Raw genomic sequence first — 49,343 nt, 5'->3', positions numbered from 1 at the left:
TAGCTGACCTCTTTGCGGCCCAGCGCAAGCGCGAAATAAGTGTTAACAGGCCCTAGTTGGTCAGTTTGTAAACCACCGGCACATTCCACGCCTGCGTCACCGGCTTGCCATTAACCTTGCCGGGGTTGAAACGCCACTTCATCACAGTGCGCTTGGCATCTTCATCCAGCCGGGCAAAGCCGCTGCTCTTGGCCACTTCGGTCGATACCGGCCTGCCTTCTTCGTTGATAACCACGCGAATGGTTACCGTGCCCTCCTCACCCAGCGTACGCGACTGCGCCGGATAGCTGCGCGGCATCGACAGGTAGTTGGCCTGAACACTGGGCTGGCTCGGCGGCTCGGCGGCCGCTGCCGGCTCGGCCTGCTTGGCAGGGGCAGCAGGCGCTTCGCGCGCTTCCTTGACCTCTTGCACCGGCTTGGCGGTTTCAGGCGCCACTACCGGGGCGGTTTCGCTCTTGGGCAGGTCCGGCGCCGGCTTGAGCGGCTTGCTCACCGGTTGCTGCACGACCGGCTGCGGCTTGGGTTGCGCTTTCTGCGGCTGCGGCTTGAGAGGCTGCGGTGCCGGCTGGGGCTGGCTTTCCGGCTTGGATACCAGTGTCGGCAGCTCGATGACGGTCAGCGCAGGCGGCTCAACCACCGGAGCCGTAGCCTCGCGTGCGCTCACGATGGCGTAAAGCACGGCCACGTGTGCGGCAAGCACCAGCAATACGGCGGAATAGCGGATGGGGCGTAGGGGAGAATGCGGCATTGCCGGTGCGATAGCGGTCATGCCGCGATTTTAATAATAAAGATTCTCATTTACAAGTCGGTATTCGCTCATGCGGCCTGTCCGGTTGGCACCAAAGGCAACGTCAACGTGATCACCAGCCCTCCTTCGGGACGATTGGCTGCAGCAATGGTGCCGCCGTGTGCCTGCACCGCCCGCTGGGCAATCGCCAGCCCGAGGCCGTAGCCGCTGCTCTGCTCGCCGACACGGATAAAGGGCTCGAAAATGCGTTGCAGCTGCTCTTCCGGCACCCCCGGCCCCTGGTCCATCACCTCGATCACGCAATGCGCTGCATCAGGTTGCCGTACCGCAACACTGACCAACTGGCCGCCTTGCGAATAGCGCACTGCATTGCGCACGATATTCTCCAGCGCCCGGTGCAGCAATTCAGCGCGGCCATGCACCACCACGCCCTCTTCCGGCGTGGCATCACGCAACAGACCGATGCGCACTTCCGATGCGGCTGCTTCAAAAGTCGCATCAGCGACCACTTCTTCGGCCAGTTCGATGGGGTCGAAGTAATCGTCCCATTCCTGCTGGGCACCGGCCTCCAGTCGCGACAAGGTAAGCAATTCACCCACCATGGTATCCAGCCGGTGCACCTCGCGCTCGATGCGCTCCAGCGTCGGGGCGATTTTCTCGGGTTGCTGGCGCGCCAGACCCACGGCCACCTGCAGGCGGGCCAGGGGCGAGCGCAGCTCGTGCGATACATCATGCAGCAGCTGTTTTTGCGATGCCACCAGCTGCGCCAGCCGGCCGGTCATGATGTCGAAATCGCGGCCCAGATCGGCGATCTCGTCACGCCGGCTGCCGATGCGTGGGCCGACGCGCACGCTCAGGTCGCCTTCGGATACGCGATCGAATGCCTGCTTGAGCACGCGGATGGGCCGGGTCAGATACCAGGCCAGCACGGCACTGAAGGCCAGGCTGCCGACACCGAACCACAGCAGCATGAAGCCCGGCACACCACGCGGCGGCGGCGGGCCGCGATGCGGCATATTGTCGGCCAGCACGAAGAACAGCACTTCACCCTGCGGGGTATCGACGCTGATCACGCTCTGGTTATCGACCAGACCATCGCGCAGCACGCGGCGCGCTTCGGCCAGTGCTGGTGGCGGCACGGGCCGGTCAAACAGGTCGCGGTCGTGTGCATCCACCACCAGCAGGCGATCACGCGCAAAACGTGGCCAGCCATCGAACAGCGCTTGCAGCGCGGGCGGGCCGCCGTGGCGCAACGACGCTGCTGCGGCCGTGGTCATCATGGCCACCCGGCCCCCCAGCGCCACCTCACTGCTGGCACGCAGGCGCGACTCGTTGTAGTGATTGGCCACGGCATTGACCGTCAGTGTGACCACGATCAGCGTCAGCCAGAAGCCGAACAGGATTTTCCAGAACAAACGGCCCATCAGTCGTTCGCCAAGCGGTAGCCGACACCACGCACGGTCTGGATGGGCGAGCGCCCGTCCGGATAGTTACCCAGCTTCTGGCGCAGATTGCTCATGTGCACGTCCACGCTGCGGTCATAACGGGTATGCGGGCGGCCCAGGCCACGCTCGCACAGCTCGTTCTTGGTCAGCACGCGCCCGCCGGCGGACACGAGGATTTCCAGCAACTGGAACTCGGAATTGGTCAGCTCCAGCGGCACCCCGTTCCACTCCGCGCGGCGGTATTCGGGAAACAACGACAGCGGCCCGGCATGCTGCGGCGTGTGGCTGTCACTGCCCTGCGTGCGGCGCAGGATGGCGCGCAAGCGGGCCACCAGCTCGCGTGGCATACAGGGTTTGGGAATATAGTCGTCGGCCCCCAGCTCCAGCCCGACGATACGATCAATACCATCGCCCTTGGCGGTAAGCATGATGACCGGCACCTGCGATTGCGCGCGGATCTGCCGCAACGCATCGATACCGCCCAGGCGCGGCATCATCACGTCCAGCACCACGGCGGCATAGCTGCCGGTCAGCGCGGCGTGCACGCCGGCTTCGCCATCGAACACCGCATCGGCGTCGAATCCTTCAGTGGCCAGATACTCGGCCTGCATGGTGCACAGGTCGGCGTCGTCATCCACCAGCAATACCCGCATATTGGCCATTGCATTTACTCCTTTCATGGCTAGATGATCGAACAAGCGCGCGCGCGCGCCAAGCCGTGCTGATGGCCTTTTCAAAACAATTACACTGCCCTAACCCGCATTTACATTGCGCCGGCGCACACTGGCCTCCATCGCAACAATGCTTGCGCCAACAAGGAGCCCAGCTCATGAATACCCTGCACCGCTTTGGTCTTGCCGCCCTGTCCGCCGCCCTGCTGGGTGGTGCTGCCTACAGCCTTGCCGCCAGCGACAACGCCCCGCCACCGCGTGGCCCCGGCTTTGAGCACAGCGCACACGGCCCGATGCTGCCGCTGCGTGAACTGAACCTGACCGATGCGCAAAAGCAGCAACTGGAACAATTCCGCGAAGCGCAAAAACCAGGCATGGAAGCCGCCCGCAAGGCGCTGCACGACGCGCACGATGCACTGCGCACCTTTACCGACTCCGGCAACACCGACCAAACCAAGCTACGCGCGCTGGCTGATGCCGAAGGCAAGGCCGTGGCCGACATGGCGGTGCTGCACGCCGGCTTCAAGCAAAAGCTGCTGTCGGTACTCACACCCGATCAACAGCAGAAGCTGCAGCAACTAGCCGCCGAACACAAGGAACACGGCCCGCGCGGTCACTTCCGCCACGGCAAGGATGCCTCGGCTCCGGCCAGCAAGTAATCAGGCTAGCCCCGAAAAAACGCCGCAATGCGGCGTTTTTTCATGCCAGCAGCAACACCACCATGGCCAATGCCGCCGGTAGCGCCTGCACGAACAGGATCTTGCGCCCCACCGTTGCCGCGCCATACACCCCGGCCACGATCACGCAACCCAGAAAAAACAGCGTGACCGGCTGGCCGCCCTGCACCAGCCCCCACAGCAACCCGGCCGCCAGAAAGCCGTTATACAAGCCCTGATTCGCCGCCAGCACCTTGCTGGCCTCGGCAAACTCTGGCGTGAGCTTGAACACCTTGCGGCCCAGCGGTTTGGTCCACAGAAACATTTCCAGCACCAGAAAATAGAAGTGCAGCAACGCCACCAGGGCGGTCAAGACAACGGCCAGCAAATGCATCAAGGCGCTCCGGAAAATGGAAAAGTGCGTGCGCCCTCTTCGGGCCCACCTGCACTTTGCACCATGCCACGGCAAAACGCCTATGCAGCGCAGACCCGATCTGCCAGAAAACCACGGTTCCACAAAAGCCAAACTGTGCCACGAACGAGCGCCAGCGAGGCTCCCTCGCGGCGGCGAGGGCGGGGGGCGTGGAATAAAACAGGAGAGCACCGCTGTTTCATCCTCCACAAATGGTCAGAACCCGGCTCTGCCGGGTTCTTGATGCCGGTTACCCACCAGCAAACAGAGTAAGTAAAAAGCGGTGCTCAACAGTCACCGATACGCTTGGCCGTACCCTTGCTGTTGCGCGTTTCACCATCGCGGGTGCGGCTTTGCTCGAAGGTGTAGCTGCCGCGCTTGGCGTCGAACCTGTACACCGCATGGCTGCTGGACGGCTCGGGCGCGCTGCACTTGAGATCAATGGTCAGCGTGGTCTTGTTGCTGACCGTGTACTTGGGCGCATCGCACTTGGGTTGTTCCTCATCGTCTCGGCGGCGCTGCATGCCCTGCCCCCAGTGGCTGAGGCTTTCGGCATTCAGGCATTGCGTACGTGTCATCGTGCCGGCCTTGGCATCGAAGGTCATCTTGCCGCCGGGGCCGCCACGGTCGCCACCGCCCTCGGCTGCACGCTGCTGCATGCGCGCCAGCTGATCCGGCGGCAGCTGGGTAACGATCTGCCACTGCCCGGCAGCAGGCAGCAGCGGCGGTTGCGCCGGTGCGGCGGGCGCCGCCCAGACCGGAACAGTGGCAACACAGGCCAGCAAAGCAATCAAACGCATGAATAGCTCCATTTGCAGATATTGAGAACGGGAATGCAAAAACCGGGCCCACAGGCCCGGTTTTGGTTTACTGATAGCGCAATGCCTCGATCGGATCGAGCCGCGCCGCCTTCCATGCCGGATAGAAGCCAAAGAACAGGCCGATGGCCGCCGACACCGCGAATGCCAGGATGATGGACTGTGTGGTGACCTGCACGGCAGTCTGCCAGATGGCTTGCACGGCAAACGCGCCGCCTGCGCCCATGGCCACGCCGATCAGGCCGCCCGTCAGCGACAGCATCAGCGCCTCCATCAGGAACTGCGCCATCACGTCCTTCTGCCGCGCGCCGATGGCCATGCGGATGCCGATTTCGCGCGTGCGCTCGGTCACGCTCACCAGCATGATGTTCATGATGCCGATCCCACCCACCAGCAGGCTGACCGAGGCAATCGCCCCCAGCAGCAGCGACATGGTCTTGGCGGTTTCCGCCGCCGAGTTGGCCACAGCGGTCAGGTTGTTGACGAAGAAATCGTCGTCCTGGCCATTGGTCAGCCGGTGCCGCTCGCGCAGCAAGTCCTTCATGCCGGATTCCACCGAGTTCATGGCCGCGTCCGATTCGGCCTGCACCATGATCATGCGCACCGCATTGCGGAAGCGCGAACCGGTAAGGTTGCGCATGGCCGTGGTCAGCGGCACGATCACCGTGTCATCCTGATCGCGCCCGTCCAGGCTCTGGCCCTTGGGGGCCAGCACGCCTACCACGGTGAACGGTGCATTCTTGATGCGTAGCGTCTGCCCCACCGGGCTGCTGTCACCGAACAGGTTTTGCGCAGTGGTCTTGCCCAGGATGGCCACGCGGCGTGCGGCTTGCACATCCCCGTCGTCAAAGCTGGAGCCATCGGCAATCTTCCAGTCGCGCGCGGTCATGTAATCGGGTGTGGTGCCGAACACCTGGGTATTCCAGTTATTCGACTCGAACACCAGCTGGTAGTTGCCGATCACCACCGGCGCGCCGGCGGTCACGCCCGGCAACTCGCGGATGGCATACGCATCATCGCTGGTCAGCGTGGTGGCGTTACCGCCCCCGGTACGCACGCCACCGGCCTGCTGCGAGCCGGCCAGCACCACGAACAAATGACTGCCCATGGCTTCGATCTGCTTTTTCACTGCCGCGCTGGCACCTTGGCCCACAGCCAGCATCAGCACCACCGCGCCTACGCCTATCATCATGCCCAGCATGGTGAGGAAGGCGCGCAGCCGGTTGGCGCCGATGGCGTGCCAAGCCTCGCCCAGCATGGGAACGATCATGCGCTGGTTCATGCCCGCACCTCCTGCGCCGATTTGCCCTGCCAGCGACGGTTTTCCACCGCGCTGTCCTGCACCAGCAAACCATCGTGAAAACGCACCAGCCGGCGTGCGTACTGCGCGATATCCGGTTCGTGCGTCACCAGCACGATGCTGATGCCCTCGTCGTTGAGCGCGCAGAACAGGTCCATCACCTCGTCGCTGGTCTTGCTGTCGAGGTTGCCGGTCGGTTCGTCGGCCAGGATCAGCCGTGGCTCGTTCACCAGCGCGCGGGCAATCGCCACGCGCTGTTGCTGGCCACCGGAAATCTGGTTGGGGCGCGACTGCGCATACTTGCCCAACCCCACCTTGGCCAGCATCTCACGGGCACGCTCGCGCCGCGTGGCGCGATCCACGCCGGCATACACCAGCGGCAGCGCCACATTGTCTTCCAGCGTGGCCCGCTGCAGCAGGTTGAAGCCCTGGAACACGAAACCGATCACGCGGTTGCGGAAACCGGCCAGTGCATCATTGTCCAGCGCCTCCACATCCTGCCCGGCCAGCGCATAGCGACCGGTGGTCAGATGATCAAGGCAGCCGAGAATGTTCATGAATGTCGATTTGCCTGAGCCGGATGGCCCCATCACGGCGGCAAACTCGCCCTCGTGCAGCGCAAAGTCGATGCCGTGCAGCACCGGCACCGGGCCGGCCTGCGTCTGGTAGGTCTTGGTCAGCGCGCTGACCTCGATCACCGGCTTGCGCGTGGCCGTTGCCGGCCCCTGCGCCTGTGTAGCGAACGACATCAGAATCTCCGCGGCATCTGACCCGGGCCGCCCTGCCCCTGCTGGCGATTGCCGCCAGTGGCCGGCTGCGCACCGTCAGGCTGCGTTTCACCGATCACCAGCATCTGACCTTCCTTCACCGGCAGTTCGGTTTCATCCCGGCCCGGCAGGATTTCGGTGAACTTGCCGTCGGTAATGCCCAGGCGTACCGAAATGGCCTTGAGCTGGCCATCGGCCTGCAGCACGTACACAGTGCCACGCTGGCGGCCGCCCATGCGCATGCCGCCACCGCCGTTGCCAAAACCACGGCTTTGCGGTGCCGATGCGTTGGCTGCGCCGGAGGCATCTGCCGCGCCCGATGCATTGCGCGGGCGGCTGGCTTCATCACCGCGACGTTGCCATGCGGCAGCGCCGCTGGCATCCCGGCCGCCCTTGCCACTCTTCTCTGCCGCCACGCCCGGCGGGCGATAGCGCAGCGCTGCGTTGGGCACCATGATGGCGTTGTCGCGGCGGCCGATTTCCACATCCACATAGGCCGTCATGCCCGGCAGCAGGCGCTGGCGCGGGTTATCCACGTCGATCACCACGTCATACGTCACCACGTTGGAGTTGGTGGTCGGGTTCAGCCGCACCTGGTTGACCTTGCCAGGCAAGGTCATGTCGGGGAAGGCATCGACGCGGAAGGTGGTTGGCAGCTCCGGCTTGATGCGGGCCAGATCGGCCTCGGCAAAATTGGCGTGGATCTGCATCTTGGACAAATCCTGTGCGATTTTCAGCAAGGTCGGCGTCTGGTAGCTGGCAGCCACGGTCTGGCCAAGGTCCACCTGCTTGTCGATAACGATGCCCGATACCGGCGAGCGGATGATGGCATTGTTCATGTTCACCGTATCGCGCTCGACCTGTGCCTCACCCTGCACCACGGCTGCCTTGGCAGCAGCCAGGTCAGATTCGGCCGAATCCAGCTCCTGCTTCGATACATAGTTCTGCGTAAACAGGGTGCGCATGCGCTCGGCCTGCGCGGTAGTGTACTTGAGCTTGGCGCGCGAGCTGGTCAGCGTGGCCTGGCTCTGGCGCAGGCTGGCCTTGAGCTGATCGGTATCCAGCTCCAGCAGGATCTGCCCTTCGGTCACCTTGTCGTTGAAATCGACATTGAGCTTGCGCACGGTGCCCGATACCTGGGTACCTACGGAGACGACCAGCACCGGGTTGAGTGTGCCGGTGGCGCTGACGGTCTGCACCAGTTCACCCTTGCTCACGGCCTGGGTGCGGTATTTGGCCACCGGGTCGGCCTTGGGCCAGAAGTACCAGCCAGCGCCCCCGCCGACGATCAGCAGGCCGGCAAGGCCCAGCAGGATTTTTTTTGACGTTTTCATTCTCGTATCTCGCGTATCGATGCTGAGTATTACCGGGCAGCGGGCGGCGCCCACTGCGACAACTGGTTGGGCAGCGGCCCGCCCAGCGCCCAGGCGAGCGAGGCGCGCGCGGCATACCAGTCATAGCGGGCAGCAACCTGCTGTTGTTCAGCGCTGGCCAGCGTGTTCTGGGCAGACAGCACATCGAGCAAGGTGTCGAGGCCGGCCTTGTAGCGGGTGAGCGCGGCGTCATAGGCCTTGGCGGCGTTTTCCTGCACCACCTTGGCTGCAGCCAGCGTATCGAGCGCCGAACGCAGGCTGTAAAACGCCTGCCAAGCGTCGTTTTCCGCACCTTGGCGTGCGGACTCGAGCTGGGCCGCGCTGGCATCGCGCTGCGCTTCGGCCTGCACGGTGCGCGCCTTGGTGGCGCCGCTCAGATCAAACGGAATGCTGAGCGACAAGCCGATGGTGCCGCTGCTGCGCGCATCGCTGTCGGGCCAGCTGCGGTTCACGCCCAGCCCGGCCGACAGACTGAGCTTGGGCCTGGTGGCCAGTTGCGCACTCTTCAGGCTGGCATCGGCGGCAGCCAGGTTCGCCAGTGCGCTGCGTACTTCAGGGCGCTCGCGCACGGCGGCATCGAGCAATTTGTCGAGCTGCGATTCGGCCAGCGGCAAATCGGGCAGACTGGTCGGCATGTCGGCAAGCACTGGCAACTGCATGGGCGAAATGCCCATGGCTTTGGCCAGCGCCCCCTTGCTGTTGGCCAGATCGTTCTGCGCCTTGGTGCGGTTGAGCGTGGCCTGCGCCAGGGTGGCCTTGGCCTGCAGCACATCCAGCGGTGTGGCCGTGCCGACCGCTGCGCGCTTGTTGGCCGCATCCAGGCTGGCCTTGGCGGCCTCTTCGGCGGCCTTGTAGGCATCAATCTGCTTGCCGGCCTTGCCGACATTGAAATAGGCCCGCACGGTGTCTATCCATACCGAGGCCAGGGTGTCATCCACACCGGCGCGGCTGGCGTCGAGCAAGGCACGTGCTTGTGCCAGCTGCGCGTCGCGCTGACCGAAGTCGAACAGCAGATAGGACAGGTTGAGATTGGCACCAGCCGAGGTGCTGCCGCTACCGTCGTCACTCTGGCTGCGGCTGAGCGAGGCACTGGCCGACAGATCGGGGGAATAGGCAGCCTGCGCGATATCGACACCCGCCTGCTGCGCGCGCAATTGCGCCCAGGCAGAACGGGTTTGCGGCTGGTGACACAGCGCATAGTCCAGCGAGGTGGCCAGCGACATCGGCGCGGCCGGGGCGACATCGCCGCATGGCGTACCGGCGGCAAAGACCGGCACGGCAAGCAGCGCCAGACTGGCAATCAGGGGTTTGAAGGCGTACATAAGTGATTTCGCAGTGGGTTTCTGCCCCGGTGGCGGCATGGCCAGCCCTTCCGGGGCGCAATACCAGTATGCCGGGGCGGTATGTAAATCAGGGTTATCGCAATGTAATCGTTTCGTAAATGCCGGGTTTTCAACACCCGCCCGGGGTGAACGGTTGACGCCAGCGGTTCAGTACACGTCACGCCGGTAGCGGCCCTGCTCGATCAACGCATCCAGCGCGGACTCGCCCAGCACTTCATGCAGCACGCCATGCACTGCTGGCGCCATGCCGGCCGCGCTGCCGCACACATAGATGGCCGCGCCACGCTCAAGCCAGCCAAGCAGGTCTTGTGCCGCCGCGCGCAGGGCATCCTGCACGTACCGCCCCGGTTCATCGCGCGAGAATGCGCAATCCAGCCGCAGCATGCCTTGCTGTTGCCATTGCCGCAGCTGGGCAGCGTGGTAGAAATCATGTGCGATCTGGCGCTCGCCAAACAGTAGCCAGTTGTCCCCCTGCCCGGCTTGCACCCGCAACTTGAGGTGGGCCAGCAAACCCGCCAGACCGGTGCCGTTGCCAATCAGGATCAGCGGCGCATGCAACGGTGGTGGATGAAAACCGCGATTCTCGCGGATGCGCACTGCGACCTCTCCCCCCAGCTGCGCATGCCGGGTCAGCCAGCCCGAACCCAGGCCCAGTCGGCCATCGGGGTACTGCATCTGGCGCACCAGCAAGTGCAGTTGCCCTTCTTCGGGCAATGAGGCAATCGAGTATTCGCGGTGGGGTATGGCCGGCAGTGCCGCCAGCAGCGCATCGGCCGGCTGCAGCAACAATGCCGCGCACTCCGCCTTGCCATGCGGTAGCAGGCGGTCGGCCAATGCAACGCTCAGCAATCTGCCGTCGGCCAGCTGTTCGTCGGCTGGACGGCCTTGCGCCAGCATCCACGCCTGTACTGCCTCATCGGCATTGCGGGCGCCGACTTCGGCAATATCGCCCGGCTGCCAGCGCACGTGCTGGTCTGGCGATGTCAGGCCCAGCAAATAGGCAGGGCCACCCTGGCTGCCGGGATTGAGCAAGGTGCGCTCACTCAACGTCCAGCACTGGTAATCAGGCTCGGTCCAGTCGGCCATTTCAGTGGCACCGGCCAGCACGCCCAGCTGGTGCTGCCAGTGGCGCAAGGCACCGGCATCACCGTTGTCCACCTCGATCAGGTCGAACAACGCCTGCGCACCCGCATGGCGCAGCCAGCCATCCAGCGTGTGGCCAAAGGCGCAGAACTGCGTGTAGCTGCTGTCTCCCAGTGCCAGCACGCCGTAGCGCACGGCCGGCAAGGCAGCCGACGCCCCCAGATGCTGGCGCACAAAGCTTGCGGCCGCATCTGGCGCATCGCCTTCGCCGGTGGTGCTGACAATGAACAGCGCCTGCCGGTATTGCGCCAACAGCGTCGGGCTGAGTTGATCAAAGCTGCACTGCGCCACCCGCATGCCGGCCTGCATCAACGATTGCGCGGTTTGCGCAGCCAGCTGGCTGGCGTAGCCGGTCTGGCTGGCATGGGCCAGCAGCAGGTCGGCCCCGTCGGCCGGCAGGGCCGATGGCACGGCGGTACGGCGATGCCGCCACCAGACCGTGCTGCACAGCAAGGCATAAGCCAGCACCACGGCACCCGCAGCCCCTTGGTGCAGCAAGGCAGCCGGATTGGCCGCCAGTGCAGGCGTCATGCAGGCGGCGATCAACGCGCCGGTCAACAAAGCAAAACGATTCATTCCAGCCAGCTTTCCAGCGTCGGGGTCAGGTGTTGGGTATAGCCAGCGGCATTGCGGGTAATGAACAGTGCGGCCAGGCCCTGCGCCGCCGCCAGTTGCATACCTGCCTCGGTGCCCAGCACGGTCAGCGCCGTCGCCCAGGCATCGGCCAGCATGCAATCGGCGTGCAGCACGGTGACTGATGCCGGTGCATCCAGCACCGGTTCGCCGCTGCGCGGGTCCAGCGTGTGTGCGTAATGGCGGCCGGCATGCTCGAAACTGCGGCGATAATCGCCCGACGTCGCCACCGCCACACCGTGCAGCGCAACGACATACTGCGCCAGCGTAGCGCCCGGCGGTTGCTCCAGCGCCACCCACCACGGTTGCACATCGGGCTTCATGCCATGGCCGACCAACTCGCCGCCCACTTCGACCAAGTGGTGGATCAAGCCGTTGGCGTGCAGCCACGCTGCAACGCGATCGGCACCATAGCCCTTGGCAATGCCGGAAAAATCCAGATACAGCCCGCCGGGCTGTTGCACGCGGCGGGCAGGCGCGTCGACCGTGAGGCGCTGCCAGCCGCAACGCGCACGCGCGGCGTCCAACTCGGCTGCTGTCGGCAGCGTGCCGCGCGCGCCCTCTGGGCCAAAGCCCCACAGATTGACCAGAGGGCCAACCGTAGGGTCGAAGGCACCCGCGCTGGCCTCGGCCACCGTCAGCGCACCTTGCAGCACGGTAAAACACGGTGCAGGCAACACGTGCCAACTGCCGGCCTGAGCCGCGTTGAAACGGCTGAGGTCGGAATCGGCACGCCACGTGCTCATTTGCGCCACAACCAGATCCAGCTCGGCCTCGACGCCGGCGCGCACCGCATCCAGCGGCAAGTCGGCCGGGCCGACCAGCTTGACCGACCAGCTGGTGCCCATGGTCTGGCCCGCCAGTGCATGGATGGTGCCGGTGGGCCGGCGCGGCGAGAGCGCTGCCAGCGCGGGCGGGATCAGGACATGACGCATGGGCTTACTGCGGCAGCACTTCCAGCGTGGCGGTGTAGGAGAGATTGCGCTCCTTGGCTGCCTTCACTGTCACCTTGTTGTCTTTCAGCTCGGCGCCCAGCCAGTACATGCCGGCCTGCGCCCACTTCACGGTGATCTTGCCGTCCTTGCCCGTGGTGAGCTTTTGCTCGTCCAGCTGGTTGCGGTAACGGGTCTGGCCACGGATCAGCTCGATCTCGACACCCTCGGCCGGCTTGCCGTCAACCAGGAACTGGAAGGTGGCGTTCTCGCCCTCGACCAGATCATTCGGGTGCGTTACCGGCACCAGCTCCAGCCCCTTGCCGCTCGGCTTGAGTGCGGACGGTGCACCAACGGTGACAAAGGTTTCCAGACGGCTGGCCGATTCGCTCACTTGCAAGTCGGCAGCGTCAGCCGGCACTTCCTTGGCGAATGCTTCTGCGGTGCCCATCCAGCGCTTGGGCTGGCCGTCCACCTTCCAGTTGGCGCGCACGCCGCTGCGCAGCACTTCCATGCGATAAGTGCCCTTCTGCTCCAGCTTCACGTCGAAGGTGGAGCGCAGCTCGCCCTTGGTCAGATTGGCCGGCTGCACCTTGCTGCCATCCGGCGCCACGATGGCCAGTTGGTCGATCGGCATGGCGCGGTGATCGGCGATGAAGGGCTTGGTCGAGGCACCGGCATCAACGGTGACGAACTGTGGCGAGGCCAGCACGGTGCTGGACGGCAACAGCCACGGGCTGTGGGCGTGAGCGGCCTGGGTGGCGGCAAGCAGGACGGCGGCAAGCAGGGTCAGCGTACGGGTCATGATGGTTTCCTTGGCCGTGGATCAGGGTTTGAGTTCGACGCTGACGGTGCCCAGCTCATGCTGGCCCTGCGCCTTGGCGGTATCGGCTTTCTTGGGCGGCCAGCTGAACGGCACGCGCACCACTTCACGGCCACCACCTTCGCGGGCGGCTTCAACAGCTACCGCGTACTCGCCAGCCGGCAGCTTGGCCAGCTTGTCGCCGATACTGAGTGCATGCTCGCCCACCGGGCGGGTAGCGCCGGAGACGCCATCCAGCGGCACTTGCAGATCACGGCCGCCCTTGCGCCACCACTGGCGCAAATCCTGCAGCCACTTGGTGCCCGGCTCGGCGCCCTTCTTGTTCACGTCGTACCACAGCGCCAGATTGGTGGCGATGCTCTGGTCGGCGCGCTCGATCCACGCCGCCACATACGGGCGGTGGTATTCGGCCACGGTCAGGCGCGGGATCTCCAGCTTCACGTTCATGTCCGCCGCAATGGCGTGACCGCCGAAAGCAGTCCCAATCAGGCCCGGCAACAGGGCGATCGACTTGCGCATGCAATACCTCAATCAATGAATGAACAGGATGGCCAGCAGCAGGGGCAAAACGAGGCCCAGCCCCACCAGCGGCCATGTTGCGGGGCGGTTGCCTGCATGCAGGTGCAGCAGGAACAGCCCGGTGATACAGAAAACCAGCGCGGTGACCGCAAACAGATCGATGAACCAGCTCCACGCCTTACCGGTGTGGCGGCCCTTGTGCAGGTCATTGAAATACGACACCCAGCCTCGATCGGTCAGCTCGTAGTTGATTTCGCCGCTGGCGCGATCGACCGTCAGCCATGCATCGCCGCCGGCTCGCGGCAGCGATACATAGACCTCGTCGGCAGACCATTCACCATTCGCGCCGGCCACCTCGACCGCCATGCCCTCAGCCAGCCAGCCGGCAATCGGTGACGGCAATCCGCCCTTGTCACCTTGTGGCGCGCTCTTGAGTAGCGGCAGCAAGGCCGGCGGCAACTGACCGCGCTGCTTGTGCACGCTGGGCTTGGCTTCGATATGGCTGGCGTTGTTCAGGGTCAGGCCCGTGGCCGCAAACAGCAGCATGCCCACCAGGCAAAACGCCGAGCTGATCCAGTGCCAGCGGTGCAGATGTTTGAGCCAGAACCCCCGGCGCGCTTGATCGGACGACTTGTGCATATTGTTTGGCAGACAGCCGCCGCACCTTACTGCGGAGCGGGCTCCGCGAGCAAAAGCAGCGATACTTATAAATGAGAATTAGACTCATTTTCTCACAAACCTGATCAAGCGCAAGCCCCGGAATGCGCGCAAACCCTTGGCAACGCTGATCATTGGGCCTGCAGCGTGGTTTTTTACACTCCCTTAACAGAGCAAGGCTGCAACAATAATGATAATAATTCTTGTTTATATCCTTACTAATGCCTAGAATGCCGTCCCTGCAGCAGTCGAATCGAAAATTAATCGTCAGGAATGCGTGAGCGCAGGTTTGCAAACAGGCCATGCACGCATCAATAGCGAACGATTCGTATTACACAACCTAGAACTCTCGCAGCCAGACCCAGCAACACCGCGAGCCAGCCGTATCGGGCAAGCCAGCAACGTGCGCTTTCCGCAGCAGGCGGAAGAAAGGCCGAGAACTATGCACTTCGTGGAGCAAGCCAGATGGCGCTGATTAAAAGCCGTAAACACCAAGACCTGCCGCAACTGAAGCACTCGGTTGTCGCACTCGCACTGGCCCTGCCGGCCACCGCCGCGCTGGCGGCAGACCCGGCCCCGGCCGAACCTACCCTGCCAGCCGTGCAGATCACCGATACCGCGCCAGCCCCCTACACCCCGAACAAGGTGCAGTCGCCCAAGTACACCGAGCCGCTGCGCGACACGCCCAAGACCGTCACCGTGCTGTCCAAGGAACTGATCGAAGACCAGAACCTGCTGTCGCTGCGCGATATTCTCAGCACCGTGCCGGGCATCACCTTCGGCGCCGGTGAAGGCGGCAGCGGTTATGGCGACAGCATCAACATCCGTGGCTTTGCGGCCAGCAACGACATCACCATCGACGGCATGCGTGACAGCGCGCAGTACAGCCGCACCGACCCGTTCAACCTCGAACAGATCGAGGTCACCAAGGGCTCCAGCTCGGCGGTCAACGGTGCCGGCTCGGTCGGTGGCAACATCAATCTGGTCAGCAAGGCACCCAGGCTGGAAAACAGCAACACCATCAGCACCGGTATCGGCAGCGATGGTTATTACCGCGCCACTGCCGACGTCAACCGCGTGATCGGCGAAACCAGCGCGCTGCGCCTGAACATCATGGGCCACCAGAACGACGTGCCGGGCCGCGACGTGGAAAACAACAAGCGCTGGGGCTTTGCGCCATCTGTCGCGTTTGGCCTGGGTACCGATACCCGCTACACGCTGAGCTACTTCCACCAGAGCGACGACAACATTCCGCAGTTCGGCCAGCCCTTCCGTGGCAACCAGGTGGTGCCCGGCACCAGCCGCAGCCAGTACTACGGCTTTGCCAATGTCGATACGCAGGAAAGCACCACCGACGTGCTGACCAGCCTGTTCGAGCATGATTTTGGCGACAAGGTGAAGCTGCGCAACCAGACCCGCGTGAGCAAAACCTCGCAGTTCACCATTACCGACGGCCCGGAAGGCCGCATCTGCTACGCCGTGGGCCGGGCGCCGCTGGGCACCACCATCAGCGCCACCAACGCTGCGTGCAGCGCAGCCGAAGTCAGCAAATACAAGCCGTCGTTCACCCCGACCGGTGGCTCGCGCGGCAACGTGCGTGACACGGTCAACAAGTTGCTGGCCAACCAGACCGACGTGACCTGGAACTTCAACACCGGCTCGCTGGCCCATACGCTGGTGACCGGCGTGGCACTGACGCACGAAGGCTACACCGTGGACAGCAGCCAGGAATTTGCCAACGCCAACGGCACCAATTACACGATTCCGACCACCGACCTGTACAACCCGAACACCAACTACACCGGCCCGCGCTTCCGCCGTCTGAACAGCCGCGTGGATTCGACCGTCGACAACATGGCCGTGTACGCCTTCGACACCGTCAAGTTCAACGACCACTGGTCGGTGAACGGCGGCCTGCGCTGGGAATACAACGACACCGAGTCAACCACCTACAACGTCGGCGCGGCCACAGCCGGCGCCAACGCGGGCAAGATCCTGGGTGCCTATACACCGGCCAAGAAAACCGACCGCATGCTGTCCTACCAGGGCGGCGTGGTGTACAAGCCGGTCGAGGAAGGCAGCATCTATGTGTCGTACTCCAACTCCAAGACCCCGTCCAAGGCGACCGTCAACGGCACTTGCACCTCGGTAGGCAGCAGCACGACCACCACCGGCTTCACGTGCTCGGTCGATCCGGAAACCGCCGTCACCTATGAAATCGGCACCAAGTGGGATGTGCTGGAAAGCAAGAAGCTGTCGGTGAATGCCGCACTGTTCCGCACCGACCGCACCAACTACAAGGTGGCATCGAACGATCCGTCGATTCCGGATCAGCAACTCGATGGCCAGAGCCGCGTACAGGGTATCGAGCTGGGCGTATCCGGCCTGATCACCAAGAACTGGTCTGTCTTTGCCAATTACTCGTACATGAAGAGCGAAGTACTGCAAAGCGTGAGCAACGCCGCCAAGGCAGGCGGTGACCCGCTGGCTGGCGACCCGCTGACCAACGTGCCGGAACACGCGTTCAGCCTGTGGACCACCTATGACCTGCCGCAAGGCGTGCAACTGGGTTATGGCGCCACCTACCAGGGCAGCGTGTACCTGAACCAGCACTCGGCCACCTACAAGACCGGTCCGCTGGACAAGCTGCCGAGCTACTGGGTACACCGCGCTACGGCGTCGTACAAGGTGAACCGCAACCTGAACCTGCGTCTGACCGTGAACAACCTGTTCGACAAGCTGTACTACACCCGTCCGCGCGGCTCCGGCTGGGCGACCCCGGGCGATGCACGCAACTACGTGCTGGATGCAACCTACAGCTTCTAAGCGTACGCAGCCTGAACATGCCCCTCCCCACCGGGAGGGGCATTTCCATTTACCCGGCCGGGCACCGGCCTAAAGCCCTATCCTGCAATAAGCCGCCCGACCGTACCGCCCAGGAAATCCGCCATGATGCTGCATATCCCCAACGTTCTGACCCGCGAACAAGTAGCAGAATTCCGCCGCGTGCTGGATGCAGCCGACTGGGTCAACGGCAAGGTCACCGCCGGCCACCAATCGGCACACGTCAAGAAAAACCAGCAATTGCCCGATGGCTCGCCACTGGCGCTGGAGCTGGGCGGCCGCATCGAAGCCGCGCTCGCGCGTGACGCGCTGTTCATTTCGGCGGCACTGCCGCAAAAGCTGATCCCGCCGCTGTTCAACCGTTATGAAGAGGGCGAGCGCTTCGGCAACCATGTGGACAACGCCATCCGCGAAAGCCGCGGCAACCGCGACCGCGTGCGCACTGATCTGTCGTGCACACTGTTCCTGTCCGACCCGGACGAATACGATGGTGGCGAGCTGGTGGTGGAAGACCTGTATGGTGCGCACGAGGTCAAGCTGCCGGCCGGCGACATGATCCTCTATCCGTCCAGCAGCCTGCACCGCGTCGAGACCATCACGCGCGGCGCCCGCGTGGCCTCGTTCTTCTGGGTGCAGAGCATGGTCCGCAACGACTGGCAGCGCACCATGCTGTTCAACCTGGATACCACCATCCAGAAGCTGCGCATCAAGCAGGGCGCGGGTGGCGACAGCGATGAAGTGATCGCACTCACCAGCCACTATCACAACCTGCTGCGCATGTGGGCCGAGCTATAGCCACCAGTTCTGCTGGCCAGACTCACCAGCCCAGTGGCTTGTGCTGGCCGCATTCCACCTGCTTTGGCGTCGCTGCGCCGACGCGGGATAGCCCGCATTGCGGGGCCATGACAGCCATGATTAGCTTGAGCACCCATCCTATCCGCTCCGCTCATGTTTGCGATCTACCTCAAGGGCATGGCCCTCACCGCCAGCCTGATCATGGCCATCGGCGCACAGAATGCCTTTGTGCTGCGTCAGGGCATCACCCGCCGCCATATCTTCCTGACCGCCCTCACCTGTTCGCTGTGCGATCTGCTGCTGATGAGTGCCGGCGTGGCCGGCATGGGCAGCCTGCTGGCAGCCGCGCCGGGGCTGCAACGCTGGATGGCGCTGGCCGGCGCGCTGTTCGTGCTGTGGTATGGCGCCATGGCACTCAGGAAAGCGCTGCACCCTGGCACACTGGCACCTGAAGCCACCCAGGGCATCGCCAACCCCAAGGCTGTGGTGCTGGCGGCACTGGGCTTCTCCTTGCTCAACCCGCATGCGCTGCTCGACACCATCGTGCTGGTCGGCAGCGTGGGTGCACAGCAACCGGCAGCAGAACGCCCGTTGTTCCTCGCCGGCGCGGTGAGTTTTTCCTTCATCTGGTTTTTCTCGCTGGCGCTGGGTGCCAGCAAGCTCACGCCACTGTTCAAGAACCCGACCGCGTGGCGGATACTCGATGTACTGATCGCCGCCATGATGTTCACCATTGCCTGGGGCCTGTTCCGGCTGGTTTAGCGCACGGATGCCGTGCAGGCGCACCTGACGGTTGAATCCCTTATTGGCGCGCCTGGCGCTTGCAGCCTAGGATGAACGCATTATTCAAGCCGCGCCGGTGCACCGGCAGCGGCATTCATTGATGCCTGAGGGGGAAAACCGGATGAATATCGGCCAGAAGCTGGGTGTATTGATTGCAGTTGCCATTGCGGCGCTGCTGGCGGTGGGGGCCACGGCCATCATCAAGTTCAGCCAGACAGCCAGCAATGTCGATTTCATGTCCAGCGTGGCCATCGAAGGGCTGGTGCAGGTCAACCAGATCAACAATGCCTACAAGGTCGAGCAGATCATCACCAACCAGTACGTGAACGAGCAAAACCCGCTCAACCGCGACAAACTGGCCGCCTTCATCGACGCCCAGCATGCCGTGCTCAACAAGAGCATGACCGGCTACGAAGCCAGCATCGCCGAAGACGTTGACCGCAAGAATTTCAACGAATTCAAGACCCACATCACCGAATTCAGCCAGATTTACGAGCAGTTGCGCAAAGCCGCCAAGGATGGCGATCTTGCCACGGCGCAAACACTGATGACCGGCAAGGGGCGCGATGCCGCCATCGCTGCCGAGGCTGCACTGCAAAAACTGACCGTCTACAACATCGACGGTGCGCACACCAAGGTCAAGGAAGTCGAGGAAGGCCAGAGCAGCGCACGTCTGCAGCTGATCGGTGTGGTTGTCGTCGCCCTGCTGGCGCTGCTGGCCTTCGGTATCACGTTATACCGTTCGATCACCGGCCCGCTGCATGACATGCAGCAGATCGTCAGCCAGATCGAAGCCAGCCTTGATTTCACCCAGCGCGTGCCGGTGCGCAACCAGGACGAGATCGGCAAAACCGTGCAGGCCTTCAACCGCCTGATCGAGCGCACCCAGCACAGCCTGCGCGAAATCTCGCAGCGCATCGGCAACGTCAACCAGGCCGCCAACGAAATGAGCCGTTCGGCCACCGAGATGTCGGCCAATGCCGGCAAGACCAGCGAGGCATCCAGCAGCATGGCGGCCACGGTGGAAGAAGTCACCGTCAGCATCACCCACATCGCCGACCGCAGCACCGAGGCCGACGAACTGGCGCGCAGCTCGGGCCAGCAGGCAAAAACCGGCGCCAGCGTGATCGACGCCACCGTGGCGCGCATCGACGGCATTGCCAGCACGGTGCGCGATGCGTCCGAACAGATCGGCGTGCTGCGCGAACAAAGCGCAAACATCAGCGCGGTGGTCAACACCATCAAGGAAATTGCCGACCAGACCAATCTGCTGGCGCTCAATGCCGCCATCGAGGCGGCACGGGCCGGCGAACTGGGCCGCGGCTTTGCCGTGGTGGCCGACGAAGTGCGCAAACTGGCCGAGCGCACCACGCATTCCACGCAGGAAATCGCCACTACCATCGTCAGCATCCAGGATAGCGCCGGCCGCGCCGTGGGCAGCATGGAACAAGTGGTGCAGCAGGTGGGCCAGGGCGTCGAGCAGGCCCGCGCCGCCGGCGAGGCCATTGCCACCATACGCAGCGGCTCGATCGAGGTAGTCGAGCGCGTCGGTGACATCAGCAACGCCATCCGGGAACAAAGCACCGCCAGCACCAGCATTGCCCATCTGGTCGAGCGCATTGCACAAATGAGCGAGGAAAGCAGTGCCGCCGCGCAACGCACTGCCGGCGCAGCAGGCAATCTGGATCAACTGGCTGGCGAAATGCAGCGCGAAGTGGCGCGTTATCGGCTGTAGGCCGCTTGATGCCCGGGCGGTAATGAACCCATCGCCAGTTCTATCATTACAAGAAAGATATAAAGCGGAATTTTGTAATCTGATAGCACAGCCCTTGCTTTCGCTTGGGACTGTCTCTGCCATGAAATACCTGCCGTTTGCCTGCTGCCTGATCCTTGCCGCCTGCACCACGGTGCCGCCGCAGACACCGATCCAGAGCAAAGCCTTGCTGGAGCAGCAGTTGGCAACGATTGCCCCCAGCGTGCCGGGCAGGCCGGCGACTTTCCTGCTGGTGGTGGCCGGTTACGATCAGCCGGTACCATTCAGCAGCGAAATGCGGCTGGCCGCGCACCAGCTTGGCATTGCTTTCGACGCCAACCGGCGCACGGTATTGCTGAGCAACGCGCGCAACGACAGCACCACGCTGCCGCAAGCCATGCCCGACGTGCTGGACGACGCCATCAAGGGCCTGGCCGGCAAGATGAACCTGCAGGAAGACACGCTGGCGATCTACATGGTGTCGCATGGCCGCTATGACGGCGCCTTCGTCCTGAACCGCCAGGGCAGCCCGATGAGCACCATCTCGCCTGCCTGGCTGCGCGCCACGCTGAATCAGGCCGAGATCAAATGGCGCGTGGTGTTTGCGTCTGCGTGCTTCGCTGGCGTGTTCGACAAGGCATTGGCCGATGACGACACCATGGTGATGACCGCTGCGGATGCCTTGCACCCCTCGTTCGGCTGCAGCAACGATAACCAGTACACCTACTTCGGCAGGGCATTGCTGGACAAGCGCGACTTCGCCCACCCGGATTGGGCTGCCATCTACGCCGATACGGCCGAGTAGATCAAGGTATTGGAGACCCGTGGGGGCTACGAGCACTCCAACCCGCAGTTTTCCGTGGGCAAGCTGCTGGCGGCACATCTGCAGGCCACCGCCAGCCAGACCACTGCAGCGGGCCAATAAGCGCGGCTACCAAAACCCTGCTGGCCGCATTACGCTCACTGACCGTACGGCCGGGTCCTGTCTGCGCTTCGTTGCCTTGTCAGCAGTGCTTCACCGGGTTTTGTCAGCGGCTCCAAGCGGCGCCGGGCCGCTGCGTTACGGATATTTTCTCCGCCGTGCCCGTTTTTCAGGCATCTCGGGAAAAGGCTGACCAAACAAGGGTCTGCAGCACTTGTCCACAACTTGCCGACACCGCGTTCCCCAGCGATTGGGGAGAAGCTAGGGCCTGTTAACACTTATTTCGCGCTTGCGCTGGGCTGCAAAAAGGTCAGATACAAGGCACGCAACGCAGGCAATAACCGGTTATTGCCAAGGCGCGTAACGCCGTAGATGGCCTTTTTGCGGCCCAGCCCTGCGGGTTTGGGGTATTTCGGGCGGTTCGCTGCGTTGCAAACCGCTTGCGGTACCCGTACCGCGGCGCGTTCTGCGCCTTGCGCTCCATCCCGAACTACCCCGAACGCAAGCGTGAAATAAGTGTTAACAGGCCCTAGAACAACACCAGCTCGCCCGGCCGGGCTAGTGTTGCCGTCCACACTTGCATGTCCTGCCAGGCTTGCGCAAAGCTGCTGGCATTCGGCTCGCCCCGCAGCACGGCGCTGGCAAAAGCGCGCAGCTCGGCGGTGTAGCCAAAGTCGCCACTTACCGCCTGCACGTGGCGCATGCCATCCGGGCCGATCAGGGTGACCGTGCGCCCGTCGAACTCGGCGCTGCCATGCTCGGCCAGCAGCAACAGCTTGAAACCCTCGCGACCGATGGCCGAGAAGTAAAGATTCAGCGTACCGTGCGCGCCGGATGCGGTGGAAAACTGCAGGCTACCGCCATCAAACGCGCCCAGATGCGTGCTGGTACGGCTGGTCAGCAGCCGCGCACTGCTGATGCGGCCCAGCAGCAATTCGACCGCAGCCGCGTAATGCACGCCGACGTCGAGCAACAGGCCGCCAGGGAAGTCCGCATCGGTGCGCCAGCCGCTGGCCAGGTAGCGATTGTCGCTGCGCATTTCATTGGTGGCGGTCCAGTGCAGTGCATAGGGCTGGCCGGCTACGCCGCTCGCCAACCAGTCGCGGATCTGCAGCAAGGCCGCGCTGTAGCGCAGGTTCTCGGCCACCATGCTGACTTGCGCCGGGTAATCGGCCGCCAGTGCAAGCAGCCTGCCCGCATCTTCCGGCGTGGCAGCCAGCGGTTTTTCCACCAGCACATGCTTGCCGGCCGCCAGCACGGCACGGCAGGCTGTCAGGTTCTGCGTGGCCGGTAGCGCGATCAGCACCGCATCGAGGCCGGGGTGCGCCAGAAAGGCATCCCAGTCGTCGTAACAGGCTATCTGCCCCGCGCGCTCGCCCGCCAGCCGGGCAAAGTCTTCCGCCTTGGCCAAGGTGCGGTTGCACAGCGCCACCAGCTCGACTTCCCCCTGCAATGCCGCCAACGCGGGCCAGTGCAGCTCGCGCGCGGCCACGCCCGTGCCCATCAAGCCCAGCCGCAACACCTTGTTTGCGTCAACCATGCACGTTCATCCCCGCCCTGCCCAAAAACTGACCATGCCAGCCCGACACCTGCCGGTTCAGCCACTTAGCCCACTTATCCACAACTTGCCACCAGCCCCCTCCCCAAGCTGTGGGGAAAAGGCGGCGGCGCAATCATGCCTGCGTCATTCAATATGGCCGGACTTGCAGCACCTTGCGCGGCATTGTCGAGCCCTCGCCTGCATACTGCCATGCCCGCCTCCGGGCTGGCAGATACAGATGTGCCACGTACCATGCGTGCCGACAGGTACAATTGCGCTATGCTTGCTGCCCCTTATGCCCAACTCACCCCGGATTGCATCATGGATGCGGTCGATGCCACTGGTCACCGTTGCGATGGCCGCCTGCTGGCGCTGAACAGTTTCGAGAACCGTGTCTATCAGGTCGGCCAGGAAGACGGCCCGGCGTTGATTGCCAAGTTCTATCGCCCCGCGCGCTGGAGCGATGCGGCCATTCTGGAAGAACACGCCTTTACCCACGCGCTGGCCGCAGCCGAGATCCCCGCCGTGCCGCCGCTGGTCATCGGCGGGCAGACGCTGTTCAGCCACGATGGCTATCGCTTTGCGCTGTTCGAGCGCCGCGGCGGCCGCGCGCCCGAGCTGGACGACCCGGCTGTGCTGGAGTGGATAGGCCGCTTCATCGGCCGCATCCACGCCGTGGGTGCCGCGCAGCCCTTTGCGCACCGGCTCACGCTGGATATCGCCACCTGGGGCGAGGCACCGCGTGATTTCGTGCTGGCCGGCAACTTTGTGCCGCCGGAACTACTGGCCCCCTACACGGTGGCGGTCAATCGTGCGCTGGATGCAGTACGCGCAGCCTTCGAGCGAGCTGGCGACGTGCGTGCGCTGCGCCTGCATGGCGACTGCCACCCTGGCAATATCATGTGGACCGATGCCGGCCCGCATTTCGTCGACCTGGACGACTGCTGCAACGGCCCGGCCATCCAGGACTTGTGGATGCTGCTGGGTGGCGATCGCGACGAGATGCGCGGCAAACTACTGGATGTGCTGGCCGGCTACGAGGACTTCATGCCCTTCGACGTGCGCGAGCTGCACCTGATCGAACCACTGCGCACCTTGCGGCTGATTCACTACAGCGCCTGGCTGGCACGTCGCTGGGATGACCCGGCCTTCCCTGCCGCATTCCCGTGGTTCGGCACGCATGCCTATTGGCAGGAGCAGATCACCACCCTGCACGACCAGTGCGAGCGCATGGCCGGGCCCACGCTGTGGCAAGGCAACGCCTGAGCGCTGCCGCCGGGGCGGGGCAGGTGCAAAATGCGGGCCATCCAGCTATAAAACCGCTATTGCAAGCATACCGATCATCATCGATGGCACACCCATGCGGGGATTGAAGCGCTTTGTGGCAGGGTGGCTGGGGCTGCTGTGCCTGTGCACCATGGCACATGCCGACGCCCCGCTGCGGGTGGGCTTTGGCAGCAACAAGCCACCCTACGTATTTGAAGCCGAACGGGCCGGGCTGGATGTGGACCTTGTCGTGGCTGCCGCGCGCCGTGCCGGCTACGAGGTGCGGCCGTATTTCGCCCCCTTCGAGCGCCTGCGCGTGATGTTTGCCGCAGGCCAGCTCGATGCGGTGGCCACTACCAACCCGCAATCGGGCGAGCGCGGTTTTTACTCCGAGACCTATATCCTGTACCACAACGCGGCAGTTGCGCTGGCCTCGCATCATTACGTACTGAAAACGCCGGCCGATCTGGCAGAGCACAGTGTCAGCGCCTTCCAGCGTGCACGCGCCTTGCTGGGCGAGGAGTTTGCCAGCATGGCTGCACGCAACCCGCGCTACCGCGAAGAACCTCAGCAGGTGGTGCGCAACCTCTTGCTGCTGTCGGGCCGCGTGGAGGTCGTGGTGGGTGACCGGCGCATCATCAACTACTTCATGCGTGATGTGCCGCGGCAGGTTGATGTCACACAGCCACTAACGTGGTACGAGCTGTTCCCGCCCACGCCCTATCAGGTGGTGTTCGCGCAAACGGCGCAGCGTGACCGCTTCAATGCGGGCCTGGCCGCGCTCCGCCAGAGTGGTGAATATGCGCAGATCGAGCAGCGTTACAGCAGCTATTGAGCGGCAGCAGCGTCCAGCCATTGCCACACCGGCACCACGCCATCCTGCGCCTGCCATTGTGCCGCCACACCGATGCCCGGCACCGCAGCCAGCTCACCATTGAGATAAAGCAATGGCAGCGCGGCACGCTGCCACGGTGGAATACCGTATTCCTGGAACAGCAGCTTGAGCGGGCGGCTGGGGCCGTCAGGGTGCAAGCGCAGCGGCACATTGCCCGGCCTGGGCCGCAATTCCAGCGTGCCGGCAAGCAGCGCAGCCGGATTCAGCCCGCCCGCTTGCGGTAGCCATGCCAGCGCGCCTTGCCAGCCCGGGATCGGTCCACTGGTGTCGGTAGTGATGGTCGTGATCGGCCCGGGCAGCAATTGCGCGGGCGTCACGTACAGCCGCTGCTGGAAGCGACGCACTGCGCGCTCGCGCCAGACCAAGGCGGGCTGACCGTCTTGCGGTGCATCGAGCTGGCCCAGCCATTCGTCGAATGCACGGGCATCGACCACCACGCCATGCTGCTTGAGCCAACCACGCAGTGCATGGCGGCGGCGCAGTGGCGTCAGCGCAGCTGCAGCGGCCAGATCAAAGGCGCCATCAACCACGCAGCACGCCAGATCGTCGGCAGACAGTTCGGCCAGCAGCGCCTGTGCTTCGGCCATATGGTCGGCCACCCGCACCAGTGCTGTCTCGACGGCGGGAAAGGTGTCGGCCAGCAGCGGCAACGCGCGCTGGCGCAGGAAATTGCGTCGATAACGCGTATCAGCGTTGCTTTCGTCCTCGACCCATGGCAAGCCGTGCTGCACGGCATAGTCATGCAGCGCAGCGCGCGGGAAGGCCAGCAAGGGGCGCAGCAGTTGCAGATCGGCGCGCAGAGCGCGCTGCACCGGCACGCCGGCCAGCCCGGCAATGCCACTGCCGCGCAACACGTTGAACAGCACGGTTTCGGCCTGATCGCCACGATGGTGCGCCAGCAGCAGCACATCGGCCTCCAGCGCCTCGAACACCGCGTAGCGCGCCGCGCGCGCCGCTGCCTCCACGCCCTGCCCGGTCGCATCGACATGCACGCGCGCCACCGTCAGCGGCACGCCCAGCGCGGCGGTGTAGTCGCTGCAGGCCGCCGCCCAGGCATCGGCATTGGATGACAGCCCGTGGTGCACGTGCACGGCGGACAGCGTATCGCCACGCACACGGCAGACCTGTGCTGCCAGATGCAGCAGCACGGTCGAATCCAGCCCGCCCGAATAGCCGACACACACGCGCAGCGGGCGCCCACAAGCAAAACGGCCGAGGCTAGCCTCGACCGTTTGCAGCAAATCAGGGGTATGCACGGCAGCCGCGATCAGTGGACTGCCACTTCCTTGAACTTGCCGTAGGCCATCAGGCGCTCGAAGCGTTCTTCCAGCAACTGATCGACCGATTTTTCCTGCAAGCCCTTGAGGGCGTCGGAAATCGCCTTCTTCAGCGCGGTCATCATCTGTGCATGGTTGCGATGGGCGCCGCCCACCGGCTCGCTCACCACCTTGTCGATCAGGCCCAGCGTTTTGAGGCGGCTGGCCGTAATGCCCATGGCTTCGGCCGCTTCGGACGCCTTGTCGGCCGTTTTCCACAGGATGGACGCGCAACCTTCGGGCGAAATCACCGAATAGGTGGAGTACTGCAGCATCTGCACGATGTCGCCCACGGCAATCGCCAGCGCACCGCCCGAGCCACCCTCGCCGATCACCGTGGTGATGATGGGCACGCGCAGCTTGGCCATTTCAAACAGGTTGCGGCCGATGGCCTCGGACTGGCCGCGCTCCTCTGCGCCAATGCCGGGATAAGCACCGGGGGTGTCGACGAAAGTGAGCACCGGCAGGTTGAACTTCTCGGCCAGCTTCATCAGGCGCAGCGCCTTGCGATAGCCCTCAGGGCGCGGCATGCCGAAATTGCGGAAAATCTTTTCCTTGGTGTCCCGGCCCTTCTGATGGCCGATCACCATTACCGAGTGACCATTGAAACGGGCCATGCCGCCCACGATGGCCGCATCGTCGGCATAGCTGCGATCACCGTGCAGCTCTTCGAAATCGGTGCACAGCGCGTTGACGTAATCCAGGGTGTACGGGCGTTGCGGGTGGCGGGCCACTTGCGAGATCTGCGCGGCGGAGAGCTTGGCGTAGATCGTTTTGGTCAGCTCCTGACTCTTTTTTTCCAGGTGACCGATTTCGACCGAAATATCGACTGCCGAGTCGTCCTGCACAAAACGCAGTTCTTCGATCTTGTTTTCCAGTTCGGCGATGGGCTGCTCGAAATCAAGGAAGGTGGTTTTCATCGGGCTTTACCTCTTGGGCGCCGTGCCTGCGCGGCAGTCAAGCCAGCGCACGCACGATGCGAAATCTCGGGCTGCGCCGGCCTAGGCGGGCGCGCGGAATCGCGCAATCATACAGCAAGCCCGCTAGCGACCAAAGACACCCTTACAAGCGATCGTTTGAACTTGCCGCGCAACCCCTGGCCCAGCCGCTTCAGGCCGGGTTGTTACGGAACACGATATCCGCGTGCAGGCCGATTTTCTGCAGGCCGCGCCGCGATGTGGCATTGATGATGATGGGCGACATGGTGTTGGCCGAAATCCCCTTGGAATTATCCGGCTGTTTGGCCAGGGTCAGCAGCAGCACGGTTTCGTGGCCGGCCTCCAGCTGCAGCAAGGCGGTTTCTTCATCACTCAGCTCGATCTGGTAATTGACACCCAGGAGATCGGCCTGCACCACGCTGATGGCAACTTCCGCATCGTCCAGCGACTGCAGCCACAGCACGGTGGGGTTGGGCTTTTCTTCGTGCAGCAGCTTGTAGCGCGTATACGATTCAAAGCCCGGCAGGCCGCGCGGGAAAGTCAGGATCGTCGCCGGGTCGACTTCAACGTCGCCAAAACGGGTGTGGGCGATTTGCATGCTCATGGGTCTCCGAGGTTTACCTGCCCGCCATACGGGCTAGACTGCAGCATAGCCGAGTCTGTGCGCCTTCCCAATCGGCATGGCCGAACAGACCAACGGCATTTATCATAAAGCGCTGATTCGCTAAAGTTTTCACGGCCCGTGTCGATAATGGGCATAATACGAGAAAGTAAGCGGTCTGCATCCATGATGCCGGCCGCATGGCGACAGGACAAACATCATGAAAATCGATCAAGCGGGTAAAACAATCTCCCAGCCGCTGGGTCGCAGCGGGGAGCGCACCGTCGTTGGCAAGCGCAGCGAAGCCAGCAGCAGCGACGACAGCGTGACCATCAACCCGGCAGCGGCACAACTTGCCGGCGCCGAGGGCGGCAGCGGGCAGGTATTCGACAGCGAGCGCGTACAATCGCTGCGCCAGGCGATTGCCGATGGCCGCTTTACCGTGCGCACTGATGTGATTGCCGATCGCCTGATCGATAGCGTGAAGGAATTCCTGGGCAAGTAAGCTGTGAGCGTCACCATCGGTTCTACCCCTTCCTCGCCGTGGCTGTTGCTGGTTACCACCACCTGCAACGCACTGGATCAATTGCTGCAGATCCTGCTGCACGAACAAAACCTGCTTACCCACAATCAGATCGACCAGCTGGCCGGCGTCAGCCTGCGCAAACAGCAGGCTGCCAACGAGGCCGAGGCAGCAGGCGAACAGCTGCAACTCGCCTTGCAGCACGCCGGTGTCACACCGGGCACCGATGTCACCGTGTGGTTTGAACAGCACGCGCCGGAAGCGCTGGAAACCTGGCAATTGCTGCGTGAAACCGCCCGCCAAGCCGAGCTGTACAACCGCAGCAACGGCCTGCTGATCGAAACCCGCCGCCAGTTGCTGGACCAGTTTGTCAGCCAGCTGGCGAGCGCACGTGGTGATGCGCTGTCCTATTCGGCCAAGGGCCGCCTGACCGCAGGTGGCAGCGGCAGCCTGAGCCGCGACAAGATTTAACCCCCACTGAAAGCAACGGCCAGCACCAGGGCACTTGCTTGCCGTGGCGCTGGCTGTGTTTGCTGCATGCGGTTCATTCAGCTACGCCTGCGCGAGCTGCACGGTGCAATCAATCCGCAGCAAACAGCGTTGCACCGCCCTGATAGCGGCTGGCGAAATAAGCCAGCCCCATCGACTCCACCTTGACCTTGCCCTTGCTGGATGGCGCATGGATGAACTTGCCATCACCCAGATAGATGCCCACGTGCGAATACGGCTTGCCGCTGGTGTTGAAGAACACCAGATCACCGGCCTGCAGGCTGGCTCTATCTCCCAGCGGGCGGGCCAGCCGGGCAATTTCGGCCGCGTTGTGCGGCAGCTCGACATCCAGCGCGTTCTTGTACACAAAACGCACCAGCCCGCTGCAATCCAGGCCGGCCTCAGGGTTGCCACCGCCAAACTGGTAGCCCACGTCCAGCAGGCCCAGCGCATACAGCACCACCTCTTGCCTGTCCCGGCTGTCCACCTGCAGCTTGCCCACGCTGTTGCGTGTGCCGGTGCCGGGTGTCGTCGGCTTCGCCGGCGGCGTGCCACAGCCGGCCAGCCAGACCGTGAGCAGCAAGGCCAGCAGGCAGCGCCAGTCAGGCAAGGGGATAGCGCGCATCAGTGCTCCCGTCGGCGGGTATTGAATTCGTCCAGCAAGTTCTGCTCACGCTTGAGCTCCTTGAGTTCTTCCGCAGTGAGGTGGCGATGCTCCAGTGCCTCGAACGCCTTGACCTTCTTTTCGCACTCGAACCAGACCTGCTTGAGCCGCTGGTATTCCGCCTGCAGGCGCACCACCTCACGCCCCTGCGCATCTGCTGCCTGATCGAGCTTGGCCAGAAAGAGCTGAAAGTCACGCCATTGCAATATGGTCATGCCGCCCTGCCCGCCCTGCGTCAGGCGGTTGCGATACTCCTGGCGATAGGCATTGACCTGCTCCAGCTTGCCCTGTGCCACCTGCCAGGCGGCCTGCGCACCTTGCATGCCCCGTGCAGCATCCTCGCGGGCTTCGCGCGCCAGATCAAGCAGAAAGGCAAATCGGAATGCAGCCACACCAGTCCCCGGCGTTCATCAGCCAAACAGGCTGGCGAGTTTCATTCTAGCGCCGTCGTACGACTCGCGTTCATGGATGCCCTGTTGCAGAAAGGCTTCCAGCGCTGGAAAGCGCCGGATGGCATCATCCAGCACCGGGTCCGAGCCCGGCACATAGGCACCGACGTTGATCAGGTCACGGCTGCGCTGGTAGCGTGACCACAGGTATTTGAAGCGGCGCGTGATGTCGTACTCGTCCTGACTGATGATGTCGTGCATCACGCGCGAGATCGATGCCTCGATGTCGATGGCCGGATAATGGCCGGTTTCGGCCAGCTGGCGCGACAGCACGAAGTGGCCGTCCAGAATGGCCCGCGCATTGTCGGCAATCGGGTCTTGCTGGTCGTCACCTTCGGACAGCACGGTATAGAAGGCAGTGATCGAACCACCACCCTCGCGGCCGTTGCCGGCGCGCTCCACCAGCTGCGGCAAGCGTGCGAATACCGACGGCGGATACCCCTTGGTGGCCGGCGGCTCGCCCACCGCCAGCGCAATCTCGCGCTGCGCCATCGCATAGCGGGTGAGCGAATCCATGATCAGCAGTACGTTATTGCCCTGGTTGCGGAAATACTCCGCCACGCTGGTGGCATAGGCCGCGCCATACAGGCGCAGCAACGGCGAGGTATCGGCTGGCGCCGCCACCACGACCGAGCGCGCCAGTCCCTCGGCGCCGAGGATGTTCTCGATGAAGTCCTTCACTTCGCGGCCACGCTCGCCAATCAGGCCCACCACCACCACATCGGCGGTGGTATAGCGCGCCATCATGCCCAGCAGCACCGACTTGCCGACGCCAGAGCCGGCAAACAGGCCCAGCCGCTGCCCACGTCCGACGGTGAGCATGGCGTTGATGGCACGCACGCCCACGTCCATCACGTCGCGCACCGGTTCGCGGTCCATCGGGTTGAAGGGGCGCGCGAACAGCGGCATATAACCTTCGTTATCGACCTTGCCCTTGCCATCCAGTGGCCGGCCCAGGCCATCGAGAATGCGGCCGAGCAGCCCCCAGCCCACCGGCACCTGGCGGCCATGGTCTTCCAACCGGCGCTGTTGTGTGCGTGACTTGCCGTATTCGGGTACCCAGGCGGCTACATCCTCGTGCGGGATCACGGCGGCGCCGGGTTCGACGCCATAGACTTCGGTAATCGGCATCAGGAACAGCTTTTCTTCCTGGAAGCCAACCACGACGGCCTCGACCGGGTGACCACCGGCGGTCATCACCTCGCATGAGGCACCCACCGGCAGCTTCAGCCCCACCGCCTCCAGCACCATGCCGGAAACACGGGTGAGGCGGCCACGCGGCAACCACGGGCGCACGTGCTGGACCGCCTCGGCCGCATCGGCCAGATACTGGCGGGTGCGGGCGAGCAGTTCACTCATCTTCGTCGGCCAGCAGTGACGGGGGTTCGGGCAGTGGCTCGTTCAGCACTGCAGCGGCCGCCGACCGGGCCGGCGCGGGCTGCACGGGCGGTGGCGCATCGGCAACTGGCGCAGCCCATTCCAGATCGGCACGCCGTTCACGCCCCAACGCGCGCAACTGGGTGGCCCAGCGCGCGGCAAGCGACAGATCGAGCTGCGATGTTGGCGTTTCGATGCGGCAGCCGCCTTGCTCCAGCATCGGGTCGGGCAGCAGGCGCCACACGTCGCTGGTCAACTCGGCAGCCAGCAGACTGTCCAGTGCGGCCAGATCATCCGGATGCAGGTAGAGGCGCGACGGCGCACGCGCCATCGGCAGGCTGGCCACGGCGTCGCGTATCAGCGGCAGCAGGCCGTGGCGGTCGGCCTCGACCTTGCTGCGCGTCATCTGCCGCGCCAGCACGATGGCCAGATCGAGCACGGCATCGGCCATGGTCATTTCATGTTCGGCACTGAGCGCGCCGAGGCTTTGCAGCAGTCCCTGCAGGGTCTGCAACTCTGCCTCGGCCATCAGGCGGCCGGATTCCAGCCCCGCTTCGAAGCCTTCGGCATGCGCTTGCTGGCGTATGGCTTCCAGCTCTTCGGCCGTGGGCAGCGGCACGGCATCGGCCGGGATTTCCTCGGCCTCGTGCATCACTTCGGGTAGTGGTTCCGGCTCGGGCAAGTATTCGACCGGCTCGGGCAGAGGAGCGACCTCGACGACCTCTTCGACCGGTTCGGGCGCGGGCTGGCGGCGGCGCTGCGCATGCTCGTCGTGGATGTTGCCGAGCTCCCATCGCTCCCACGCGGATGATTCTTCACGCGGAATGACGCGCTGATTAGACCCTGACACGCTGCGTTACCCCGATTATTCGACCAGACCTTCGTCGCCCTTGCCGCCAAGCACGATCTGACCCTCGTCGGCCAGGCGGCGCACGATCTTGAGGATTTCCTTCTGCTCGGATTCGACTTCGGACAATTTGACCGGACCTTTGGCTTCGAGGTCGTCGCGCAGCATTTCGGCCGCGCGTTGCGACATGTTCTTGAAAATCTTGTCGCGCAGCGCCTGGCTGGTGCCCTTGAGCGCCACCACCAGCGAATCGGACTGGATTTCGCGCAACAGCAGCTGAATGCCACGGTCGTCGATGTCCAGCACGTTGTCGAAGGTGAACATCTTGTCCTGGATTTTCTGCGCCAGCTCGGGGTCGTATTCGCGCACATTGGCCACTGCCGATGCCTCGACCACCCCGCCCATGAAGTTGAGGATGTCGGCTGCCATCTGCACGCCCCCCATGGCACTCTTCTTGACCCGGTCCGAACCCGACAGCAGCTGCGTCAGTACGTCGTTCAGCTCCTTCAGTGCAGCCGGCTGCACGCCCTCCAGCGTGGCAATGCGCAGCAGCACGTCGTTGCGCAGGCGTTCGACGAAATGGCTGAGAATTTCGGACGACTGGTCCGGCTCCAGGTGCACCAGAATGGTGGCAATGATCTGCGGGTGCTCGTTGCGGATCAGCTCGGCTACGGCGGCCGAGTCCATCCACTTGAGCGATTCGATCCCGTTGTTGTCGTTGCCCTGCAGGATGCGGTCGAGCAGGTTGGCGGCCTTGTCGCTACCCAGCGCCTTGGTCAGCACCGAGCGGATGTATTCGTCGGCAGCACCCAGGTTGGCACGGTTCTGCGTGGCAGACAGGAAGTCGCCCAGCACGCCGTCCACTTCCTCGCGCTTGACGTTGTTCATGCTGGCCATTTCAAAGCCCAGCTTCTGCACTTCCTTGGGGCCAAGGTACTTGAATACTTCGACCGCGGCATCTTCGCCCAGGGTCATCAGCAGGATGGCGGCCTTGCGCACGCCCTCTTCATTCATTGCGGCTGCCATGATGCTACCTCCGCGTGGGATCAGGCCACTTTGTTCGGGTTGTCGGTCGCCTCGCCGGCGCTCATCCATTCACGCATGATGGTGGCAACCATGCGCGGATCGTTCTTGGCCATTTCCTTGGCCTGCTGCAGCAGATCGGCAAAGGCCGAGGCACGTGCAGCGTCACTTTCTTCCTGCGCAGCCTTGAGTGCGGAAGCCACCGAACCTTCTTCATCCTCGTGCTGGGCGCTCTCGCCCAGATCGAGTTCAAGCAGTTTGGGTTCTTCGCGCGCCTTGGACAGATCGCGCATCAGCGGGCGCACCACGAAGAACAGCAGGTAGATCACGGCCAGTGCAATCAGGGCGATCTTGGCCAGGTCTGCCCAGTTACCCTGCACATAGGCCAGCGCGCGGTCCTGCAGCGGTTTTTCTTCCAGCGGCGTCTGGTCGGCAAAGGCAGCATTCACCACATTGACCGAGTCACCCCTATCCTTGTTGTAGCCAATGGCTTCGCGCACCAGATTGTTGATCTGGGTCATTTCTGCCGGACTGAACGGCACGTAGGTGGACTTGCCATCCTTATCCTTGCCCGGTTTGAAGTTGAGCACCACCGCAGCCGACAAACGCTTGACGTTGCCGATCGGTTGCTTGACGTGCTGTATGGTTTTGTCGACCTCGAAATTGGTGGTGGCTTCCTTGCGGCTGTTGAAGCTGCCGGTGGCCGCAGTGGCCGACGCACCCGATGCCGTCGGCGCGGTGATCGGCGCCGTGGCTGCGCCCGGTGGCTGGTTGGAGAGCGCCCCCGGCACGCCGCCGGCGCTTTCTTCCTTGCTGCCCCCATCCTGCTGCAGCGTTTGCTGGCTGCGGATGGCCGACTGGTTGGGCGGGCTGTTGGGCTTGAAGGTTTCGCTGGTCTGCTCGACCTCGGCAAAGTCCACCTGAGCCGTCACTTCGGCACGGACGTTTTCCTTGCCGACGATGGGGGTAAGGATGGCTTCGATGCGGTCGTTGAAGTTCTTTTCCATCTGCTGCACATACAGCATCTGGCGCGGATCGAGATCGGCACGGGCGCCGTCCAGCCCCGGCATCTTGGACAACAGGTTGCCGTCCTGGTCGACCACGGTGACGTTCTTGACCGGCAAGTCGGGAATGCTGCTGGAAACCAGATGGATGATGCCGGCGACCTGCCCGCTGTCGAGCACGCGACCGGAGAACAGGGTCAGCATGACCGATGCCGTGGGCTTTTGCTGATCGCGCAGGAAGACCGTCTGCTTGGGCATGGCCAGATGCACGCGCGCCTTCTCCACCGACGAAACGGTTTCGATCGAGCGGGCCAGCTCGCCCTCAATGGCACGCTGGTAGTTCACCTGCTCGGCAAACTGGGATACACCGAATTTCTGATTGTCCAGCAGCTCGAAACCGACATTGCCGGCGCGCGGCAAACCCTGTGCAGCCAGCTTGAGGCGGACGTCGTAAATCTTGTCTGCCGGGACAGAGATGGTGCCGCCACCTTCCAGCTTGTATGGCACGTTCATCTGCTGCAGCGACTGCACGATGGCGCCGCCGTCTTTGTCCGGGATATTGGTATACAGGATGCGGTAGGTGGGCTGGCGCGAAAACAGCGCAGCACCAACGATGGCCGCAACAAGGACGGCCAGACCGATCATGATGGCAAGCTTGCGGCCACCGGAGAGCGCATCGAAGCGCTGGCGAATGCCGCCGGCTCCCCGAGCTGTCACCAAGTTGCTGTCAGCCGCTACGCCCGCCTCTGCCATAAATTAATTAGAAATGTGGGGAAATGAATAAGCAGGACTATACCTGCATATTCATCACTTCCTGATATGCGCTCACAAGCTTGTTGCGAACCTGCACCATGGTTTGGAAGGAAAGACTGGCTTTTTGCAGCGAGACCATCACGTCCTGCAGATCGGCCTCGGGCGCGCCGGCATTGAATGCCTGCTGCTTGGCCTGCGCGTCCTGCTGCATCTGGTTGACCTGATCGATCGAGGTCTTGAGCATGCTGGCGAAGTCCTGGCCTTGCGCGTCGCTTGCCGGCTGCGCGGCAGCAGTCTGCCCCGCCGCCAGTGCGGACATGGACTGCAATTCGCCAAGAAGGGAGTCAATGCCTTGAACGCTCATTGATCGTGTCTATCCGTAATTACCGAAATTGTAGGTGGGCTGTCCGCACTAGACAAGCAATAGTTGCGCCAGCTTCATCACCAGCCGCGCATCAGGCTGGCAATTCACCATCTTCTTCACGGTATTGCTGCAATTTGTAGCGCAGCGTGCGCTCGCTCATGTTCAGCCGCTCTGCCGCCAGCTTGCGCACGCCCCCCACAGCTTTCAACGTATCCAGAATATGCTTTTTTTCCAGCAATTTGATATCGGTAACTTCCTCAGGTGCCGACGCGGCGACGAGCGGTGCCAATGCGGCCATGGCCGGCGCGGCAGCTTTTGCCGGTGCCGGCGGCAAGTACAGGTGCTCGCTGCCGATCACATCGCCGGGCGCCAGGATCAGCGCACGCTGCACCAGATTGTCCAGTTCGCGGATATTGCCCTCCCACGCGTGCGCCAGCAGCGCATCGGCCGCGGTGGGCGCAAAGGCCGGTGCGCGGCGTTTTTGCTGCGCAGCGTGGCGGGCCAGCATCGCACGCGCCAGCGGCAGGATGTCGTCCGGGCGTTCGCGCAAGGCAGGCAGGTGCAAGGGGAATACGTTGAGGCGGTAATACAGGTCTTCGCGGAAACGCCCGGCAGCCACTTCGGCCGCCACATCACGGTTAGAGGTGGCCAGCACCCGCAGATCGACCGTGATGGTACGGGTGGCGCCCACACGTTCCACCTCGCGCTCCTGCAATACGCGCAGCAGCTTGGCTTGCAGGCCCAACGGCATTTCAGTCACTTCGTCCAGCAACAAGGTACCGCCGTGCGCCTGCTCGAACTTGCCGATGTGCTGGCCGGCCGCACCGGTGAACGCACCCTTTTCATGGCCGAACAGGGTTGATTCAAGCAGTTGCTCGGGAATGGCCGCACAGTTGATGGCCACAAAGGGCTTGGCAGCACGCGGGCTGTTGCGGTGCAGAAAGCGCGCCAACACCTCCTTGCCGGTGCCGGATTCGCCGGTAATCAGCACCGAGGCATCCGACATGGCCACGCGTCGCGCCATGTCCAGCAGGCCGCGCATGCCGGGGTCTTCGGCAATTACCTGTTCGTCATCGGTGCCGGGCAACAGGTATTTGGCGACCTCCTGCAACAGCCTGTCCGGCTCGAACGGCTTGGGCAGATAGTGGCAGGCACCGGCGTGCAGCGCTGCAACGGCTTTCTCGACCACGCCATAGGCCGTCATCAGGATGACCGGTAGCCACGGTTGCGTGCTCTTGATTTCGCGCAGCAACGTTTCGCCATCCATGGGCTGCATCTGCACGTCCGACAGCACCAGGCCGACACGCTGGCCGCCTTCCAGCAGCAGCAGTGCGCTCTCGCCATCCACGGCGGTCAGCGTGCTGTGGCCGCCCAGTTCCAGCGTATCCACGATGGCTTCACGCAGTGCGTCGTCGTCTTCGACAACCAGTATTGGCAGGGTCAATGTAGCTTCCTCACTTCAAATTCTTGGCTCAGGGTGCGGCAGCGCCGCCACGTGCCGCGCGTGCCAGCATACGCGGCGCAATCTCCTGCAGCGCACACACTTCGTTCACCCCCCCCATGGCAATGGCTTCGCGCGGCATGCCGAATACCACGCAGGTGGCTTCATCCTGGGCAAAATTGTACGCGCCTGCGTTGCGCATTTCGCGCATGCCCTGTGCACCGTCACGCCCCATGCCCGTCAGGATGATGCCGATGGCATTGGCGCCGGCCACATTGGCCGCAGAGCGGAACAATACATCCACCGCAGGGCGATGCCGGTTGACCGCCGGCGCTTGCGACAGTTCGCAGCCATAGCGGCCGCCATGCATTGACAACAGCAGGTGGGAGTGCCCCGGTGCGATGTAGACATGCCCGGGAAGCAGCAGATCACCCTGCTCGGCCTCTTTCACCGTTACCTGGCACTGATGATCCAGCCGCTCGGCAAACGCCTTGGTGAAGGTTGGCGGCATGTGCTGCGTCACCAGCACGGGCGGGGCATTGGCGGGCAACGCCAACAACAGCACCTTGAGGGCCTCGGTGCCGCCGGTGGAGGCACCGATCAGCACCACCGGGCTGGTACGCGCGTGCGGGGCAAGACGCAGCGGCAACACCGCATCGGCAGAATGATTGGGGAGCAGCTCCAGTGCCATGCTTATTCCGCCCTGCCGCGCCAATGCAAGGGGCGGATCAACACGAGCCGGCCCGATGCTGCACACAGGTTGCACGGCACAGCGCGGACAACGGCCTGCAAGCCCTGCTGTTGATCAGTGGCTGGCATCCGGGGCATGTGGCAGGTAATACGCGACAACTTCATTGCCACTACCCTGGTAGTACAGCGCCATGCACAGCGCGCGCACCAGGGCAATGCCACGCCCGCAAGGGCCGTTGACTTCGGCAGCCGGCCGCGTCAATTGCGACTTCCAGTCAAAACCGCTGCCGCTGTCCTTGAGCCGGATCCGCAACAAGTTCTGCCCCTGAACGGTGACACCGGCCAGATCGATCTCGATACGGCCCTGCTGCAAGCCGGCCAGGGTTTGCGCCCGCAATTGCAGGTAACGCCCCATGCCGTCTTCCTCATGCTTGATGGATGACGGCACACCCAGCACACCATGATCAAGCGCGTTGACGAACAGCTCGGTCAGGATCAGGAACACGTCCGACTGACTCTGCTTGAGCGCACCGATCTCGTTCACGAATGTCATCAGGAACGGTACGGTATTGATGGTTTTCAGCTCATCCGCACCCAGCACCAGGCTGTAGCGCCAGTTGCATTCGTGCAACTCGCTGTGTGCCAGCAACTCCGACAAGGCCAGGCCTTGCGGGTGGATGTGCTCGGCGATGGCACCGACACCGTTGCCAAACCGCGCCAGCACCATGGAAATATCGTCGTGATGCGGGCCACCCTGCAGGTGCTCGGCGAGATCAGACTGGAAGTGCGTCAGCCGCTCGTCCGGTGCCACCTTGGCCAGCTCGGCCAGCAGCCGCTCTTGCCCGTAGGCCTGGCCGGCGGGGTTGCGCGCCTCGGTCAGACCGTCGGAAAACGCCACCAGCATGCCGGGCGACTGGAAATAGTAACGCTCGGTCATCACCTCGATGGCCGGGGTGGGCACGATGCCCAGCGGCAGGTGGGCCGACTTCCACATCTTGCGCACCACGCCCTGATCGTCGAGCACATGTATGGTCGGCATGCCACCGTTCCACACCTCGATGCAACCGGCTGCTTCGTCGATAGAAATCAGCGATACCGCCACGAAACGCCCTACCGGCAGCACCTGGCGCACCTTGTCGTTCATTTCGATCAGGATGTCGGAAATGGCATAACCCTTTTCGGTCATGCTGTAGAAGGGCTGGGTGAGCGGCAGCACGTTGAGCGCCGCAGTCAGGCCATGGCCGATGCCGTCAGCCAGCATCACATGCAGCGTCTGCCCTGGCGTACGCGCGGCGGCGATCAGGTCGCCGGACAGGCTTTCTGCCGGCGAGAGCCAGTAATCCAGCTGGGGGTCATACAGGCGCTCGGCATTCACCATCTGTTCCATCAGATGGCGCACCACGCGCTTTTCTTCCTCGGTGCGGTCGTAGTAATCGGCCAGCTTGGCCGATTGCTCGCGCACCTTGCGGTTGAGTTCAAGCGTGCGGTTGAAGGCCTTGAGCTTGGCCTCCAGCACGCGGAAATTCACCGGCTTGGTGATGTAGTCGTCGGCGCCCTGCTCGATGGCTTCGGCCAGGCGGTTTTCCTCGCCCACGCCAGTGACGAACACAATGGGCACCCAGCTCTCGCCCGCCTCGCGCTTGATGGCAACGGCGGCCTCCGGGCCAGACATGACCGGCATCATCATGTCCATCAGCACCAGATCGGGCCGCTGCGCGCGCCAGATGTCCAGTGCCTCTCCGCCATTGCGGGCCGGAATCGCGACATGACCGAGCGCCTCGACGAACCGCGAAATCAACAGCAGAACCGCTTCGGTATCGTCGACGACCAGTATCTTCATGAAGCCGGGTTTTTAACGAATCGTGAAAATCTTGCCGAAGCAGGCAATCTCAAGCACTTGCTTGACCGTGTCGCGGCAATTGACCAGCGCCAGGCTCTTGTTGGCCGCACCGATTTTCTCCTTGAGCAGCAACAGCATGCCCAAGGCGGAACTATCGAGATAGTTCACGTTCTGGAAATCGATCAGCACTTCCCGGACGGAAGAATTGGCAATCAGCGTTTCACACACCTGCCGGAACTCCCGATGCGCACTGAAATCGAATTGCCCCGACAGGACAACCCGGCCAACTTCTTGTTCAATCTCAACCGTAGGGGTCATAAGCGCATAACCTTTTAGCAAATCCGACCACATGTAAATCGCGAACCGGCGGGGCCCTGCACCACCCGGCGCGCCGCGACGCCATCAAACATTAGATGCAACGCCCTTGGCTGGCAACTTTACGACAAAAGTACTGCCATGACCTAACGTCGAGCTGACCGATATCTCACCACCAAACTGATCAACCAGATTGCGCACGATCGCCAGCCCCAATCCGGTGCCTTCCTTGCGCGTGGTGAAGAAAGGCTCGAATAGCCGCTCCTGAACCTCGGGCGACATTCCCTTGCCATGATCAGTTATATCAATTGTAGCGAAATCCGCTGCAAAGACGAGGGAAAGTTCGATGACAGCGCCCACACTACTGGCCTGAATGGCATTCTCCAGCAGATTGAGGAATACACCGAGCAACTCCTTGCGATTGGCGCGCACCCGGGCTGCAACATCAATATCCAGCCGCAGCGAAATGCGCGCCGCGTCCAGCTGCGGCTGCAATGTCTGCACCGCCTCCTGCAGACAGGCGGCCAGCTCGACCTCCTCGCTGGGCACCTCCTGGCGGCGCACAAACCAGAGCATGTTCTGGATCAGTGATTCCAGATGGTGCAGGCGCGCCAAAGCCTTGTCTGCAAATTTCAGCCGGTCCGGCTCGGCCAGTCCAGGCTTGTTCAGGTGACCGGCGTACAGCAAGGCCGTCGCCAGCGGCGTGCGCAACTGGTGGGCAAGGCCGGCGGCCATCTCGCCCATGGCCGCCAGGCGCTTGTGGTGGGCCAGCGACTGCTGCAATTGCCAGCTCTCGGTCAGATCCTGCACCAGCAGGATCTCGCCGCCCTCCTCGGGTACGTCGGCCCCCACCACGCTCAGCCGCAGCTCGCCATCGGCGCGGGGATAGAGCCACAGATCGGCGCCCGACGTGGCCTCCAGCTGCGCCGCAACAAACGGCGCCCAGGCATCGCCCACCTGTAGCGGCGCCAGCATGCGCTGCGCGGCCGGATTCATCAGTGCCACGCGCCCTTCTGCATCCAGCTCGAGCATGCCGCCGGGCAATCGTTCCAGCAGCAAGGACAAGCGCCGCGATAGCGCCGCCTTCTCTTCCAATTCACGCCGCAGATGACCATTGGCAATTTCAAGCTGCTGCGTGAGCGAAACAACCTGACGCTCCAAATCGGCGTAAGCATCAGTCAATTGTTGCGATGCAGCAGTAAACAGCGAAAATGCCGCTTCCAACTCTTGCGGATCTATGCCGCCACTATGTTCTGTCACAAGCCGGTGTCCTTGTTGCTTTTGCGCTTTTGAATTATAAAGACCCTAGAACCCGCTTACAGCCTCGGTTTGACAAAGTTTTAATCAAGTTTTGATTTCGTCGGCCGATTACAATTACGGTTTACCCTGATCCAATGATGTTTTTTGTTAAAAAAGAACAAAACGGCTTGCCGACTCTCGCCTTACCTTACGCACTTACGCAGCGTGGAGCCTCATCGTGTCCGACCTTCTGAAAAAGATTGATGCCCGAACGAAGCTCGCCGGCACCAACAAGCTGGAAATCCTGCTGTTCACACTGGGGCTGGACCAACGCTCCGGTCGCCGCGAGAACTTCGGCATCAACGTGTTCAAGGTACGCGAAGTCATGCGTACTCCCGAAATCACCCAGGCGCCGGAAATGCCGCCCTCGGTGGAAGGCATGGTCAGTCTGCGCGGCGCGCTGGTGCCGGTGATCGACCTGGCCAAATATACCGGCGTCATCAGCGAAAACCGCCCGGAAATCATGATCGTGACCGAATACAACGGCCACACGCAGGGTTTCCTGGTCGAGGCAGTCGATACCATTCTGCGGCTGGACTGGTCGTCGATGCGCGTACCGCCCGACATGCTGACCGCCCAGATGGGCGGTCTGGTCACCGCTGTCACCGAGCTGGAAAGCAACAAGCTGGTGATGATGCTGGACGTGGAAAAGGTGCTGGCCGAAACCACGCAGACCGACCACTCGATCGACGAATCGGTGGTGATCCGCGACAGTACCTTCAGCGACAAGACCATCTACTTTGCCGACGACTCCATCGTGGCGCGCCACCAGATCGAAATGACGCTGGACGCGATGGGCGTGCACTACATGCAGGCCATCAACGGCAAGCGCGCGTGGGACGACCTGCAGCGCCTCGCCAAATCGGCCGAGATCCAGCACAAGCAGGTCAAGGACCTGGTGCAGCTCATCCTCACCGACGTGGAAATGCCGGAAATGGACGGATACATGCTGACCAAGATGGTGAAAAGCGACCCGCGTTTTGCCGGCATTCCCATCATCATGCATTCGTCGCTGTCCGGCGCATCCAACCAGAAGCTGGGGCAATCGGTCGGTGTGGATGCCTACGTGCCCAAGTTTGAACCGCACAAGCTCTCGCAGATGCTGGCCAGCTACCTGCTGAAGCAACCTGCACAGTGACCGACGGAGCATCAGCATGAGCAACGCCCAAACCAATCTGCTGGAAAGCGTCGATGCCCGTACCAAGCTGGCCGGCTCGAACAAGATGGAAATCCTCCTGTTCTCGCTGGGCACCAAGGAAATTTTCGGCATCAACGTGTTCAAGGTGCGCGAGGTCTCGCAGACCCCCAAGATCACCAAGACCCCCAACATGCCCATCGGCGTGGAAGGCGTGCTGTCGCTGCGCGGCAACATCATCCCCGTCATTGCCCTGTCCAAGTTCATCGCCACGCAGGAAAGTGCCGGGGTAGACACCACCAGCACCATGATCGTCACCGAGTTCTCCAAGCACACGCAGGCTTTCCTGGTGCACGATGTCGATCGCATCATCCGCGTTGACTGGGACAAGGTGCGCGCGCCGGAAACCATGCTGGCCGGCAGCCAGGCACTGATCACCGCCATTACCGAGCTGCCCGACGGCAAGCTGGTGTCCATCCTCGACGTCGAACAGATCCTGTCCACCGTGATCGGCGAGCCGGTCATCCCCGACCTCAGCGCGGTGGCGGTCGATCAGGATACCTTCATGTTCTTCGTCGATGACTCGATGGTGGCGCGCAAGGAAATCGTCGGCGTGCTCGACAAGATCGGCATCAAGTATTACCAGGCCAACAACGGTCTGGAAGCCTGGGAAAAGCTGCAGGGCCTGGCCAACCGCGCCACGCAGGACGGCGAATCGCTGCACCAGAAGCTGCGGCTCATCCTCGTCGATGCCGAAATGCCGGAAATGGACGGTTATGTGCTGACCAAGCACATCAAGTCGGACCATCGCTTCCAGGGCATCCCGGTGGTGATGCACTCGTCGCTGTCGTCCAACGCCAACCGCGCCATGGGCGCCAGCGTCGGTGTGGACGCCTATGTGGCAAAATTCGACCCGGTCATCCTCGCCGATACGCTGGGCCCGTTGCTGGTTGGCTGAGCACGGCTGGCCGCACGCACGCAAGATTGAATTTGAGACTTTAAAGAAACACGCCCCCGGTCACCGGGTGCGACGGAGCTAGAACACAATGGCTGATTCCAATATGCGCTTTCTCGTGGTGGACGATTTTTCCACCATGCGTCGCATCGTTCGCAACCTGCTCAAGGAACTGGGCTTCTCCAATGTCGAGGAAGCCGAGGATGGACAGGTCGCGCTGCATAAACTGAAGAACGGCAACTACGAATTTGTCGTTACCGACTGGAACATGCCCAACATGACCGGCATCGAATTGCTCAAGGCAATCCGCGCCGATGCACAGCTCAAGCACCTGCCCGTGCTGATGGTCACCGCCGAAGCCAAGAAGGAGAACATCATCGAAGCGGCAACGGCCGGTGCCTCCGGCTATGTTGTCAAACCGTTCACGGCCGCCACGTTGGACGAAAAGCTGAAGAAAATCTTCGCCAACATGAATAAATAACCAGGAGGCTGACGTGAGCGATCAAGCCCAAAATACCGGCGATTCCGACGAACTCGAAGCGCTATTCGACAGCATACTCAAGGCCGGCGGCAACGATGCGCCTGCTGCAGCCCCCGCACCGCCCCCCGCGGCCAGTGCTGCACCGGCAGCCAGCGATACGGCAGCACCGGGCGCCGCCAGCGACGCGCTGGCAGAACCGGCGCGCTCGATGTTCTCGCACATCGGCCAGATGACGCGCAAGCTGCACGACACGCTGCGTGAGCTGGGCCTGGACAAATCGCTCGAACAAGCCGTCTCGCAGATTCCCGATGCCAAGGACAGACTGTCCTACATCGCCACGCTGACCGAGCAGGCCGCCGAACGCACGCTGAACGCGCTCGACGCCGCCAAGCCGCTGCAGGATCGCATCTCGGACGAGGCCAAGGCACTGGCTGGCGAATGGGACAAACTCGTGAACAACCAGTTGTCGGTGGATGAATTCAAGGCGCTGGTAACGCGCACGCGCAGCCACCTCAACGCCACGGTCACGAACTCCGACCAGATTTCCGGCCAGATGCTGGAAATCATGATGGCGCAGGACTTCCAGGACCTGACCGGCCAAGTGATCAAGAAAGTGGTCGAAATGGCCAAGGCCATGGAAAGCCAGCTGCTCGACTTCCTGCTGATGTTCTCGCCGCAAGGCGCCGCAGTCATACACAAGCAGGACGACCCGCTGCTGAACGGCCCGGTGGTCAACGCAGAAGGTCGTACCGACGTGGTAACCAATCAGCAGCAGGTGGACGACCTGCTGGACAGCCTGGGTTTCTGACCCGCTTGCTTAACGCACATGAACGGGAGGCCAAATGAGTGAATTTGGCGGAATGGAAGACCTGCTGCAGGATTTTCTGACCGAATCGTCGGAACTGCTGTCCGAAGTGGACAACAAGCTGGTTGAACTGGAAAAGCGGCCGGATGATCGCAACCTGCTGAACGACATTTTCCGCGGGTTCCACACCATCAAGGGTGGCGCCGGCTTTCTGAATGTCGAGGCCATGGTCAGCCTGTGCCACCGCACGGAAAACCTGTTCGACAAGCTGCGCAACGGCGAGCTGACGCTCAGCATGGAAAACATGGACGTGATCCTCGCCGCCACCGGCGAGGTACGTGAAATGTTCGGTGCGTTGTCGCAAAAGCGCCAGCCTCCTCCCGCCCCGGCCGATCTGCTGGCTGCACTTGATCGTGTCTTGCAGGGCGAAGTGGTGAGCTTGGCAGCCCCGGCGCCGGCTCCTGCTGCGCCCGCTCCAGCCCCCGTCGCTGCCGCGCCGGCACCGGTTGCCGCCGCAGCGCCGGCCGGCAGCGAGCCGGACTGGCAAAACCTGTATGACAACCTGCTGGGCAACGCTCCCAGCCCGACGCCAGCCCCGGCCGCACCCGCGCCGGTGGCTGCTACACCTGCCGCCCCCGCAGTGATCGAGGGCGAATCCCGTGCCGTCATGGTGGAACCGATGCAGAGCCTGAAGCCCGCACCCGCTCCCAAGACACAACCGCAAGGCGGCATGCAGCAGGTGGCCGCGCCGGAAACCACCATCCGTATCGACACGGTGCGACTGGACCAGGTGCTCAACCTGTCGGGCGAAATCGGCCTGACCAAGAACCGCCTGACCACACTGCGCAGCGACATCATGGCCGGCAAGATGGATACCGGCACGCTGAAGGCGCTGGACGAAGCCATCAGCCAGCTTGATCTGCTGGTGGGCGACCTGCAGAACGCGGTGATGAAGACACGCATGCAGCCGATCGGCCGTTTGTTCCAGAAGTACCCGCGCCTGGCGCGCGATCTGGCACGCCAGCTGGGCAAGGATGTCGAGCTGGTGCTGACCGGCGAGGAAACCGAACTCGACAAGACCATGCTGGAAGACCTGAACGACCCGCTGGTGCACTTGGTGCGCAACGCGGTCGACCACGGCGTGGAAACCATCGAGGAACGCATCGCCACCGGCAAACCGGCCAAGGCGGTGGTGGAACTGTCGGCCACCCAGGTGGGTGACCATATCCTGATCGAGATCACCGACGACGGTCGCGGCATGCGCCCGGACGTGATCCGCAAGAAGGCGATCGAAAAGGGTCTGATCGACGTCGAGACTGCCAACAGCCTCGACGAAAAGCAGAGCCTGCAACTGATCTTCCTGCCGGGTTTCTCGACCAAGGACCAGATTTCCAACATCTCCGGTCGTGGCGTGGGCATGGATGTGGTGAAAACCAACATCAGCAAGCTCAATGGCCGCATCGACATCAATTCCAGTGTCGGCGAAGGCTCGCGCTTCTCGATCTCGCTGCCGCTCACACTGGCCATCCTGCCGGTGCTGGTGGTGCGCGTGTGTGATCAGCCGTTTGCCGTGCCGCTGGCCATGGTGCGCGAGATCATCCCGATCGACGCCAAGCAGGTGCAAGAGGTCTCGGGCCGTGCCACCATCGTGGTGCGCGACGAAATCCTGCCGGTGAAATCGCTGGCCGGCCTCCTGGGCTGGGCAGAAACGCAGGTGCCGCACTTCGGCGTGCTGATGCAGACGGCAGAGCACTCGTTCATCCTCGCGGTAGACAGCTTCGTCGGCCGCGACGACGTGGTGATCAAGCCGCTGCAGAACATCCGGCCGACCGGTGTGGCGGGCGCCACATTGTCGGGCGATGGTTCGGTGGTGCTGGTACTGGACATGGAGAGCCTGCTGTCGTCCAATACGGCAGACACTTCGTCGCTGAAAACCAGCCGTTTCGTCGCACAGGCATTTTGAGCAACTGCCGGGTACATGCCCGGCAGTTCCAATCAGTACAAACTGATATACTGCTAGAAAAAACAGCCACTCCGGGGCATACAGATGCAAGACCACGCGTTCATAGGCCGTCAACCCATCCTCAACCGCCAGCAGCAGATCATCGGCTACGAGCTGCTGTTCCGCCTGAATCAGGAAGCGGTTTCGGCTGAGTTCTCCAGCGACATGCAAGCCGGCACCAACGTGCTCGTCAACACCATCTCGAACATGGGGACCGATTGGCTGGTCGGCAGCAAGCTTGCCTTCATCAACGTGGCCGAGTCGATGCTGGAAAGCAACTTCCTCGAGCTGCTGCACCCGCAACGCGTGGTGCTGGAAATCGTCGAGACCACCCAGCCCACGCCAGAGCTGCTCAACCGCCTGAAAGAGCTGCGCGCGCAGGGCTTTGGCATTGCGCTGGATGACTTCATCCTCACGCCGCAGACCGCCGCCTTTGTCGAATTCGCCAACTACATCAAGCTGGACATCCAGCAACTGGGCATGCCGCAGGTGCCGGGCATCTCCAAGGAGCTGCGCAAGTATCCGGTGCTGCAGGTAGCGGAAAAGGTCGAGACCAAGCCCGAGTTCAAGGAATGCATGGACATCGGCTTCGACTGTTTCCAGGGTTACTACTTTGCCCACCCGGAAACGCTGTCGGCCAAGGTCATCAACCCCAGCTACGCCAATATCCTCAATCTCCTGAACATGCTGCGCAACAACGCAGAGATCAAGGATATCGAAAACGCACTCAAGCGCGACGTAGCGCTGTCATTCAAGCTGCTGCGCTACATCAACTCGGCCGGCTTTGGCCTGTCGTGCGAAATCCAGTCGTTCCGCCATGCCGTCACCATTCTGGGCTACCAGAAGCTGTACCGCTGGCTGACCCTGCTGCTGGTCACCGCCGGCGCCGAAACCGGTGCAGCACCGGCGCTGCTCAAGACTGCCGTCACCCGTGGCCGTCTGGTCGAACTGCTGGGCGCGCATTTCCTGGATGGCCAGGACCGCGACAACCTGTTCATCGTCGGCATGTTCTCGCTGCTGGACGTGCTGCTTGACATGCCGATGGACCGCGTGCTGGAAACACTGATCCTGCCGGAAAACGTCTGCGACGCGCTGCAGCACCGCAACGGCGTCTATGGCCCCTTCCTGGAGCTGGCCGAAGCGTGCGAAGACCCGGAGATGTCCGAAGTGCCGCGCCTGTGCGAGCAACTGCAACTGACACCGGAAATGCTCAACCGCGCCCACGTGCAGGCACTGACCTGGGTGGAAGAACTGGGCGTGTAATTGCCAGCATCGCCCCGCCGGCCTTGATGGCCGGCATGGCAAAAAGCCCACCATGCGGTGGGCTTTTTCATGACTGGCGATCCTGCATGCGTAGTGAGCAAAACCCTGCGCAACGCAGCCTGCAGGGTTTTGCTCGCGGCGCTTATTGCGCCGGTGCTGCGCTCACGTTCCAGCCATCACCACGCGTGGTCAGCTCAGACTTCAGCGGCTGCTTGCCGGCCTGATCGGCAAAGGCAGCAAACTGCGGGAAGGCGGCGCGGATGCCGGCATCGCTCTGCCACGGGGCCAGTTTCTCGAACTTGTACTGATAGGTCACCAGATGGCGGCGGAATTTCTCACGCTCTTCCTCGACCTTGTCATCCACAATCGATGCCACGCTGACTTCGCCAGCGCAGAAGCCCGGGCCACCCGCGCCCGCCAGGCCGGAATAGAACTCCTTGCCCGCATCGCTTGCGCTGAAGGTGACTTTGCCGTCTTCAGCCGGGGTGGCCTTGATCAGGTTGGCCTTGACCAGCGCATCAAGCTGCGCGCCGTTCGGGTCGGTCAGCTTGGCGTAGTCCTTCTCCACCGGCTGCTCGAACTTCACCGGCACGGCAATGCAGTTGCGCTCTGCAGTGCTGAGATCACCATTCAGAACATTGGTCAATTCAGCCGGGTCGGCTTTGACGTTTTTTGCTTCTTCGGCTTTCCCGCAGGCTGCCAGGCCAACCACTGCTGCAAGCAGAAGCAAGCCGGTTTTATAGGTTTTTTTCATGACTTCTCTCAACGAGGTTATCGACGCAGGTTCGGGTTTGCAGTTTTTGTGTTCCCCACCACAAAATTACCACAAATCTTTCCCCTACATTTAGTTACGTTCAGATGCGAATGTCAACGCTACGGAATTAATACAGTAACGCTCGCCGGTCGGCTCCGGCCCGTCCGGGAATACATGGCCCAGATGGGCATCGCACTGCGCGCAACGCACTTCGATGCGGAGCATGCCGTGGCTGCTATCGCGCAGGCGCACGATGGCGCCATTCTCGGCCTCTTCGAAAAAGCTCGGCCAGCCGCAACCGGCGTCAAACTTGGTATCCGACTTGAACAGCAGCGCATCGCAGCACACGCAGCGGTATTCGCCCGCATGGTTATGATAGTAATGTTCGCCAGAAAACGGGCGCTCGGTACCGGCCTGCCGCGTCACACGGTATTGCTCGGGCGTAAGTTGCTCGCGCCATTCGGCATCGGTCTTGACGATTTTTGCACTCATGTCGGTCTCCATCAGCTTGGCAGGAAATGCCGTGTCGCCCATTCGGCCACGGCGTGGGCAATCCGTTCCCAGCCTGCGTCCTGCATCAGCGCATGGCCGGTATCGGCAAAGAACAGCGGCTGGGTGTGCCAGGCACGTGCAGTCACCCAGATATCGCTGCCCGGAATGATGCGGTCACGCTCCACGCCGACCACCAGCGCCGGAATACGCGGCTCACCCCATAGTTGTAGCGGATGCGGCAACATCAACTCGGCCAGCGCACGCATCGACTCGGGCTGCGTACGCGCGGTAAAGGCGCGTATCTGGTCAGAATCAGGGGCATTGGAGAACAACAGCTCGCGCATCATCACCAAGTCGAGTTCAGGCAGCCGGGATGACAGCGGGTGCGCCAATTGTTCCTTGCCCAGGCCCCACAGCAGGTGCGGTGCGGTCAGCCCCATGTGGCAGAAGGCCCCGGCCAGGCCATAGGGCGGCACGCTGGCCAG

49 protein-coding genes (1 of these 49 cut by a window edge) are annotated in these 49,343 nt (G+C 62.9%); 16 read left to right on the top strand and 33 right to left on the bottom strand.

What is annotated here, in order from left to right; all coding sequences use genetic code 11:
* Positions 1-52: 52 nt before the first annotated feature.
* The 3 genes from B9A19_RS05185 to B9A19_RS05175 form a co-directional block, all read right to left on the bottom strand.
* Complete coding sequence (locus B9A19_RS05185) at positions 53-748, bottom strand: energy transducer TonB (protein ID WP_176216786.1); 696 nt, start codon at positions 746-748, stop codon at positions 53-55.
* A gap of 68 nt (positions 749-816) precedes the next feature.
* Positions 817-2,172: an ATP-binding protein gene (locus B9A19_RS05180; protein WP_084089558.1), complete on the bottom strand. Its 1,356-nt coding sequence runs from the start codon at positions 2,170-2,172 to the stop codon at positions 817-819.
* Positions 2,172-2,846 carry a response regulator transcription factor gene (locus B9A19_RS05175; protein ID WP_084089593.1) on the bottom strand — a complete coding sequence of 225 codons (675 nt, stop codon included), beginning with the start codon at positions 2,844-2,846 and terminating at the stop codon, positions 2,172-2,174. Before B9A19_RS05175 ends, B9A19_RS05180 begins: the two co-directional genes overlap by 1 nt.
* Positions 2,847-3,022: 176 nt before the next feature.
* On the opposite strand from B9A19_RS05175, the gene B9A19_RS05170 reads away from it, so the two are divergent.
* Positions 3,023-3,523 (top strand): Spy/CpxP family protein refolding chaperone, encoded by a 501-nt coding sequence (locus B9A19_RS05170; protein WP_176216785.1) that lies wholly within the window; start codon positions 3,023-3,025, stop codon positions 3,521-3,523.
* 40 nt (positions 3,524-3,563) lie between these two features.
* On the opposite strand, the gene B9A19_RS05165 is transcribed toward B9A19_RS05170, so the two are convergent.
* The 11 genes from B9A19_RS05165 to B9A19_RS05115 form a co-directional block, all read right to left on the bottom strand.
* Entirely contained in the window at positions 3,564-3,914 is a 351-nt protein-coding gene (locus tag B9A19_RS05165) for a DUF1304 domain-containing protein (protein WP_084089555.1), read from the bottom strand.
* 305 nt (positions 3,915-4,219) lie between these two features.
* Positions 4,220-4,732: a DUF3617 family protein gene (locus B9A19_RS05160; RefSeq protein ID WP_176216784.1), complete on the bottom strand. Its 513-nt coding sequence runs from the start codon at positions 4,730-4,732 to the stop codon at positions 4,220-4,222.
* Between the two features lie 67 nt (positions 4,733-4,799).
* Positions 4,800-6,032 carry an ABC transporter permease gene (locus B9A19_RS05155; RefSeq protein ID WP_217806987.1) on the bottom strand — a complete coding sequence of 411 codons (1,233 nt, stop codon included), beginning with the start codon at positions 6,030-6,032 and terminating at the stop codon, positions 4,800-4,802.
* Positions 6,029-6,799, bottom strand: coding sequence for an ABC transporter ATP-binding protein (locus tag B9A19_RS05150; protein WP_084089551.1), 771 nt, complete (start codon positions 6,797-6,799; stop codon positions 6,029-6,031). Before B9A19_RS05150 ends, B9A19_RS05155 begins: the two co-directional genes overlap by 4 nt.
* Positions 6,799-8,151, bottom strand: coding sequence for an efflux RND transporter periplasmic adaptor subunit (locus B9A19_RS05145; RefSeq protein ID WP_084089550.1), 1,353 nt, complete (start codon positions 8,149-8,151; stop codon positions 6,799-6,801). The genes B9A19_RS05150 and B9A19_RS05145 overlap by 1 nt, the downstream gene beginning before the upstream one ends.
* Positions 8,152-8,180: 29 nt before the next feature.
* Entirely contained in the window at positions 8,181-9,512 is a 1,332-nt protein-coding gene (locus tag B9A19_RS05140) for a TolC family protein (protein ID WP_176216783.1), read from the bottom strand.
* A 168-nt stretch (positions 9,513-9,680) separates the two neighbouring features.
* Positions 9,681-11,252: a sulfite reductase subunit alpha gene (locus B9A19_RS05135; RefSeq protein WP_084089545.1), complete on the bottom strand. Its 1,572-nt coding sequence runs from the start codon at positions 11,250-11,252 to the stop codon at positions 9,681-9,683.
* Positions 11,249-12,244, bottom strand: coding sequence for an FAD:protein FMN transferase (locus B9A19_RS05130; RefSeq protein ID WP_084089543.1), 996 nt, complete (start codon positions 12,242-12,244; stop codon positions 11,249-11,251). The genes B9A19_RS05135 and B9A19_RS05130 overlap by 4 nt, the downstream gene beginning before the upstream one ends.
* 4 nt (positions 12,245-12,248) lie before the next feature.
* Positions 12,249-13,046, bottom strand: coding sequence for a DUF4198 domain-containing protein (locus tag B9A19_RS05125; protein ID WP_084089541.1), 798 nt, complete (start codon positions 13,044-13,046; stop codon positions 12,249-12,251).
* Between the two features lie 21 nt (positions 13,047-13,067).
* Positions 13,068-13,583, bottom strand: a complete 516-nt coding sequence (locus B9A19_RS05120; protein WP_084089538.1) for a DUF2271 domain-containing protein — start codon at positions 13,581-13,583, stop codon at positions 13,068-13,070.
* Positions 13,584-13,595: 12 nt separating this feature from the next.
* On the bottom strand, positions 13,596-14,222 hold the full coding sequence (locus B9A19_RS05115; RefSeq protein WP_084089536.1) for a PepSY-associated TM helix domain-containing protein: 627 nt from the start codon (positions 14,220-14,222) through the stop codon (positions 13,596-13,598).
* A 483-nt stretch (positions 14,223-14,705) separates the two neighbouring features.
* Here B9A19_RS05115 and B9A19_RS05110 point away from each other — a divergent pair, with 483 nt between their 5' ends.
* The 5 genes from B9A19_RS05110 to B9A19_RS05090 all read left to right on the top strand — a co-directional run bounded on the left by B9A19_RS05110 (position 14,706) and on the right by B9A19_RS05090 (position 21,220).
* Positions 14,706-17,066: a TonB-dependent receptor gene (locus B9A19_RS05110; protein ID WP_084089533.1), complete on the top strand. Its 2,361-nt coding sequence runs from the start codon at positions 14,706-14,708 to the stop codon at positions 17,064-17,066.
* A 123-nt stretch (positions 17,067-17,189) separates the two neighbouring features.
* On the top strand, positions 17,190-17,879 hold the full coding sequence (locus B9A19_RS05105; RefSeq protein WP_084089530.1) for a Fe2+-dependent dioxygenase: 690 nt from the start codon (positions 17,190-17,192) through the stop codon (positions 17,877-17,879).
* 153 nt (positions 17,880-18,032) lie between these two features.
* Positions 18,033-18,641 (top strand): LysE/ArgO family amino acid transporter, encoded by a 609-nt coding sequence (locus tag B9A19_RS05100; RefSeq protein ID WP_084089527.1) that lies wholly within the window; start codon positions 18,033-18,035, stop codon positions 18,639-18,641.
* A 142-nt stretch (positions 18,642-18,783) separates the two neighbouring features.
* The gene (locus tag B9A19_RS05095; RefSeq protein ID WP_176216782.1) at positions 18,784-20,397 is read left to right on the top strand and encodes a methyl-accepting chemotaxis protein; all 1,614 of its coding nucleotides are present in this window, start codon (positions 18,784-18,786) and stop codon (positions 20,395-20,397) included.
* A 121-nt stretch (positions 20,398-20,518) separates the two neighbouring features.
* The gene (locus B9A19_RS05090) at positions 20,519-21,220 is read left to right on the top strand and encodes a C13 family peptidase (protein ID WP_176216781.1); all 702 of its coding nucleotides are present in this window, start codon (positions 20,519-20,521) and stop codon (positions 21,218-21,220) included.
* Positions 21,221-21,866: 646 nt separating this feature from the next.
* Here B9A19_RS05090 and B9A19_RS05085 read toward each other — a convergent pair.
* Positions 21,867-22,877, bottom strand: coding sequence for a Gfo/Idh/MocA family protein (locus tag B9A19_RS05085; RefSeq protein ID WP_084089521.1), 1,011 nt, complete (start codon positions 22,875-22,877; stop codon positions 21,867-21,869).
* 252 nt (positions 22,878-23,129) lie between these two features.
* Between B9A19_RS05085 and B9A19_RS05080 the strand changes: the two genes are divergently transcribed.
* A complete protein-coding gene (locus B9A19_RS05080; RefSeq protein WP_139798662.1) occupies positions 23,130-24,143 on the top strand; it encodes a serine/threonine protein kinase in 1,014 nt (337 codons plus the stop codon).
* A 94-nt stretch (positions 24,144-24,237) separates the two neighbouring features.
* Positions 24,238-24,978, top strand: coding sequence for a substrate-binding periplasmic protein (locus B9A19_RS05075; RefSeq protein WP_217806986.1), 741 nt, complete (start codon positions 24,238-24,240; stop codon positions 24,976-24,978).
* Here B9A19_RS05075 and tilS read toward each other — a convergent pair.
* The 3 genes from tilS to fliW form a co-directional block, all read right to left on the bottom strand.
* Positions 24,972-26,294: a tRNA lysidine(34) synthetase TilS gene (gene tilS, locus B9A19_RS05070; RefSeq protein WP_176216780.1), complete on the bottom strand. Its 1,323-nt coding sequence runs from the start codon at positions 26,292-26,294 to the stop codon at positions 24,972-24,974. The genes B9A19_RS05075 and tilS overlap by 7 nt on opposite strands.
* An 11-nt stretch (positions 26,295-26,305) precedes the next feature.
* Positions 26,306-27,274 carry an acetyl-CoA carboxylase carboxyltransferase subunit alpha gene (locus B9A19_RS05065; RefSeq protein ID WP_084089515.1) on the bottom strand — a complete coding sequence of 323 codons (969 nt, stop codon included), beginning with the start codon at positions 27,272-27,274 and terminating at the stop codon, positions 26,306-26,308.
* 190 nt (positions 27,275-27,464) lie between these two features.
* A complete protein-coding gene (gene fliW / locus B9A19_RS05060; RefSeq protein WP_084089514.1) occupies positions 27,465-27,896 on the bottom strand; it encodes a flagellar assembly protein FliW in 432 nt (143 codons plus the stop codon).
* 217 nt (positions 27,897-28,113) lie between these two features.
* On the opposite strand from fliW, the gene flgM reads away from it, so the two are divergent.
* The gene (gene flgM, locus B9A19_RS05055; protein ID WP_084089512.1) at positions 28,114-28,398 is read left to right on the top strand and encodes a flagellar biosynthesis anti-sigma factor FlgM; all 285 of its coding nucleotides are present in this window, start codon (positions 28,114-28,116) and stop codon (positions 28,396-28,398) included.
* A gap of 3 nt (positions 28,399-28,401) precedes the next feature.
* A complete protein-coding gene (gene flgN / locus B9A19_RS05050; protein WP_084089511.1) occupies positions 28,402-28,887 on the top strand; it encodes a flagellar export chaperone FlgN in 486 nt (161 codons plus the stop codon).
* Between the two features lie 109 nt (positions 28,888-28,996).
* Here the strand turns inward: flgN and B9A19_RS05045 are convergent, their stop codons facing one another.
* From B9A19_RS05045 to B9A19_RS04990, 12 genes are all read right to left on the bottom strand, one after another.
* Complete coding sequence (locus B9A19_RS05045) at positions 28,997-29,530, bottom strand: C40 family peptidase (RefSeq protein ID WP_084089510.1); 534 nt, start codon at positions 29,528-29,530, stop codon at positions 28,997-28,999.
* On the bottom strand, positions 29,530-29,961 hold the full coding sequence (gene fliJ / locus B9A19_RS05040) for a flagellar export protein FliJ (protein ID WP_084089509.1): 432 nt from the start codon (positions 29,959-29,961) through the stop codon (positions 29,530-29,532). The genes B9A19_RS05045 and fliJ overlap by 1 nt, the downstream gene beginning before the upstream one ends.
* A gap of 18 nt (positions 29,962-29,979) precedes the next feature.
* Positions 29,980-31,377, bottom strand: coding sequence for a flagellar protein export ATPase FliI (fliI, locus tag B9A19_RS05035; RefSeq protein ID WP_084089508.1), 1,398 nt, complete (start codon positions 31,375-31,377; stop codon positions 29,980-29,982).
* Positions 31,370-32,245: a FliH/SctL family protein gene (locus B9A19_RS05030; protein WP_139798661.1), complete on the bottom strand. Its 876-nt coding sequence runs from the start codon at positions 32,243-32,245 to the stop codon at positions 31,370-31,372. The genes fliI and B9A19_RS05030 overlap by 8 nt, the downstream gene beginning before the upstream one ends.
* A gap of 15 nt (positions 32,246-32,260) precedes the next feature.
* Positions 32,261-33,268 carry a flagellar motor switch protein FliG gene (gene fliG, locus B9A19_RS05025; protein WP_245804274.1) on the bottom strand — a complete coding sequence of 336 codons (1,008 nt, stop codon included), beginning with the start codon at positions 33,266-33,268 and terminating at the stop codon, positions 32,261-32,263.
* A 20-nt stretch (positions 33,269-33,288) separates the two neighbouring features.
* Positions 33,289-34,986 carry a flagellar basal-body MS-ring/collar protein FliF gene (gene fliF, locus B9A19_RS05020; protein WP_245804273.1) on the bottom strand — a complete coding sequence of 566 codons (1,698 nt, stop codon included), beginning with the start codon at positions 34,984-34,986 and terminating at the stop codon, positions 33,289-33,291.
* 73 nt (positions 34,987-35,059) lie between these two features.
* Positions 35,060-35,386, bottom strand: coding sequence for a flagellar hook-basal body complex protein FliE (gene fliE, locus B9A19_RS05015; protein ID WP_084089504.1), 327 nt, complete (start codon positions 35,384-35,386; stop codon positions 35,060-35,062).
* Positions 35,387-35,477: 91 nt separating this feature from the next.
* Entirely contained in the window at positions 35,478-36,830 is a 1,353-nt protein-coding gene (locus tag B9A19_RS05010; RefSeq protein WP_084089502.1) for a sigma-54-dependent transcriptional regulator, read from the bottom strand.
* A 28-nt stretch (positions 36,831-36,858) separates the two neighbouring features.
* Positions 36,859-37,518 carry a chemotaxis protein CheB gene (locus B9A19_RS05005; RefSeq protein ID WP_084089500.1) on the bottom strand — a complete coding sequence of 220 codons (660 nt, stop codon included), beginning with the start codon at positions 37,516-37,518 and terminating at the stop codon, positions 36,859-36,861.
* A 114-nt stretch (positions 37,519-37,632) separates the two neighbouring features.
* Positions 37,633-39,357: an ATP-binding SpoIIE family protein phosphatase gene (locus B9A19_RS05000; protein ID WP_084089498.1), complete on the bottom strand. Its 1,725-nt coding sequence runs from the start codon at positions 39,355-39,357 to the stop codon at positions 37,633-37,635.
* A gap of 12 nt (positions 39,358-39,369) precedes the next feature.
* Positions 39,370-39,708, bottom strand: coding sequence for an STAS domain-containing protein (locus B9A19_RS04995; protein ID WP_245804271.1), 339 nt, complete (start codon positions 39,706-39,708; stop codon positions 39,370-39,372).
* A gap of 51 nt (positions 39,709-39,759) precedes the next feature.
* Positions 39,760-40,932 (bottom strand): sensor histidine kinase, encoded by a 1,173-nt coding sequence (locus tag B9A19_RS04990; protein WP_084089495.1) that lies wholly within the window; start codon positions 40,930-40,932, stop codon positions 39,760-39,762.
* A 217-nt stretch (positions 40,933-41,149) separates the two neighbouring features.
* Between B9A19_RS04990 and B9A19_RS04985 the strand changes: the two genes are divergently transcribed.
* From B9A19_RS04985 to B9A19_RS04960, 6 genes are all read left to right on the top strand, one after another.
* Complete coding sequence (locus B9A19_RS04985; protein ID WP_084089493.1) at positions 41,150-42,109, top strand: chemotaxis protein; 960 nt, start codon at positions 41,150-41,152, stop codon at positions 42,107-42,109.
* A gap of 16 nt (positions 42,110-42,125) precedes the next feature.
* Positions 42,126-43,064: a chemotaxis protein gene (locus B9A19_RS04980; protein WP_084089491.1), complete on the top strand. Its 939-nt coding sequence runs from the start codon at positions 42,126-42,128 to the stop codon at positions 43,062-43,064.
* An 88-nt stretch (positions 43,065-43,152) separates the two neighbouring features.
* The gene (cheY, locus tag B9A19_RS04975; protein ID WP_084089490.1) at positions 43,153-43,542 is read left to right on the top strand and encodes a chemotaxis response regulator CheY; all 390 of its coding nucleotides are present in this window, start codon (positions 43,153-43,155) and stop codon (positions 43,540-43,542) included.
* Between the two features lie 13 nt (positions 43,543-43,555).
* A complete protein-coding gene (gene cheZ / locus B9A19_RS04970) occupies positions 43,556-44,350 on the top strand; it encodes a protein phosphatase CheZ (RefSeq protein WP_084089488.1) in 795 nt (264 codons plus the stop codon).
* Between the two features lie 34 nt (positions 44,351-44,384).
* On the top strand, positions 44,385-46,310 hold the full coding sequence (locus B9A19_RS04965) for a chemotaxis protein CheA (protein WP_084089486.1): 1,926 nt from the start codon (positions 44,385-44,387) through the stop codon (positions 46,308-46,310).
* A gap of 84 nt (positions 46,311-46,394) precedes the next feature.
* Positions 46,395-47,612: an EAL and HDOD domain-containing protein gene (locus B9A19_RS04960; RefSeq protein ID WP_084089485.1), complete on the top strand. Its 1,218-nt coding sequence runs from the start codon at positions 46,395-46,397 to the stop codon at positions 47,610-47,612.
* A gap of 142 nt (positions 47,613-47,754) precedes the next feature.
* Here the strand turns inward: B9A19_RS04960 and B9A19_RS04955 are convergent, their stop codons facing one another.
* The 3 genes from B9A19_RS04955 to B9A19_RS04945 form a co-directional block, all read right to left on the bottom strand.
* Complete coding sequence (locus B9A19_RS04955) at positions 47,755-48,366, bottom strand: SEN1982 family lipoprotein (RefSeq protein WP_084089484.1); 612 nt, start codon at positions 48,364-48,366, stop codon at positions 47,755-47,757.
* Between the two features lie 90 nt (positions 48,367-48,456).
* The gene (gene msrB / locus B9A19_RS04950; RefSeq protein WP_084089585.1) at positions 48,457-48,858 is read right to left on the bottom strand and encodes a peptide-methionine (R)-S-oxide reductase MsrB; all 402 of its coding nucleotides are present in this window, start codon (positions 48,856-48,858) and stop codon (positions 48,457-48,459) included.
* An 11-nt stretch (positions 48,859-48,869) separates the two neighbouring features.
* Positions 48,870-49,343 carry the 3' portion of an alpha/beta hydrolase gene (locus B9A19_RS04945; protein ID WP_084089482.1) on the bottom strand. The gene runs 348 nt beyond the window's last position, so 474 of the gene's 822 nt are visible here — the last part of the coding sequence; the start codon falls outside the window, past its right edge — the gene reads right to left on this strand; it ends in the stop codon at positions 48,870-48,872.

The sequence above is a fragment of the Andreprevotia lacus DSM 23236 genome (assembly GCF_900176275.1).
Classification (GTDB): domain Bacteria; phylum Pseudomonadota; class Gammaproteobacteria; order Burkholderiales; family Chitinibacteraceae; genus Andreprevotia; species Andreprevotia lacus.
Note: the sequence above shows the minus strand (reverse complement) of the source record. Positions and strands in the feature narration are given on the sequence as shown.

What these genes read in the sequence shown, in the direction of transcription:
- B9A19_RS05140 (WP_176216783.1), bottom strand. Translation starts at nt 9,512, where the DNA reads ATGTACGCCTTCAAACCCCTGATTGCCAGTCTGGCGCTGCTTGCCGTG.
- B9A19_RS05165 (WP_084089555.1), bottom strand. Translation starts at nt 3,914, where the DNA reads ATGCATTTGCTGGCCGTTGTCTTGACCGCCCTGGTGGCGTTGCTGCAC.
- B9A19_RS05155 (WP_217806987.1), bottom strand. Translation starts at nt 6,032, where the DNA reads ATGAACCAGCGCATGATCGTTCCCATGCTGGGCGAGGCTTGGCACGCC.
- B9A19_RS05065 (WP_084089515.1), bottom strand. Translation starts at nt 27,274, where the DNA reads ATGAAAACCACCTTCCTTGATTTCGAGCAGCCCATCGCCGAACTGGAA.
- B9A19_RS05110 (WP_084089533.1), top strand. Translation starts at nt 14,706, where the DNA reads ATGGCGCTGATTAAAAGCCGTAAACACCAAGACCTGCCGCAACTGAAG.
- B9A19_RS04980 (WP_084089491.1), top strand. Translation starts at nt 42,126, where the DNA reads ATGAGCAACGCCCAAACCAATCTGCTGGAAAGCGTCGATGCCCGTACC.
- msrB (WP_084089585.1), bottom strand. Translation starts at nt 48,858, where the DNA reads ATGAGTGCAAAAATCGTCAAGACCGATGCCGAATGGCGCGAGCAACTT.
- fliG (WP_245804274.1), bottom strand. Translation starts at nt 33,268, where the DNA reads ATGGCAGCCGCAATGAATGAAGAGGGCGTGCGCAAGGCCGCCATCCTG.
- B9A19_RS05090 (WP_176216781.1), top strand. Translation starts at nt 20,519, where the DNA reads ATGAAATACCTGCCGTTTGCCTGCTGCCTGATCCTTGCCGCCTGCACC.
- B9A19_RS04955 (WP_084089484.1), bottom strand. Translation starts at nt 48,366, where the DNA reads ATGAAAAAAACCTATAAAACCGGCTTGCTTCTGCTTGCAGCAGTGGTT.
- fliI (WP_084089508.1), bottom strand. Translation starts at nt 31,377, where the DNA reads ATGAGTGAACTGCTCGCCCGCACCCGCCAGTATCTGGCCGATGCGGCC.
- B9A19_RS05125 (WP_084089541.1), bottom strand. Translation starts at nt 13,046, where the DNA reads ATGACCCGTACGCTGACCCTGCTTGCCGCCGTCCTGCTTGCCGCCACC.
- fliE (WP_084089504.1), bottom strand. Translation starts at nt 35,386, where the DNA reads ATGAGCGTTCAAGGCATTGACTCCCTTCTTGGCGAATTGCAGTCCATG.
- cheY (WP_084089490.1), top strand. Translation starts at nt 43,153, where the DNA reads ATGGCTGATTCCAATATGCGCTTTCTCGTGGTGGACGATTTTTCCACC.
- B9A19_RS05180 (WP_084089558.1), bottom strand. Translation starts at nt 2,172, where the DNA reads ATGGGCCGTTTGTTCTGGAAAATCCTGTTCGGCTTCTGGCTGACGCTG.
- B9A19_RS05105 (WP_084089530.1), top strand. Translation starts at nt 17,190, where the DNA reads ATGATGCTGCATATCCCCAACGTTCTGACCCGCGAACAAGTAGCAGAA.
- B9A19_RS05080 (WP_139798662.1), top strand. Translation starts at nt 23,130, where the DNA reads ATGCGTGCCGACAGGTACAATTGCGCTATGCTTGCTGCCCCTTATGCC.
- B9A19_RS05185 (WP_176216786.1), bottom strand. Translation starts at nt 748, where the DNA reads ATGCCGCATTCTCCCCTACGCCCCATCCGCTATTCCGCCGTATTGCTG.
- B9A19_RS05135 (WP_084089545.1), bottom strand. Translation starts at nt 11,252, where the DNA reads ATGAATCGTTTTGCTTTGTTGACCGGCGCGTTGATCGCCGCCTGCATG.
- B9A19_RS05045 (WP_084089510.1), bottom strand. Translation starts at nt 29,530, where the DNA reads ATGCGCGCTATCCCCTTGCCTGACTGGCGCTGCCTGCTGGCCTTGCTG.
- B9A19_RS05170 (WP_176216785.1), top strand. Translation starts at nt 3,023, where the DNA reads ATGAATACCCTGCACCGCTTTGGTCTTGCCGCCCTGTCCGCCGCCCTG.
- B9A19_RS05130 (WP_084089543.1), bottom strand. Translation starts at nt 12,244, where the DNA reads ATGCGTCATGTCCTGATCCCGCCCGCGCTGGCAGCGCTCTCGCCGCGC.
- B9A19_RS04960 (WP_084089485.1), top strand. Translation starts at nt 46,395, where the DNA reads ATGCAAGACCACGCGTTCATAGGCCGTCAACCCATCCTCAACCGCCAG.
- B9A19_RS05150 (WP_084089551.1), bottom strand. Translation starts at nt 6,799, where the DNA reads ATGTCGTTCGCTACACAGGCGCAGGGGCCGGCAACGGCCACGCGCAAG.
- B9A19_RS05100 (WP_084089527.1), top strand. Translation starts at nt 18,033, where the DNA reads ATGTTTGCGATCTACCTCAAGGGCATGGCCCTCACCGCCAGCCTGATC.
- B9A19_RS05005 (WP_084089500.1), bottom strand. Translation starts at nt 37,518, where the DNA reads ATGGCACTGGAGCTGCTCCCCAATCATTCTGCCGATGCGGTGTTGCCG.
- B9A19_RS05160 (WP_176216784.1), bottom strand. Translation starts at nt 4,732, where the DNA reads ATGCGTTTGATTGCTTTGCTGGCCTGTGTTGCCACTGTTCCGGTCTGG.
- B9A19_RS05075 (WP_217806986.1), top strand. Translation starts at nt 24,238, where the DNA reads ATGCGGGGATTGAAGCGCTTTGTGGCAGGGTGGCTGGGGCTGCTGTGC.
- B9A19_RS05115 (WP_084089536.1), bottom strand. Translation starts at nt 14,222, where the DNA reads ATGCACAAGTCGTCCGATCAAGCGCGCCGGGGGTTCTGGCTCAAACAT.
- B9A19_RS05175 (WP_084089593.1), bottom strand. Translation starts at nt 2,846, where the DNA reads ATGCGGGTATTGCTGGTGGATGACGACGCCGACCTGTGCACCATGCAG.
- flgM (WP_084089512.1), top strand. Translation starts at nt 28,114, where the DNA reads ATGAAAATCGATCAAGCGGGTAAAACAATCTCCCAGCCGCTGGGTCGC.
- B9A19_RS05145 (WP_084089550.1), bottom strand. Translation starts at nt 8,151, where the DNA reads ATGAAAACGTCAAAAAAAATCCTGCTGGGCCTTGCCGGCCTGCTGATC.
- B9A19_RS05095 (WP_176216782.1), top strand. Translation starts at nt 18,784, where the DNA reads ATGAATATCGGCCAGAAGCTGGGTGTATTGATTGCAGTTGCCATTGCG.
- B9A19_RS05120 (WP_084089538.1), bottom strand. Translation starts at nt 13,583, where the DNA reads ATGCGCAAGTCGATCGCCCTGTTGCCGGGCCTGATTGGGACTGCTTTC.
- B9A19_RS04965 (WP_084089486.1), top strand. Translation starts at nt 44,385, where the DNA reads ATGAGTGAATTTGGCGGAATGGAAGACCTGCTGCAGGATTTTCTGACC.
- fliW (WP_084089514.1), bottom strand. Translation starts at nt 27,896, where the DNA reads ATGAGCATGCAAATCGCCCACACCCGTTTTGGCGACGTTGAAGTCGAC.
- B9A19_RS04995 (WP_245804271.1), bottom strand. Translation starts at nt 39,708, where the DNA reads ATGTGGTCGGATTTGCTAAAAGGTTATGCGCTTATGACCCCTACGGTT.
- B9A19_RS05000 (WP_084089498.1), bottom strand. Translation starts at nt 39,357, where the DNA reads ATGAAGATACTGGTCGTCGACGATACCGAAGCGGTTCTGCTGTTGATT.
- B9A19_RS05085 (WP_084089521.1), bottom strand. Translation starts at nt 22,877, where the DNA reads ATGGTTGACGCAAACAAGGTGTTGCGGCTGGGCTTGATGGGCACGGGC.